This is a genomic window from Thauera sp. JM12B12 (assembly GCF_039614725.1).
GTDB lineage: Bacteria > Pseudomonadota > Gammaproteobacteria > Burkholderiales > Rhodocyclaceae > Thauera.
The window spans coordinates 1,598,981-1,655,388 of sequence record NZ_CP154859.1 but is presented as its reverse complement, the minus strand read 5'-3'; the positions used below and the strand labels follow the sequence as shown (position 1 = coordinate 1,655,388).

Here is a 56,408-nt window from a genome sequence, read left to right as displayed (position 1 = left end):
GCAACCGTGTTCGCCGACCCCAACGACCGCGCCAGCCAGGAATCCGACATCGCGCTCGAGCTGCGCAACCGCGACCGCGAACGCAAGCTGATCAAGAAGATCGACGAGGCCATCGGGCGTATCGAGGCGGGCGAATACGGCTACTGCGACAGCTGCGGCGTCGAGATCGGACTCAAGCGCCTGGAGGCCCGTCCGACGGCGACGATGTGCATCGACTGCAAGACGCTGGAAGAAATGCGCGAGCGCCAGGTCGCGAAGTAAGCAGCGCGCGAGGCAAGCGCAGGTACGCAAAGGGGCGCCGAGGCGCCCCTTTTTGCTGTCCGCGTATCGCGACCGGCGAGGCCGGGACCCCACCTCAGAAAAAAGGACGCACACGGCGTCCCTTTTCCCTGCTCATGCACCGGGCGGGTGTTGCCCGCCCGGCCGCCATCAACCGGCGTTTTCGTTCAGCAGCGCCTTCATGCTCAGGCGGATCTTGCCGCGCTCGTCGGTCTCGAGGACCTTGACGCGCACGACCTGGCCTTCCTTCACGTAATCCGAGACGTTGTTCACGCGCTCGTTGGCGATCTGCGACACGTGCAGCAGGCCGTCGCGGCCCGGCATGATGTTGACGATGGCGCCGAAGTCGAGCAGGCGCACGACCGGGCCTTCGTAGACCTTGCCCACCTCGACCTCGGCGGTGATCGCCTCGATCTTGGCCTTCGCCGCCTGGGCGCCCTCGGCGCTGACCGACGAGATGGTGATCGCGCCATCGTCCTCGATCTCGATCACGGTGCCGGTCTCTTCCTGCAGCGCACGAATCACCGCCCCACCCTTGCCGATCACGTCGCGGATCTTCTCCGGGTTGATCTTCATGTTGATCATGCGCGGGGCGTACTCGGACACCTCGCCACGGCTGGACGACAGCGACTGCTTCATGAGGCCGAGGATGTGCAGGCGGCCTTCCTTGGCCTGCTCGAGCGCGGCGTGCATGATCTCCTTGGTGATGCCCTGGATCTTGATGTCCATCTGCAGACCGGTGATGCCGTTCTCGGTGCCGGCGACCTTGAAGTCCATGTCGCCGAGGTGGTCCTCGTCACCCAGGATGTCGGTGAGCACCGCGAAACGGTTACCTTCCTTGATCAGGCCCATGGCGATGCCCGCGACGTGGTCCTTGAGCGGCACGCCCGCATCCATCATCGCGAGCGAACCGCCGCACACCGAGGCCATCGACGACGAGCCGTTGGACTCGGTGATCTCGGACACCACGCGAACGGTGTAGGAGAAGTCCTCCGGCTTGGGCAGCGTGGCGACCAGCGAGCGCTTGGCCAGGCGACCGTGGCCGACCTCGCGGCGCTTGGTCACGCCGAAGCGGCCGGTCTCGCCGGTGCAGAACGGCGGGAAGTTGTAGTGGAGCAGGAAGCGCTCCTTGTACTCGCCGGCGATGGCGTCGATGATCTGCTCGTCGCGGCCGGTGCCCAGGGTGGCAACCACCAGGGCCTGGGTCTCGCCGCGGGTGAACAGCGCCGAGCCGTGGGTGCGCGGCAGCACGCCGGTGCGGATCTCGATCGGACGCACGGTGCGGGTGTCGCGACCGTCGATGCGCGGCTCCCCGTTGAGGATGCGGCTGCGGACGATGCCCGACTCGAGGTTGAAGAAGATGTCCTTGAGCTCGTTGACCGAGGGTGCGTTCTCCACGCCTTCGGTGAGCTGGCCGATCACGCGCTTGCGGATCTCCGACAGGCGTGCCGAACGCTCCTGCTTGCTGGTGATGCGGAAGGCCTCTTCCATCTCCGCCTTCGCGAGCTCGTTGACCTTGGCGATCAGGGCCTCGTTGGCGGGCGCTGCCTGCCAGTCCCACTCGGGCTTGCCGGCCACCTCGACCAGTTCGTTGATCGCGTTGATCGCGGTCTGCATCTGCTCGTGGCCGAACACCACGGCGCCGAGCATGACGTCTTCCGGCAGCTCCTGGGCTTCGGACTCGACCATCAGCACCGCGGTCTGGGTGCCGGCGACGACCAGATTCATCTGGCTGCTCTGCAGCTCGGTCGCGGTCGGATTGAGCACGTACTTGCCATCGAGATAACCCACGCGCGCGGCACCGACCGGGCCGTTGAACGGCAGGCCGGAGATCGCCAGCGCAGCCGAGGCGCCGATCATCGCCGGGATGTCGGAGTCGATCTCGGGGTTCAGCGACAGCACCGTGACGATGACCTGGACTTCGTTCATGAAGCCATCGGGGAAGAGCGGGCGGATCGGGCGGTCGATCAGGCGCGAGGTGAGGATCTCCTTCTCGCTCGGACGGCCTTCGCGCTTGAAGAAGCCGCCGGGGATGCGGCCCGCGGCATAGAACTTCTCGACGTAATCGACGGTGAGCGGGAAGAAATCCTGGCCCGGACGGGCTTCCTTGGCGCCGACGACGGTGGCGAGCACCACGGTCTCGTCCATGTTGACGATCACGGCCCCGCCGGCCTGGCGAGCGATCTCGCCGGTTTCCAGGGTGACCGTGTGGGCGCCATAGGCGAAAGTTTTCTTGATTGCGGTAGGCAAGTTCGTATTCCTTTTCTTTCGGTGGATGCAGCGAACTACAACTGCTTGCGGCGCACCGCCCGAGCGGGCGACGGGAAGCCGCGGGAGGACGATGACGACGGTGCGCTCGAACGCGGCGAACGAATAGCAAAAAGCCGGCGCGGCCGCAGGGGCACGCACCGGCTTTGCTGGCTTACTTCGCCCTGATCGGCGCTGTCGGGCTCGTCACGGACGCCAATTACTTGCGCAGGCCCAGACGCTCGATGAGGGTGCGGTAGCTTTCAGCGTTGCGGCCCTTCAGGTAGTCCAGCAGCTTGCGGCGCTGGCTGACCATCTTCAGCAGGCCACGGCGGGAATGGTGATCCTTGCCGTGCTCCTTGAAGTGGGGGGCGAGCCCGTTGATGCGGGCGGTCAGGAGCGCGATCTGGACTTCCGGGGAACCGGTGTCGCCCTGGGCGCGCTGGAAGTCGGAGACGATCTTCGACTTGGATGCGGTATCAAGAGCCATGTGTGTGATTACTCGTGTTTTCTGCCAATCAGAAGCCGCGGATTATACCCATAGCGGCGCCAGTTACTCAATCAAAATCATGCTGATGCATCGTCGGCGAGGCTACCGGTGGCGATCAGCCGGCGCGCGGCGAGGCGTCCGTCGTCCTGCCATTGCGCCAGGCCGAGGAAGCCGTCGGGACCGTAGGCGCGCACCTTCGCGCCAGGCTGCGCGCCCGCCAGCGCGAGCGTGCGCCCCTGCAGCAGACCACGCGCCGCCTCGGCATCAAGCCGCAGCACTGGAAAGCCGGCAACCAGCGCATCGACCGGCGCGAGCAGTGCATCGCGCGCGCCCTCGCCAGCCGCTTCAAGGGCCTCCAGCGTGACCGCAGCGGAGAGGTCGAAACCGCCGATCGCGGTACGTCGCAGCGCCGCGAGATGGGCACCGCAGCCAAGTGCGGCACCGATGTCCATCGCCAGGCTGCGGATGTAGGTGCCCTTGCTGCAATGAACGCGAATCGTAAATCGCTCGCCGCTGAACTCGAGCAGCTCGAGCGCATGGATCGTGACCCGGCGCGCCTCACGCTCGAGCTCGATGCCCGCACGCGCGTACTCGTACAGCGCCTTACCGTCGCGCTTGAGCGCCGAATACATCGGCGGCACCTGCTCGATCTCGCCCCGGAAGCGTTCGAGCACGGCCTCCAGCGCGGCGCGCTCCACCGTCACCGTGTGCGTGGCCAGGACCTTACCTTCCGCGTCGCCGCTGTCGGTCTCCACGCCGAGCTGCACCACCGCCTCGTATTTCTTGTCGGCGTCAAGCAGCATCTGCGAGAACTTGGTGGCCTCGCCGAAGGTGAGCGGCAAGAGCCCGCTCGCCATCGGATCGAGGGTTCCGGTGTGGCCAGCCTTGGCGGCGTTGAGCAGGCGACGCGCGGTCTGCAGCGCACCGTTCGAGCTCACGCCCTGGGGCTTGTCGAGCAGCAGTACGCCATCGACCGCACGGCGGATGATCTTGCGCTGCGGCTGTTGCGGACGCTTCGCTCGCCTGGCAAGCGCGACGGCCTCAGGCGCGGGTGCCGTCATCGTCCCGGGCGGCGGCGCCGTCAGCGGGCTCGTCCTGATGACGGGCCTCGTCCTCCTTCACCACCGCGTCGATCAGCTGCGACAGACGCGAGCCCTCCTCCACCGAACGGTCGTAGTGGAAGTGGAGCTCGGGAATGGTATGGATGCGGATGCGGCGGCCGAGCTCACGGCGCAGGAAACCGCTCGCGCGGCGCAAGCCCTGCAGGATCCCGGGCACGTCTGCCTCGCCGGTCATGTTCGTGAAGAACACCTTGGCGTGGGCATAGTCGGGGGTGATCTCGACGTCGGTGAGGGTGATGAAACCGACGCGCGGATCCTTCACCTCCAGCCTGATCAGCTCGGCCAGCTCGCGGCGGATCTGCTCCACCACGCGCTGGCTGCGGGAATACTCCTTGGGCATCGCTTACAGGGTCCTCGCCACTTCCTTGATCTCGAAGACCTCGAGCTGGTCGCCTTCCTTGATGTCGTTGTAGTTGCGCAGCTGCAGGCCGCACTCGTAGCCGAACTTGACTTCCTTGACGTCGTCCTTGAAGCGCTTGAGCGACTCGAGCTCGCCGGTCCACAGCACGGTGTGGTTGCGCAGCAGGCGCACGTGCGAGTTGCGTCGCACCACCCCTTCGAGCACGTAGCAACCGGCGATCGAACCCACCTTGGAGATCGTGAACACCTGGCGGATCTCGACCAGGCCGGTCACTTCCTCACGCTTCTCCGGCGCCAGCATGCCCGACAGCGCCGCCTTCACCTCATCCACCGCGTCGTAGATGATGTTGTAGTAGCGGATATCGACCCCGAAGGTCTCGGCCAGCTTGCGCGCGCCGGCGTCGGCCCGCATGTTGAAGCCGATGATGACCGCGCCCGACGCCTGCGCCAGGTTGACGTCGGACTCGCTGATCGCGCCGACCGCCGCGTGGATGACGTTGACCCGGACCTCGTCGGTCGACAGCTTCTGCAGCGACTGAACGAGTGCCTCCTGCGAGCCCTGCACGTCGGCCTTGATGATCAGCGGCAGGCTCTTGACCTCGCCCTCGGCCATCTGCTCGAACATGCTCTCGAGCTTTGCAGCCTGCTGCTTGGCGAGCTTGACGTCGCGGAACTTGCCCTGGCGGAAGAGCGCGATCTCGCGCGCCTTCTTCTCGTCGGCGAGCGCGATCGCCTCGTCGCCCGCGGCGGGCACGTCCGACAGACCGAGGATCTCCACCGGAATGGACGGACCCGCTTCGTCGATCTGCTTGCCGTTCTCGTCGAGCATCGCGCGGATGCGGCCGAAGGTGGCACCGGCCAGCAGCACGTCGCCCTTCCTCAGGGTACCGGACTGCACCAGCAGCGAGGCCACCGGGCCGCGCCCCTTGTCGAGGCGGGCCTCGATGATCAGGCCCTTGGCCGGCGTGTCCTTGGGCGCGGTGAGCTCGAGCACTTCGGCCTGCAGCAGCACGGCCTCGAGCAGCTCGTCGATGCCGGTACCCTTCTTCGCCGACACCGGCACGAACATCGTGTCGCCGCCGTAGGCCTCGGGGATCACCTCCTCGGCGATCAGCTCCTGGGTCACGCGCTCGGGGTTGGCGTCAGGCTTGTCGATCTTGTTGATCGCCACCACCAGCGGCACGCCGGCCGCCTTGGCGTGGTGGATGGCTTCGCGCGTCTGCGGCATCACGCCGTCATCGGCCGCCACCACCAGGATGACGATGTCGGTGGCCTTGGCACCGCGGGCACGCATCGCCGTGAAGGCCTCGTGGCCCGGGGTGTCGAGGAAGGTGAGCATGCCGCGCGCAGTCTCGACGTGGTAAGCGCCGATGTGCTGGGTGATGCCGCCGAACTCGCCGGCGGCGACCTTGGCGCGGCGGATGTAGTCGAGAAGCGAGGTCTTGCCGTGGTCGACGTGACCCATGACGGTGACGACCGGCGCGCGCGGCAACACCTCGGCGTCCTTGTGCGCGTCGCTCTCCTGAAGGAAGGCGTCGGGATCGTCGAGCTTGGCAGCAACCGCCACGTGCCCCATCTCCTCGACGATGATCATCGCGGTTTCCTGATCGAGCACCTGGTTGATGGTGACCATGGAGCCCATCTTCATGAGCGCCTTGATGACCTCGGTCGCCTTCACCGCCATCTTGTGGGCGAGATCGGCGACGGTGATCGTCTCCGGCACATGCACTTCATGCACGATCGGCTCGGTGGGCGCCTGGAAGGACGAACGGTCGTCCTGCTGGTGGCGGCCGTGACGGCCACCGCCCTTGCCGGCGCCGCGCCAGTTGCTGCCGGTGGTGGCACCGACCTCGCCGCGCGTCTTCATGCCGCCACGGCGCTTGCCGGCGCCTTCGGCCTCGCGCGCCGGCGCCGGCGCGCCACGCTTGACCTCGCGGCTGGCGGGCTTGTCATCGGTCTTGGCCGGACGATGGAGGGTACCGGTGGTGGCCTTGGCCGCCTTCGCGGGCTCCTCCTTCTTCTGCTGCTCGGCGCGCAGGCGGGCTTCCTCTTCGGCCTTGCGCGCTTCGGCCGCGGCACGCGCCGCCGCCTCGCGTTCCTGACGTGCACGCAGATCGGCCGCCTGACGCTCCTTGAGCGCACGCTGTCGCTCCTCATCGCGCTTGCGCGCCGCGATTTCCTCGTCGCTGAGGATCTCGGACAGCGGCAGCGGCTTGCTCAGCACGGTCGTGACCGTCGGCGCAGCAGGGGCTTCGACCGGCGCAGACTTTGCCGCCGGCGTCGCAGCATCCCGCGCGCGCGGCGCCTCGGCCGCGCTCGGCGCAGGCTCCTCGACCGCGGCCGCTTCGACCACGGGCGGCGCCTCGACCGCTGCGGGCTCGGGCTGCACGGGGACCTCGGGAGCGACCGCTTCGATGACGGCGGGCGCGACGGCAGGCGCCTCGACCACGGCCTCGGGGGCTGCCGCGACCACCGGCTCCTCGATCTGCGCGGGGGCCTCCATGGACTCCGCGACGGACGGCGACTGCTCGGCGAGCTCGTCACGCTTGACGAAGGTGCGCTTCTTGCGCACCTCGACCTGGACCGTGCGGGCGCGCCCGGTCGAGTCCGTAGCCCGGATCTCGGTGGTCTGCTTGCGCGTCAGGGTGATCTTGCCCTTGGGCTGGGTGTCACCGTGCGAACGGCGCAGGTATTCCAACAGCTTGGCCTTGTCCTGTTCGGTGAGCAGGTCTGCGGCGCCGGATTTATCGACGCCCGCGCGCTTCAACTGCTCGAGCAGCACCGCGGCCGGCATTTTCAGTTCGCCGGCAAACTGGGTCACGCTCATCTGTTCCATTACAGCCCTCCCATCATTCTTCGAACCAATGGGCGCGCGCAACGGAAATCAGCGCCTTGGCTCTTTCTTCGTCGATCCCGGCCATCTCGACCAGTTCGTCGACCGCGAGGTCGGCGAGGTCGTCGCGGGTACGAATGCCCTGCTGGGCCAGTTTGGCGGCCAGCGACTTTTCCATGCCTTCGAGGCCGAGCAGGTCGTCGGAGACGTTCTCCAGCTGCTCCTCGGTGACGATGGCCTCGGTCAGCAGCACGTTGCGTGCGCGGTTGCGCAGCTCGTTGACCGTGTCCTCGTCGAAGGCCTCGATCTCCAGCATCTCGGCGAGCGGCACGTAGGCCACCTCCTCGAGCGAGGAGAAACCTTCCTCGATCAGGATATCGGCGAGTTCCTCGTCAACATCCAGCTTTTCCATGAACAGGGCACGCAGGCCCTGCTGTTCCTGCGCGGTCTTCTCGGCGGACTCCTGCTCGCTCATCAGGTTGATCGTCCACCCGGTGAGCTCGGAGGCGAGCTTGACGTTCTGGCCATTGCGGCCGATGGCGATCGCGAGATTGTTCTCGTCGACCACCACGTCCATCGCATGCGCCTCTTCATCGACCACGATGGAGACCACTTCGGCCGGCTGCAGGGCGGCGACCACGAACTGGGCAGGATCGGACGACCATACGATGATGTCGATCTGCTCGCCGCCGATCTCGTTGCGCACCGCGGTGACGCGCGAGCCGCGCAGGCCGACGCAGGTGCCGATCGGGTCGATGCGCTGATCGTTGGACTTGACCGCGATCTTGGCGCGCAATCCGGGGTCGCGGGCGCAGGCCTTGAGCTCGAGCAGGCCGTCCTCGATCTCGGGGACCTCGAGCTCGAACAGCTTCATCAGGAACTCGGGCGCGGTGCGCGACAGCACCAGCTGCGGACCACGGGCGCCGCGGTCGATGCGCAACAGGAAGGCCTTCACGCGGTCGCCGACGCGCAGGTTCTCGCGCGGGATCTGCTGGTCGCGCGGCAGCACGGCTTCCATGCGGCCGACCTCGATGATCGCGTTGCCGCGTTCCATGCGCTTGATCGAACCGGAGACGAGGAATTCCTTGCGGTCGAGGAAGTCGTTGAGCACCTGCTCGCGCTCGGCGTCGCGGATCTTCTGCAGGATGACCTGCTTGGCGGCCTGGGCGCCGATGCGGCCGAAGTCGATCGGCTCGAGCTCTTCTTCCATGTAGTCGCCGATCTGCACGTCGGCGCGCAGCTCGCGGGCGTCGATGATGCCCATCTCGGCCTCGTCGTTGGTGACCTCTTCGTCGAGCATCACCAGCCAGCGCCGCTTCGAGGTGTAGTCACCGGTGTCGCGATCGATCGCGACCACCACGTCGGCGTCGTCGTGGATGCGCTTCTTGGTCGCGGAGGCCAAGGCGGTTTCGAGCGCGGAAAAAACGATCTCCTTGGCGACGTTCTTCTCGCGCGCCAGAGCATCGACAAGCAGCAGAATCTCGCGGCTCATTTCAGTAAAACCTCCACATCCACAGTCTCAAAATTGGGGTACCAGGCGTGCTTTCTCGATGTCGCCGAAGGGCAGCAGCACCTCGCCCTTCTCGGTGCGCAGCGCCACCGCGCCTTCGCGCACCCCCTCGATCACGCCGACGAAATTGCGTTGATTGCCGATCGGCAGCGACAGTCGCACCTGCGCCTGCTCGCCGGCAAAGCGTTCGAAATCGGCCAGCTTCTTCAGCGGGCGGTCGAGCCCCGGCGAGGACACCTCGAGCCGGTCGTAGTCCACGTTCTCGACCTCGAACACGCGCTGAAGCTGGTTGCTCACGGTGGCACAGTCATCGACCGTGATGCCGCGCTCGATGTCGAGAAAGACGCGCAGCAGCCGGCCCTTGGGCGAGAACTCGACATCCACGAGCTCGTATCCAAGACCCGTCACCACCTGCTCGATCAACTGCTCGACATCCGCTCGCATGTCCTCGACCCGCCACTCAAACGCTGCTCGACCGACGCCCCGACGGGCGCCACAAATAAAAAATGGGCGAAACGCCCATCAAACAATTGCCCCTGCAAGAAACGACCGCTGGTCACAACCGCATGACAGACAGGAACCATACGATCACCGATCCACGCACCCGGCGCAGAAAGGAGAACACGATATGGAAAAGCCATCCATCAAAGCCGCAGGAGTATAGCGCGAAAACCGCCGGCCGGGCAAACGCTTGCACGATGCAAGGCGCTCGCTCCGGCAACGGCGGCCGTCGGATTACGCTCGCCGCGACGCCCCGTCACGGCCGCAGTCGACACCCTCAGCGTGGCTTCACCCCGGCACGCGGCTGCGTGCGATGCAGCTTCACCGGGCGCTTCGCGCGCTCGTCCTGCTGCCGGCTCTGCTGCGGCGCAGGCAGACCGGCAAGCGCGCAAGCCTCCGGCTCGGGCATCTCCATCCACATGCCACGCTTGAGACGGGCGGGGAGCTCGACACTGCCGTAGCGCACGCGCATCAGCCTGCTCACGGTGAGACCGACGGCCTCGAACATGCGACGCACCTCGCGGTTGCGACCCTCCGAGATGGTCACCCGATACCAGTGGTTGGCGCCCTCGCCCCCCTCGTCCCGCAGCAGGTTGAACTTCGCCGGACCATCCTCGAGCTGGATGCCCTCGGTGAGCGACTTCGCCTGCTCCTCGTTGAGTTCGCCGAGGATGCGCACCGCGTACTCGCGCTCGAGTTCGTAGCGCGGATGCATCAGCTTGTTGGCGAGGTCGCCGTCGTTGGTAAACAGCAGCAGACCCGAGGTATTGAAGTCGAGCCGCCCTACCGCCAGCCACCGTCCCTTGCGCAGCAGGGGCAGGCGCTCGAACACCGTGGGGCGGCCTTCAGGGTCGTCGCGGGAAACGATTTCGCCCTCGGGCTTGTGGTAGATCAGCACGCGCGGCGAGCGCTGGGTGAAGCGCAGCGGAATCAGCTTGCCATTGACCTTGACGCGGTCGCCAGGGCCGATCTTCTGCCCGAGCGAGGCAGGCAGGCCGTTGACTGAGATACGACCGGCCACCACCCACTCCTCGATCTCGCGCCGCGACGCGACCCCCGCCTGGGCAAGCACCTTCTGCAGGCGCTCGGGCTCGGTGAGCGTGGTGGGCGCGTTGCGCCCGCCGCCCGCGCTGCGACCGCGGCGCTCGCCGCCCTCTGGCTGCCCGAGCGCGGAGCGGTGGGCATCGGGATGGCGGACCGGATCACCCTCGATGCGCGGCCTGCGCGGCGCCGGCGCGCCGCCCGCACGGGGTGGGCGCGGCGCTCGCGGGCCACGCGGATCGGCATTGAGATGCGCATCCTTGCGGCTTGGCTGGGCGTCCTCGTCGCGCGACCCGCTGTGGGAGGCGCGCGGGTCGCGATCGAGGATCTCGATCGCGTCAGACTTCTTCTTCAGGGGCGGGCGCAACGGCCGGTTCGGTTTGCGAGACATCGACTAGATCCATGATTTTTTCGATTTCGGTGAGCGCCGGCAGCTCGGTCAGGCTGCGCAGGCCCATCTCGTCGAGGAAGCGCCGGGTGGTGGCGAACAGGGCCGGCCGCCCGGGGGTGTCGCGGTGGCCGACGATGTCGACCCAGCCGCGCGATTCGAGGGTTTTCAGTACGTTGGGCGATACCGCCACGCCGCGGATGTCCTCGATGTCGCCGCGCGTGACGGGCTGGCGGTAGGCGATGATCGCCAGCGTTTCCAGGACCGCCCGCGAATAGCGCGGCGGCTTTTCTTCCTTGAGGCGATCGAGATAGACCTGATACTCAGGCCGCGTCTGGAATCGCCAGCCGCTCGCCACCTGCACCAGCTCGACGCCGCGTCCGGCCTCGGACCATTGCGCGCGCAACGCGTCGAGAAGACGCCGCACCAGGTCAGGCCCGGGGTCCTCGTCGAAAAGCTTGCGCAGCTCGGACACCGGCAAAGGCGACGATGCGGCAAGCAGCGCCGCCTCGACGATGCGCAGGTACGCCTCAGGCGTCGTTGCGGGTTCCATCTGCCAGCTTCACGTAGATCGGCGCAAAGGCCTCGTTCTGGGTCACGTCGACCAGTCTTTCCTTCACCAGCTCGAGCACGGCAAGAAAGCTCACCACCAGCCCTGCGGGGCCGAGCCGGCCGTCGAACAGGGTGTCGAACACCACGAAGCTGCCGTCGCCAAGCTTGCGCAGGATCGCCGTCATGTGTTCGCGCACCGAGAGCTGCTCGCGCCCGACGCGGTGATGCTGGTTCAACCGTGCCTTCTTCATGATCCGCAGCCAGGCGAGCTGCAGGTCGTGCAGGCTGACTTCCGGGAGGCGTTCGACCACCTTCTCGGCGACGAACACCCCAACCCACTCGAAGTCGCGCTCAACCCGCGGCAGCGTATCCAGGCGCGCGGCGGCAAGCTTCATCTGCTCGTACTCGAGCAGCCTGCGGACGAGCTCCGCACGCGGGTCCTCTTCCTCCGCGTTCCCGCGCGGCGGCCGCGGCAGCAACATGCGCGACTTGATCTCGAGCAGCATCGCCGCCATCAGCAGGTACTCCGCGGCAAGCTCCAGGTTCGTCGCCCGCATCGCCTCCACGTATTCGAGGTATTGCGCGGTGAGCGGAGCCATCGGGATGTCGAGCACGTCGAGGTTGGCCTTGCGGATCAGGTACAGCAGCAGATCCAGCGGGCCCTCGAACGCATCGAGAAACACCTGCAACGCGTCGGGCGGAATATACAGGTCTTTGGGCAGTTCGAGCAGGGGCTCGCCGTAGATGCGCGCAAGGACATCGAGCGGCGCACCGGCCTCGATCGGTGCCAGGTCCAGCGGAAAATTCATCGTCGGGGCACGCTGAGGGAGCGGAGACCAGTGCCGCTCAACTGTAGTCCAGGCCCATGGCCTCGCGCACGTCGCGCATCGTTTCCTGCGCGAGCTTGCGCGCACGCTCGCAGCCGTCCGCAATGATGCTGCGCAGCAGCGAGGGATCGTCCAGGTACGGCTGTGCCCGCTCGTGCAGGATCTCCTGCTCCTTGAGAATCGCCTCCAGCAAAGGCTGCTTGCATTCGAGGCAGCCGATGCCCGCGCTGCGGCAGCCCTGCTGCGCCCAGCTCAGCGTGTCCTCGTCGGAGTAGATCGCGTGCAGCTGCCACACCGGACAACGCTCGGGGTCGCCGGGGTCGGTGCGGCGCATGCGGGCAGGGTCGGTCTGCATGGTGCGGATCTTGCGCGTGACGCTGTCGGCGTCCTCGCGCAGGTTGATCGTATTGCCGTAGGACTTGGACATCTTCTGTCCATCCAGCCCGGGCATGCGCGCGGCAGGCGTGAGCAGTGCCTCGGGCTCGACCATGATCATCTTGCCGCTGCCTTCGAGGTAGCCATAGAGGCGCTCGCGATCCCCCAGGGAAAGATTCTGCGTCTCGTCGAGCAGGGCCTTGGCCTGCTCGAGCGCCTCCTCGTCGCCCTCCTGCTGGAAGCGGGTACGCAGGTCGTGGTACAGGCGCGCACGCTTGGCGCCGAGTTTGCGGACGGCATCCCTGGCCTTGTCCTCGAAGCCGGGCTCGCGCCCATAGAGGTGATTGAAGCGGCGCGCGATCTCGCGCGTGATCTCGACGTGGGGCACCTGGTCCTCCCCCACCGGCACCTTGTCGGCGCGATAGATCAGGATGTCGGCCGACTGCAGCAGTGGATAGCCGAGGAACCCGTATGTCGACAGGTCGCGCCCCTCGATCCTTTCCTGCTGCTCCTTCCAGGTCGGCACGCGCTCGAGCCAGCCGAGCGGCGTCATCATCGACAGCAGCAGGTGGAGCTCGGCGTGCTCGGGCACCTGCGACTGGATGAAGAGCGTGGACTGCGCGGGGTCGATGCCGGCGGCGAGCCAATCGACCAGCATGTCCCACACGCTGTTCTCGATCACCTCGGGCGTGTCGTAGTGGGTGGTGAGCGCATGCCAGTCGGCGACGAAGAACAGGCAGGGATACTCCTCCTGCAGCCTCACCCAGTTCTTGAGCACGCCATGGTAATGGCCGAGGTGAAGGCGGCCGCTGGGGCGCATACCGGAGAGGACGCGTTCTGCGTACATGGATTCAGAAACCGAGAACGGTAGAGAGCAGGTAGCGGAAACCGGCGATCAGCGGCCACAGGATGTCGCCGAGGATGCCGGTGAAAAGCAGCACGAGCAGGATCGGAAAGCCATAGGGCTCGAGGCGGGCATAGTGCCAGGCGAGGCGGTTGGGCAGCAGGCTGACGGCGATGCGACCACCGTCGAGCGGCGGGATTGGCAGCAGGTTGAGCACCATCAGCACGGCATTGATCTGGATGCCGGCATCGGCCATCTTGAGCATCGCCACCGTGTAGGCGCCTGGATCGCTCTTCGCCGCGAAGCTGAAGAGGACCGCCCAGCCGATCGCCATCAGAAGATTGACGAAGGGGCCGGCGGCGGCGACCCACAGCATGTCGGCCTTGGGGTTGCGCAGACGGCCGAAATTGACCGGCACCGGCTTGGCCCATCCGAACAGGATGCCACCCGCACCAGCGAGCGAGCTCAGCGCCAGGATGCCTGCCGGCACGAGGATCGTGCCCACCGGATCGATGTGCCGCAGCGGATTCAGGGTGATGCGTCCTGCAAGGTCGGCGGTCGGATCACCGAAGTGCCGCGCCACGTAGCCGTGTGCCGCCTCGTGCAGGGTGATCGCCAGCAGCACCGGCAGGGCCCAGATGGCCAGGGTCGGGATCAATGCGTCCATCGCGGACTCGAATCTAAACCCCGCATGCTACAGGCCGAAGGGCTCGAGCGGGCCACGCCCTGCGCGTACCAGCTCGGGCGCGCCGGAGGTGAGATCGATCACCGTGGTCGCCTCCGGACCGCAATAACCCGCCTCGATCACCAGCTCCACCTGCTTGCCGAGGCGATCGCGGATCTCCTCGGCGTCGGTCAGCGGCAGATCCTCGCCAGGCAGGATCAGCGTGGAACTGAGCATCGGTCCGTCAAGTTCGGCAAGCAGCGCTGACACCACCGCATGCTCGGGCACACGCAGGCCGATCGTCTTGCGCTTGGGGTGAAGCACACGGCGCGGCAGCTCCTTCGTGCCCTCGAGGATGAAGGTGTAGGGGCCGGGCGTGACCGCCTTGAGCAGCCGGTACTGGCTGTTGTCCACCCGCGCGTAGGTGCCGATCTCGGAGAGGTCGCGGCACAGCAGGGTGAAGTGATGTCGATCGTCCACGCCGCGGATACGGCGGATGCGCTCGAGCAGGGCGGCGTCGCCGACCTGGCAGGCGAGCGCATAGGCCGAGTCGGTGGGCAGCGCAACCAGGCCGCCGGCGCGGATGATCTCGGCCGCCTGGCGCACCAGGCGCGGCTGCGGCTGCTCGGGATGCAGGGAGAAGAATTGGGCCATGTTCGTATTCGTGCGTTGGGGCGTGCGGGCCTTGCCCGCTCAGTGCGACGCGGCGGCAGGCAGCAGCCGGGACCATACCGGCTCGAGGTCGGGCGGCAGCGGGTTGCAGCGCCCCAGATCGACCGGGCTCTCGCGCTCGCCGTGGAAATCGGATGCGCGCGAGGCGAGCAACCCCCGCTGGCGGGCCACCGTCGCGAAGCGGCGCATCTCGTCGTCCGTATGCGCACCGGACACGACCTCCACCGCCTCGCCACCGGCGGCGACGAAGCGATCGAAAAGCCGGCTCAGGTTATCCGCCGAGAGACGATAGCGCGCCGGATGCGCGACCACCGCGATGCCGCCGGCGGCGCGGATCCAGCCCACGGCGTCGTCGAGCGCCGCCCACTCGTGCTCGACGAAGCCCGGCTTGCCGCGCACGAGGTAATGGTCGAACACCGTCCTGACGTCTGGCATGACGCCGCTTGCAACCAGATGACGGGCGAAATGCGCCCGGCTGACCAGTGCCGGATTACGCGCGAAGCGGCGCGCACCCGCGAGCGCACCGCGGATCCCCACCTTCTCGAGCGCCTCGCTCATCAGCTGCGCACGCGCATCGCGGCCCGAGCGCACCTGCTCGAGCCCCTTGACCAGAACCGGGTGGCGATGATCGATACCGAGGCCGACGATATGGATGGTCTCGCCGGCAAACGAGACCGAAATCTCGACCCCCGCCACGAACGCCAGCCCATGCGCGCGTGCGACCTCCGCCGCGGCATCGATACCGCCTACCTCGTCATGATCGGTCAGCGCGAGCAACTGGACGCCGTTGGCAAGCGCACGGAGCACGAGCGCCTCGGGCTCGAGCCAGCCGTCCGAGACCGTCGAATGGCAATGCAGATCGGCGTTGATGGCGTGCAGCCCGCCGGCCGCCGGGAGCTTCATGGTTTTCCTGTCGGGGACATGTCGGCATGAATCATAACAAACGCATCCCTGAGCCGTCGTGCCAACCGGTTTCCCGGACGATCCGCGCGCGCCGCCCACCCTTATCATTGCGCCCTGAGTTCCCGTCTCGAAACCATGTCCGAACCCGAAGCCACACCCTCACCCGCGCGCCCGCTGCTACCTGCAGGCCGCGCCCACACCCCGTTCGAGGACGTTCAGGGCGTGCTCACCGGCTGCCTTTTCGTCGCCCTCGCCCTGGTGATGTTCCGCGAGGGCACGCTGCTGACCGGTGGCACGACCGGCCTCGCCTTCCTCGCGCACTACCTCGTCGGCTGGCCACTGGGCGCGGTCCTGTTCCTGCTCAACCTGCCCTTCTACGTCTTCGGGCTGCGCACGCTGGGGCGCGCGTTCACGATCAAGACCTTCTGTGCGGTCGCCGTGCTCGCAGCGCAGACCGAGCTCGTCCCGGCGCTGGTCAGCTTCGAACGGCTCGATCCGGTTTTCGGCGCGATCATGGCGGGGCTGCTCGCCGGCACCGGAATCCTGATCCTGATCCGCCACGGCGCGAGCCTCGGCGGCGTCACCATCCTCGCCCTCTTCCTGCAGAAGCGGCGCGGATGGCGGGCAGGCTGGGTGCAGATGGCGATCGACTGCGCGATCCTTTCGCTCGGCCTGCTGTTCCTGCCGGTCGACAAGCTGGCGCTGTCGGTGCTGGGCGCCGCGGCACTGAACTTCGTGATCGCGGTCAATCACCGTCCGGACCGCTATTTCGGCATCTGAGCCATGCACACTCCGCCGCAGCCCCTCCCCCCGCCGACCCCACCCCTGATCGCCGAGCTTCGGCGCTGCCCCACCTGCAATCGCTGGGGCGGCCGACGCGCACTCGACGGTGATGGTGTCACCGTGCAGCTGCATCCAGCCGAGCCGCGCGGCCCCTGCAACGAAGGCCCCTGGCACGGCTCCCTGCGCGGCCCGCGAAATGCATGCGGGCAATGGCTGCGTTGGTTCGCGATCCTGGATGTCACGGCCCCGCAGCAGGAGTCCGCTGCCAGCCCGGGTCAGTCGTCCCCACCGTCCGCCTGAGCGGAATCCGCACCCGCCGCGGCCGCTGCGGCCGCCTGCGCAGCGGCGATCATCGCCATGCGCGACTCCGGCGTCTCCAGGCTGATGCGCCCGAGCGCACCGTCGCGGTAGTCCTGCAGCAGGATCTGCGCGGCCTTTTCCAAGTCGAGCCCGCCGCCCTTGACCAGGCAGCCGCGGCGGCGGCCGACCGCCTCCACCAGCGCCGGTCCATCCATGGCCGCCAGCAGCGCGGCATCGAGGCGATAGCGCGCCCCCAGTTGCGCCGGATAGCGCGCGATCAGGATCTCGCCGAGAAAAGCCGCGACCTCTTCATCGATCACCGCGTTGCGCCCGATTGCGTGGCTGGCGGCGAGCATGTAGCCGTCGGCGTCGTAGTCGATCTTGGGCCACATCATCCCCGGGGTGTCGGTGAGCGTCATGCCCGGACCGAGGTCCAGGGTCTGCTGATGCTTGGTCACCGCCGGCTCGTCGCCCACCTTGGCCACCTTGCGCTTCAGGAGCGCATTCATGAGCGTCGATTTGCCCACGTTCGGGATGCCCATGATCATCATCCGCAGCGGCTTGGTGCCGTCGTCGCGGTGCGGTGCGAGTTGCTGGCACAGCAGCGGAATACGCGCCACCTCGGCAGCGTTCTTGGCCGAGATCGCCACCGCCTTCACGCCGGGCTGGCGGTTGTAGTGGTCCATCCAGGCGCGCGTGACCGCCGGGTCGGCGAGGTCGGACTTGTTGAGCAGCTTCAGGCAGGGCCGATTGCGGAAGCGCCGTAGCTCGCCGATCATCGGATTGCTGCTCGCCTCGGGCAGGCGCGCGTCGGTGACCTCGATGACGACGTCGATCATGGCCATCGCCTCGGCCGCCTTCTTGCGCGCCGAGGCCATATGACCGGGAAACCACTGAATGGGCATGGAAGATCCCTGGGATGCTGGTAAGGCCGCGATTATCCCACCAGCCGCGGGCTGGCCGGCGCATCATCGACGATTGCGCGCAGCCGAAGCGCCCGGATTCTCGCCCCATGGGTGGAGCGGATCGGCCGAGAATCCGCCCTTATCTCGACGCTTGCCGGCGACGCGGAACGGCGCGCCGGTTTTTTTCATGCCAATCGTGAAATAAATCGACGCAGGCTGCGAAAAGCGTGTATCGTGCCGCTCGCAGTCGATTCAAGCAGTGGTTGTTCTGGTGGTTGCCAGCGTGTTCCAAGAGAGCGCGTGTCGGTTTGATGCCCCCTGATTACGTTTCTTGATCGTTCCTGCATCTCCGGGGCGCAAGCCCGCAATTTTTCAAATGGAACGCAAAATGAGCACTCAAACCGGTACCGTGAAATGGTTCAACGACGCCAAGGGCTTCGGCTTCATCACCCCTGAAGGCGGCGGCGACGACCTGTTCGCCCACTTCTCGGAAATCCAGAGCAAGGGTTTCAAGAGCCTGGCCGAAAACCAGCGCGTGGAATTCGAAGTCAAGACCGGCCCGAAGGGCCTGCAGGCGGCCAACATCCGCCCGCTGTAATCGACGCGACGTCCCGGACGTCCCTCGATTCATCCCGAACGCGGCCTTGCGCCGCGTTTTTGCTTTTGTAGTGCCCGGCCCGGAACATCATGACCGACTCTGCCCGCCCCGAACCCACGGACACCGAAGCCACGCTGAGCTTCGCCGACCTCGACCTGCCCGCGCCGCTTCTCTCCGCCCTCGCCGAGGTCGGCTACGAGACACCCTCGCCCATCCAGGCCGCCTGCATCCCGCAGCTGCTGGCCGGCCGCGACATCCTCGGCGAGGCCCAGACGGGTACCGGCAAGACTGCCGCGTTCGCGCTGCCGATGCTGGCGCGCATCGATCTCGCCGACACGCGACCGCAGGTACTTGTGCTCACCCCGACGCGCGAACTGGCGATCCAGGTCGCCGAGGCCTTCGCCAAGTACGCCCACCACCTCAGGAACTTCCACGTGCTGCCGATCTACGGCGGCCAGAGCATGGTGGTGCAGCTGCGCCAGCTGTCGCGCGGCGCCCAGGTCATCGTCGGCACCCCGGGGCGGGTCATGGACCATCTCGAACGCGAAAGCCTGAAGCTCGATGCGCTCAAGGCGATCGTGCTCGACGAGGCCGACGAGATGCTGCGCATGGGTTTCATCGACGACGTCGAGTGGATCCTCGAGCACACGCCGGCCGAGCGCCAGACCGCGCTGTTCTCGGCGACGATGCCGAACGTCATCCGCGACGTCGCCCGCCGCCACCTGCGCGAGCCGCAGGAGATCAAGATCCGCGCCGCCACTTCGACCGTGGCCAAGATCAGCCAGCGTTACTGGCTGGTGCGCGGGGTGGACAAGCTCGATGCGCTCACCCGCATCCTCGACGCCGAGGAGAGCTTCGACGCCGCCATCGTGTTCGTGCGCACGAAGATCGCCACCGAGGAACTCGCCGACAAGCTCGCCGCACGCGGCTACGCTGCGGCCGCCCTCAATGGCGACATGACCCAGGGTCTGCGCGAGCGCGTGATCGAGCAGCTCAAGAACGGCGCGCTCGACATCGTCATCGCCACCGACGTCGCCGCCCGCGGCATCGACGTGCCGCGCGTGTCGCACGTCATCAACTACGACATCCCCTACGACACCGAGGCCTATGTGCACCGCATCGGCCGCACCGGCCGTGCCGGTCGCGAGGGGGTGGCGATCCTGTTCGTGGCGCCGCGCGAGACGCGCATGCTGAAGATGATCGAGCGCGCCACCCGCCAGCCGATCACGCCGATCGCACTGCCAAGCAGCGAGGAGGTCACCAACCTGCGCGTGGCGCAGTTCAAGCGCCAGGTGGTCGATGCGATCGCCAGCGAGGATCTCGGCTTCTTCATGGGCATCGTCAATGACCTCGTCGAGGAGAACGAACTCGACATCCACGAGGTTGCCGCCGCACTCACCCTGCTCGCCCAGCGCGAACGCCCGCTGCAGATCGAGCAGTCCGGCCGCGGCTGGGAGATCGCGACCGCGCCCACCACCTTCGAGGGCCGCGCCCCGCGCGCCGAGCACTTCACCACCGGCGCGCCGCGCGAGCGCGCGCAGCGCCCGAATCGCGACGAGATCCTCGCCCGCCGGCGCGCGTTCTCCGACGGTGCCCTGGTGCGCTATCGCATCGAGGTCGGGCGCGCCCACGGCGCCAGCCCCAAGGAGATCGTCGGCGCGATCGCCAACGAGGGCGGCATCGAAGGCAGGTTCATCGGTCAGATCCACCTCTTCGACGATTTCTCCACGGTGGAACTGCCTGCCAACCTGCCCGAGGATCTGCTCGCCACGCTCAAGCGCACCCGGGTGCGGCAGATGCAGCTGAACATTCGGGCGCTGAGCGCCGCCGAGGCCGCAAGCACGCCGGAGCGCCGGCGCCCGCCTCGCGAAGACGGTTTCCGCCCGGCCGGCGGCGAGGAACGTCCGCGCAAGTTCAGCGACAGCGAGCGCAGGCCCTACGACCCTGAACGCAAGCCGCGCCCGGACTTCGGCCCTGCGGGCAAGGGGCGGGCGCGCGACGGGGACGACCGCCGCCCCGCCCCGCAAGGCCCGGCCGGCCCGCACAAGCAGTTCGACAGGCCCAGCCGCGGCCCGGACGGCAAGCACAAGCCCTACAAGCGCCGCGAAGGCTGATGCGGGCAGGCGGCGTGAATTAATCCGCACATGCGCGCCCGCCCATTGCCTAAAATGGGCGGTCTTTTCACCGGACCGTAACACACGTGTGCGTTCTTTCCCCCGCCGGCGCACACGATGCCCCTGCAGCCTGCCGCCAACCGGCCGAGGCAGGTCCGTCTTGCGCCTCGCGCGCAGGCGGGTGCAGGACGGCATTGGGCGCACTGCTTCGCCACCTCGCCGTGTGGTTGCTGCTGCTCGCCGGAATCCCGGCCCACGCGCAGCCGCCACTCACCCTGGGTGTGTTCGCACTGCGCCCGCGGCCGCTCGTCGAGTCGATGTGGCAGCCCTTCGTCGATTACCTCGGTGAGGGACTGCAGCGTGAAGTTCGGCTGCGCGTGCTCGACAGCGCCGAGATGCGCGATGCGCTCGCCCGCCACGAGCTCGACCTCGTCCTCACCAACCCCACCCACCTGATCGAATTACGCGCGTCGAACCCGCTGTCCGGGGCGATCGCAACCCAGCTCACACGTGCCGGCGATCGCGTGCTGCGCAGCTTCGGCGGTGTGATCCTCGCGCGTCGCGACACGCCCGGCCTGCGCACGCTGGCAGACCTCGCCGGAAAGCGGATCGCCACCACCGGCGCCAACTTCCTCGCAACCTACCCCGCCCAGGCGATGGCACTGAAGGAGGCCGGAGTGGATCCGGGGTCGCTGCGGCTGTCCCTGTTCGGCCAGGACCAGGACAGCGTGATCGACGCCCTGCTGGCGGGCGCGGTCGACGCCGCCTTCGTACGCACCGGCCTGCTCGAGCAGCTCACCCGCGAGGGGCGCGACCTCTCGATGCTGACCGTGCTCGACAGCCGGACGCTTCCCGACTTCCCCTATCAGAGCTCGACCCGGCTCTACCCGGAATGGCCGCTGGTCGCCCTCGCCCATGCCGATGAGCAGGTCGTGCGCAAGGTTGCCGCCCTCGTGCTCGCACTCCCGGCGGACCACCCGGCCGCCCACGCCGCCGGGATTGGCGGCTTTACCATCCCTGCGGACTACTCGGGCGTGGAGCAATTGGTGCGCGAGCTCCGGCTCCCCCCCTTCGACCACAGTCCGTCCGTCACCTTGCGCGACATCTGGCAGCAGTACCAGGCCTGGATCTTCGCGCTCGGACTGGCGGCATTCACCATCGCGCTGCTGCTCCTGCGGCTGCTCCAGAACAACCTGCGGCTCGCCCGCGCCAGCGCCACCGAGCGCAGGCTGGCCGCGCAGATCGACCTCGAGCGCCACCACCTGCGCAACGTGGTCGAGGCCACCCAGGCCGGAAGCTGGACCTGGGACCTGGAGAGCGGCATGTGGTCGATCGACCGCCGCTCGGCTGCGCTGCTCGGCCTCGAGTCGGTCCCCGCTTCGGGCCTCGACCGCGCGCGCTGGCGGGCGCTCGTCCATCCCGACGACCTCGCGGAGGTCGAAGCGGCGCTCGCGCGCCATGTGCGCGGCGACACCGACTGCTTCGAGCACGACCTTCGTCTGCGCCATCGCGACGGCCACTGGATCTGGGTGCACGATCGGGCCATCGCCGCACGCCGCGGCGGCGACGGCAACGCGCTGCTGCTCACCGGCGCGCAGATCGACATCACCCGGCGCAAGTCGGCCGAGGAGAAGCTGCGCCTGGCTGCGAGCGTGTTCTCGTCGAGCTACGAGGCGATCATCATCACCGATGCGGACAACCGCATCGTCGACGTCAATCCGGCCTTTACCCGGATCACCGGGTTCAGCCGCGATGAGAGCATCGGCCGCGACCCGGGGCTGCTCAACTCGGGGCGCCAGAGCCGTGACTTCTACCGTGCGATGTGGGATGCCCTCGATCGCAATGACTACTGGCAGGGCGAGCTGTGGAACAGGCGCAAGGACGGCAGCGAGTTCGCCGAGGTGCTCTCGATCAGCCGCGTGCGCGATGCCGAAGGCCGGCTGCTGCACCACGTGGCGATGTTCTCCGACATCAGCCGGCTCAAGCGCCAGGAAGAAGAGCTCAATCGCATCGCCTACTTCGATCCGCTTACCGGCGCGCCCAACCGCCGCCTGCTCGACGACCGCCTGCGTCAGGCGATTGCCCATGCCAACCGCACGGGCAAGTCGCTCGCCGTGTGCGTGATCGACCTCGATGGCTTCAAGCCGATCAATGACCGCCATGGCCACAAGGCCGGCGACGAAGTGCTGATCGGCATTGTCGATCGGCTCAACGCCATCCTGCGCGCGAGCGACACCGTGGCCAGGCTCGGCGGCGACGAGTTCGTGCTGCTGCTCGAGGACGTGGAGGGCGAAACCGTGCTCGAGCGCGTCCTGGAGTCGATCAGCGAACCGCTGCAGGTCGGCCACGACAGCGTCAGCGTGTCGGCCAGCATCGGCGTCACCCTGTTCCCCGAGGACAACGCCGACCCCGAGACCCTGCTCCGCCACGCCGACCAGGCCATGTATCGCGCCAAGCAGCGCGGTCGCAACTGCATCCAGTATTTCGATACCGGGGTCGAGGAAGAGCAGCGCCAGCGCAAGCTGCGCAGCGACCGCCTTGCCGAGGCCTTGCGCAAGCACGAGTTCGTCCTCCACTTCCAGCCGCAGGTGGATATGAGCAGCGGCCGTGTCGTCGGCCTCGAGGCACTCATCCGTTGGCAGCACCCGGAGTGCGGGCTGCTGCTGCCTGCAAGCTTCCTGCCCGACGTCGCCGGTAGCGAGCTCGAGACCGCGATCGACCAGTGGGTGATCGACGCCGCGCTCGAGCAGCTCGGCGCCTGTCGCGCACAGGGCATGGATATCGGTGTCAGCGTCAATGTCGGCGCGCGCCTGCTGCTGATGCCGGGTTTCGTCGGCATCGTGCGCAGCGCACTCGCCCGCCACCCGGACATCCCCGCTTCGCGACTGGAACTGGAGATCCTCGAATCCTCGGCGCTCGACGACATGGTGCTCGCCACCGAAGTGCTTCATTCCTGCCGGCAACTCGGTGTGCGGGTCGCGCTCGACGACTTCGGCACCGGTTACGCCTCGCTGCGCCATTACCGGCAGCTGCCGGTCGACCTGCTCAAGATCGACCGCAGTTTCGTGCTCGACATGCTCGAGGATGACGAGGCGCGCGCAATCGTCGGCGCGGTCGTGCAGCTGGCGCGCACCTTTGGTCGCGAGGTCATTGCCGAAGGGGTCGAGACACCTGCGCACGCGCAAGCGCTGCTCGGGCTGGGCTGCAGGCTGGGCCAGGGTTTTGGCATCGCGCGTCCGATGCCCGGGGCCCATGTCGTTCCCTGGTTCCGCTGGCAGACCACGACCGAGGAAGCTGCGGCAGCACCGGCTGCGGACCCCGACTGCACCTGCCACGCGTCGCGGCACCCCTGATTCGGGCGCGCTGCGTCGGCGCCGAACGCGGCCCTCGGGACCCTCAGCTGCGCTCGGCCCCAAACAGCAGCGTGGGCTCGATCCCAACAGTATCGCGACCATTGGTCACCCACACGTGGCCGTCCTGGATGCTGAACTGCAGCCGCATGGTGCGCTCGGCCAGCCTGGCCAGCTCGGCACTCTGCTCGCGGCCGAGCTGGAACACGCGCAGGCGCTCGTGACGCTCGAGCTTGGCGCGCACCCCGCTCCACCACACTTCGAGCGCCCGCCCATAGGCGACGATCACGACCTCGTGCGCACGCCCACAGGCCTTGCGGATCCACTTCTCGTCGGGCTGCCCGACGTCGATCCAGCGTTCGATCGCGCCGGTGAGGTCCTTCCGCCACAGGTCGGGCTCGTCGTCCACGCACAGGCCCTTGCCGAAGCCGAGCGCTGGATCGGCAAAGAGCGCAAAGGCGAGCAGGCGCACCATCATGCGCTCGTCGGTCTCCGAAGGATGGCGGGCGAGGGTGAGACTGTAGTCGGCGTAGTGGTGCCGATCCATGTCGGCGACCTGGATCTCGGCCTTGAAGATCGTGGCCTTGAGTGCCATCAGTGAATCTGCGCCGAGCCGCGGCTGGCTTGCTGCCAGGCCACCACCGCGCGCGCGGCATGGGCCATGACGAGGTCGCGCTGGGGTGCCGGAAGCTCGCGCGCCAGCGCCGCGAAGAGGGCCTGGGTGGCCTCCTGGCCGACGCCATCGGCGGCCAGCCCGTCCGCCAGGCAGCGGATCTGGATGAAGGCGAGCGCGTCGGCCACCAGTCGCCACCCCGCGACTGGCATGACACGGTTGAGCGCGAGCAGCTGGCTCCCGAGATGAGTTGCCAGGCGAAGCGCTTCGTCGCGGTTCTCGGTCGCGATCGAGGAGTGCCAGAGCGCGAGGTGCAGGCCGCGTCGCAGCTCGACCTTGAAGTCGATCGCGTTTGCCTCGGCGGCGTCGATCCCTTCGAAATGCCGCAGGAAGCGCGCCTCCCCGGCTTCGTCGAGGCCGGTTCGCAATGCACCGATGAGCTCGGTGAGTCCGGGTATCGCCACCAGCCCGAAGGCCTGGCTCCACACCAGGCCCCACTGGTCCATGCCGCTCAGCAGCAACGCCAGGCGCAAGGCCCGGGCCTCCTGGTCATGGCCCCGCGCGGTCCATTGCGCCAGTTCGAGCCGCAGCGATTCCACGCCCTTGCGGCGCACCGCGTCGGTCTCGGCCACGCTGAGGCGGAACACGCGGGCGAACGCCTCCTGCGCCAGCCGCGCGGCCTGGCGCTGGGCATCGGCGTCGACGTAGGCGGCAAGCTCGTCGGGCGGGAGCTGGATGTCGGGAGCGTTCATTCGCGCAAACTCAGGCAATGTTGCGCGCCCACAGCGAGGGCGCTGCGCGTTCGAGGCGGTTGCCGGTGCCGGCACGAAAACCCTCGAGCACGCGCCGCAGGGCATCCGCGTCCTCGGTCGTGAAGCCGCGCTTGAAGTCGGTGAGGATCAGGCGCGAACGCGACAGCCAGTTGCCAGGGGCGTCGTCGATCGCGCACCAGGCCGCTTCCGCGGGATTGGGATCGTGCTGGGCGAGCCACAGCATGGCCTCGCGCTCGCGCAGCCCGTGCAGTTCGGCGCCCGTCTTGGGCAGCATGTGGGGCGTGGCACCGGCGATCTGCGGACGCACATCATCCGAGAAGCGGGCGACCAGCTTCTGCATCGAGAACAGCATGCGCCAGTCCGAAGCGATGACGATCCGCGCTTCGGCGAACTCCCGCACCACCGCTTCGATATGCGGCAGGCAACGAAAGTCCTCGACTTCGCCCCAGGGGTGGGTGACGCCATCGAAGTCCATGAAGATGTATGCGGTCCGTGTCATATTCCACTCGGCGGCAGGCAAAATCCGCGCTCGGTTTCCAAAGATGCTGCAATGCGCAATATACTCGAAACCGAGGCACACCGCCGCGTACCTAATTTCACGACCGGTCGCATTTTCGTAATCCGGCAAGGTTTCAATCCGCCTTTGTTGCATTGCACCAACACCCTTCCCCCTCCCACAAGGAAAAAACATGAGCCCCATCATCAGCCTGGAAGGCAAGGTCGGTCTGATCACCGGCATCGCCAACGAGAAATCCATCTCTACCGGTGTTGCGGAAGCCTGCGCGCAGGCTGGCGCCAAGCTCGTCATCACCTATCAGAACGAGAAGACGCGCGCCTTCATCGAGCCGGTCATCCACCGCCTCGGCGTGCAGGACGTGCTGTTGCTCGACGTCACCCGTCCCGAGACCATGGACGCGGTATTCGCCGAGATCGAGGCGCGCCACGGCAAGCTCGACTTCGCCATCCACAGCATGGCTTTCGCCAAGCGTGACGATCTGCACGGCCGCGTGGTCGACACTTCGCCCGATGGCTTCGCGATGGCGATGGACGTGTCCACCCACTCCTTCGTGCGCCTGGCGAAGAAGGCCGAGCCGCTGCTCGAGAAGGCAGGCGGCGGCGCGCTGGTGACGATGACTTACCTCGGCTCGGAAAAGGTCATCCCCAACTATGGCGTGATGGGCCTGTGCAAGGCGGCGCTCGAGGCCGCGACCCGCTACATGGCGGCCGAGCTCGGCGGCAAGGGCATCCGCGTGAACGCGGTCTCGCCGGGTCCGCTGATGACGCGCGCAGCGTCCGGCATCGCCGGCTTCGACGGGCTGATGGCGGCCGCCGTCGAACGCTCGCCCATGCATTCCCTGGTCACGCCCGAAGACATCGGTGCCCTCACCGCCTTCCTGGTGTCCGATGCCGGCCGCCTGGTCACCGGCGGGGTGCATTTCGTCGACGCCGGCTATAACATCATGGCGTAACGCACGGAGGTTCCATGATCGATCTGGCGGCGGCACGCGAGGCGATCGGGCGGCAGGCGATCACGCTGCCCGACCCGGTGCCGCCCCATCCCCTGCTCGACGGCAAGCCCGAGATCGGTCGTGGCGAGTACTCGGTGGTCCTCGACAAGGGCGACGGCGAGCGGGTGTACAAGATCGTCAGTTCGCCTGCCGACTATTTCCTGTACACCGCCGACGACCGCCCGCGCGGCGAGCACTTCCCGATCGTGTATGCCGATCACGGCATCATCGGCCGCGCCGCATCGGGCTACCCGCTGCACCTGATCGAGATGGAGCGCCTCTATCCGCTCGCCGAGGACTCGCCGGCCGCCGAGCTCGCCAAGCGCCTGATCGAGTACTACTGGTCCTCGTGCCAGCAATGGAGCCGCCTGGGGGCGGACATGGGTCGCATCGCGCTCTACCACATCACGGTGAATCCGCTGGCGATCAGCCTGAGCCTGCAGCAGGCGCTCAAGGCGCTGTCGGATTTCGTCGAGGACTATCAGGTCCTGCCCGACATCCTCAACGCCAACAACCTGATGATGCGCAGGGACGGCACCCTGGTGTTCTCCGACCCCGTGTTCATTGCCTGAGCCTTCCGGGCGCGTATCATCGGGGGCTCCGAGGCACGGCCTCATCGCAGGAGCCTCTGGCATGAGCACGTCCGAACACGACCACACCCGCCACGACCATCCGCCCGCTCGCCCTTCCGGCGCGATCGGCATTCCGCGCAGCGGCGACTTCGATGTCCGCGCCTTCGAGCGCGCGGTCGGCGACCTGCTGCGTGCCTGCGGCATCGCAGCAGACAACGCCCACACCGGCCGCACCGCGCAGCGCGTGCGCGAGCTCTGGCAGCGGCGCTTGCTCGGCGGCTACGACCTCGACCCCGCCGACGTGCTTGGCGACGGCTTCGAGGATCCTCGCCGCGACATGGTCATCGTGCGCGGCATCGCCGTACATGGCGTCTGCCCGCATCATCTCGTGCCGTTTCGCGGTGTCGCCCATGTGGCCTATTTGCCCGGCGGGCGGCTGCACGGCTTCGGTCGCATCGCCCGCCTGGTGGACGCGATCGGCCACCGCTTCACGTACCAGGAGTGGATGACGCGCGACATCGCCGACGCGCTGATGACGCACGGCCGCGCCGCGGGCGCCGCCTGCATCATCGAGGCCGAGCAGCTGTGCCTGCTGCTGGGCGAGGACCGCCGGGGCGACGAGCGCGTCGTCACCCAGGCCTTCGCGGGCGAGTTCGAACGCTCGGCGCAAGCGCGCAACGAGTTCCTGCGCGCGATCGACGGCACGCGGAGCTGAGTCCCCGCGCTTGCCGCGCGGACCGGCCTTGTCAGTGCAGGTCGATCACCACCGCACGGCGCGCCAGGCGGTGGGCGGTGACGTCCACCAGCACCACTTCGCGCCCTTCGAGCACGACCGAGCCCGCGTGGCGGTCGTCGCCGCTCACCGAATACTCGAAGGCGAACGCACGGCGCAGAACCACGTGCCCACGGTCGTCGCGCGCCGGACGCAAACCGTGGCCCACCACGGTCTCGTCGAGAAACTGCACCCCTTCGCGCAGGCAGGCGCGGCGCGCAGCGTCGATCCCCGCCTCGCGCGCCTTGAGGCTGTCGAACCAGAACCACACGAGCGCGCCAAGCGCGAGGACGAGGAGCAGCTCGGCGAACGTCATGCGCGCCCCGCTGCCGAACTGCTGCGTGCGACGCTCATGGTGACGCGGTCAGGGCAGCATCATGCCGCGGATCGTGAAGAACAGGATCGCCGCCATCAGCGCGGACGCCGGCACGGTGATGACCCAGGCCGCCGCGATGCGCATCAGCTGCGAACGCTTGACCAGCTCGCGCCGGTAAACCTTCTTCAGGTCCTTGCGCTCACCCTTGGAGAAGTGCGCGGGGTCCTCGGCGTTCTTTGCGCGATTCTTCAGATCCTGGAGCATGAGCCCCTTCTCTTCCACCGAGGCCTTCTCGAAGCGCTTGATGAACGACTCGATCGCGGCCAGGTCGCCTTCCGGGTGGTGCGCCTTGATCTCGGCGACCATGCGGTCGTAGTTGCTCTTGAGGTATTCGCGCAGGAAGCCGACACCGAACACACCGCCCACCGCGATATGGGTCGAGCTGACCGGCAGGCCGAGCTGGCTCGCCACGATCACCGTGATGGTCGCGGCCATCGCGATGCAGTAGGCGCGCATCTGGTCGAGCTCGGTGATCTCCGACCCCACGGTGCGGATCACCTTTGGGCCGAACAAGGCGAGGCCGAGCGAGATGCCGATCGCGCCGACCATCATGACCCAGGTCGGAATCGGCGCCGCCTTGTGCATCTCGCCGCCCGAGGTCACCACATCGACGATCGCGGCGAGCGGTCCGACCGCGTTGGCGACGTCGTTGGAGCCGTGGGCGAAGCTGAGCAGCGCGGCGGCGAAGATCAGCGGCACCGTAAACAGCTTGTTCACGCTCTGCTTGGTGTTGGCGACGATGCCCGAACCGCCGCTGAGCACCTTGCGTACGACGAGGAAGACAAGCGCACCGACGATGAAGCCATAGAGCAGGCCCGCGCCGAAACCGACCTTCCACACCTTGTTCAAGCCCTTGAGGATGAGGTAGGTCGCGAAGGTCCATGCCATCAGGCCCACCAGCAGCGGCACCATCTTGCGCGCTGCCTCCGCCATGTCCGCCTGGTAGGTGATGCTGCGCTTGACGAGGTACAGGAAGCCGGCGGCGAATACGCCACCGAGCAGCGGCGAGACCACCCAGCTGGCAGCGATGCCGGCCATGGTTCCCCAGTCGACGATGGACGGGCCGGCGGCAGCCATCCCTGCGCCGAGCACCGCGCCGACGATCGAGTGCGTCGTCGACACCGGCGCACCGACGGCGGTCGCCAGGTTGAGCCAGAGCGCGCCGGCCAGCAGCGCCGCCAGCATGATCCACACGAAGGTGTCGGAGTTGGTGATGAGGTCGGGGTTGATGATGCCACTGCGGATGGTACCGACCACCTCGCCCCCGGCGATGAGCGCCCCCGCGGCCTCGAAGACCGCCGCGATGACGAGCGCGCCCGCAAGGGTGAGGGCCTTCGAGCCCACCGCCGGTCCGACGTTGTTGGCGACGTCGTTGGCGCCGATGTTCATCGCCATGTAGCCGCCGATCATGGCAGCCATCACGAGCGTGAGGCTGCCCTCGCCGGAACCGTTCAGCGCGGCGTAGAACATCACGCCGACGATGAAGATCACCCCCATGCCGAGGCGGAACACCTCTCCACGGCCACTGTGCGCCGCGCGCTCGATGTCGCTGATGTGCTGCAGGTCCACGTTGGGAATCCGAAGGTACGAAAGTCGATATTGTTTCAGAAAAATTGCAGCGACCCAATGCGCACATGCGCGGAACCGCTCATTGCGCTCAGGGTTCTTGAAGCCGGTCGTACTTGTCGGCGCGCCCGCGTGCCAGCGCCGCCGGGTAGCGCTGTGCGTTGATCGCGATCTTGCGCCGTGCGGCGGCGGCGAGATCGACCTCGAGAACGTCGGCCAGGCGCACGAGATAGAGCAGCACGTCGGCCATCTCCAGGGCGACGGCTTCGCGCGTCGTCGCATCGAGCGCCGCCGACTGCTCCGCGCTCAGCCACTGGAAGTGCTCGATCAGCTCGCCCGCCTCGCCGGAGAGCGCCATCGCCAGGTTCTTGGGCGTGTGGAAGCGCTCCCAGTCGCGCTCGGCGGCAAACGCGCGCAAGGCATCGCGCAGTTCGGCCAGCGCGTCGGGCGCTGCGCCCCGTTCATCCAAGCGCCGCTCGCTCATTCGATGTGATGCTCCAGGTCGAAGCCGGCGCCCTCGTCCACGGCGAGGCGGGCACTCAGCCACGCCAGGGCGGCCTCGAGCCGCTGCGGGAGCAGCCAGGGCGGATTGATCACGTAGACCCCGCTGCCGAACATGCCGAGACCGTCGCGCGGCGGCTTGCGTACGGCGAGCCGCACGTCCAGCCAGCTCTCGGCGCCGAGCTCGGCGAGGCGATCGGGCAGCCCCCGGGCCTCGGGACGGGCGAGCATCGGATACCACACGACGAAGGTGCCGGTCGGAAACCGCCGCATCGCATCGCGCACCGTATCGACCACCCGCCGATAGTCCTCCTTGAGCTCGTAGGGTGGATCGATCAGCACCACCGCGCGCCGCGAGGGCGGCGGCAACAGGGACTTGAGCGCGCCGAAACCGTCGCTGCGTCGCACCTGCACGCGTTCCTGCTCACCGGCGAAGGTGCGCGACAAGGACTCGAAGTCGGCAGGATGCAGTTCGAACAGGCGCAGCCGGTCCTGCAGCCGCGCGCGCGTCATCGCCAGCGCCGGCGACCCCGGGTAGAACAGCAGCCTGCCATGCGGGTTGAACTGCCCCACCGCGGCGAGATAGTTGGCCACCGCCGGCGGTGCGTCCTCCCGGCCCCACAGCCGGCCCACGCCGTCGACCGCCTCCGCGGTCTTGTCCGCCTGCTCGCTGTCGAGCGCGTAGCACCCGCCGCCGGCATGGGTGTCGATGTAATGCCAGGGCTTGTCCTTGCGGTTGTAGTAGTCGAGCAGTTCGAGCAGCACGAGGTGCTTGAGCACGTCGGCATGGTTGCCGGCATGGAAGGCGTGGCGATAGCTGAGCATGAAGGTTTTCCGATAGCGGCCGGCATCGTAGCACCGCCGGCCACCGCACAAAACCCTTGGCAGATCAGCCACATTGCACGGGATCGCAGTGTTTCCATGCTGCACCGCAGTTGTTATGATGCGCGCCCCGACCGCCGCGACCGACCGGCGACAAAAATACAAAGCGAGAATGAGCATGAGCATCTTTGCCCTTGGCGACCGCAAGCCCAGCTTCGGAGAAGGAAGCTGGATCGCGCACAACGCGACGGTGGTCGGAGCAGTCCACGCCGGACGCAACGTGAGCGTCTGGTACAACGTGGTGATGCGCGGCGACAACGACCCGATCACCATCGGTGACGACACCAACATCCAGGACGGTTCGGTGCTGCACAACGACGAGGGCGTCCCGCTCACGATCGGCAGCGGCGTCACCGTCGGCCACATGGCGATGCTGCACGGGTGCACCATCGGCGACGGCAGCCTGATCGGCATCAACGCGGTGATCCTGAACAAGGCGGTGATCGGCAAGGAATGCATCATCGGCGCCAACGCGCTGATCCCGGAAGGCAAGGTGATCCCCGACCGCTCGCTGGTCGTCGGCTCGCCCGGCCGCGTCATCCGCACGCTGACCGACGCCGAAGTCGTGCACCTGAAGTGGAACGCCCAACACTACATCGACAACGCCCGCCAGTACGAGCAATCGCTGTGTGCGCTCGAGCCCGCGAGCGTGATCCGCAAGGAAACCCCCTGATGCGCATCGTCCCGCGCGCCCTCGCCCTGCTCTGCGCGTCGATGCTGTTCGCCACCGCGCCCGCAGGCGCGGCCGAACACACGCCGCAGTCCGCGGCCACCACCATCGAACTCTCCGCCGAAGCGAGCAAGGCGGCGGTCAACGACCTCGCCACCGCGGTCCTCTACGTCGAGCGCAACGGCCCCAACCCGGCTGCGGTCGCACGCGAGGTCAACCGCGAGATCGCCGCCGCACTCGACATCGCCCGCGCCCGCAGCGAGATCAAGGTTCAGTCCGGCAACACCTCGACCTGGCCTGTGTATGCGCAGGATGGCAAGGGCCGGATCACCGGCTGGCGAATGCGTTCGGAGATCGCGCTCGAGAGCCGCAATCTGCCGGCCATGTCCGAGCTCGTAGGCGAACTCCAGTCCTCCCTCGCCCTCGCGCACATCAACATGCAGCCCGCCCCCGAGACCCGTCGCAAGGCCATCGACGAGGCCACCGTGGACGCGCTGCAGGCATTCGAACAGCGCGCCGCGCTGATCGCGGGCGCGCTCGGCCGCAAGCACCGCATCGCCCATCTGTCCGTCGGCCATTCGGGCTTCCAGCCACCGATGCCGCGCATGCGTGCGGCAGCCGCCATGGCGGCCGAGGCGTCGGCCCCGCTCGAGGGTGGCGAGAGCCAGGTGTCGGTGCATGTGAGCGGACGGATCGAACTGGTCGATTGACACGCCCCCGGCCACGCGCGCGACGCCTTCCGGCCGTCGCCGACGCGCCGGGCGCACACCTCCCCTGCGCCCGCTCTGGCTTCACGCGATTTCGAGAAAAACGCGGCAAACGACTGATTTAGCGTCGAACCTTGCACACAGCAGTGCTCTGGGATACGCTGGCACAAATCTATTTTTCGCCCGTCATCGAGCACGTGCTCGCACCCGCCATGAACCTCACGGTCTGGTCGCCGCCTCACACACCCTGCCGCGGCGCGCCCGCAGCGCCACCGCGCGCCATGCGCCTGACGATGCTGGCCGTCGCAGTCGCGGTCACGTCGCTCCTGTCCGGCTGCAGCACCACCCCACCCGTGGTCAGCACTCAGCCGCCGGCACCGGTCGCTGCGCCCAGCGGCCCGTTCTTCTCGCTCGAAGGCGAGCATCAGACGCAGGAGATGGTGCTCTTTGCGCTCGGCCTGCTCGATACCGGCTATCGCTTCGGCGGCCGCAATCCGGAAGCCGGGCTCGACTGCAGCGGCATGGTGGCCTACATCGTGGAGAACATCAGCGGCCGCAAGCTGCCGCACAACGCCGCGCAGATTGCCGACCGCACCCGCCCGATCGACGTGGACGCGTTGCGCCCGGGCGACCTGGTGTTCTTCAACACCCTCAAGCGCAGGCATTCGCACATGGGCATCTACATCGGCGACGGTCGCTTCGTGCATGCGCCGTCGAGCCGGGGCCGCGTTCGCGTCGAACGCCTGGACAACCGCTATTTCGCGCAGCGCATCGACGGCGCGCGCACCCTCCTGGCGAGCAACTGAATCAGCGCTGCGGGGTCTGGACGAAGATCTCGCCCTGCTTGGTCAAGCCGAGCTCGAAGCGTGCGCGCTCCTCGATCGCCTCGTTGCCCGACTTGAGGTCATTCACCTCGGCTGCGAGGCCGGCGTTGCGCTGCTCGAGACGCAGGTTCTCGTCGCGCTGGGCCTGCAACTGGCGATCGACCTCCCATACGCGCAGCCAGCCGCCCTTGCCCAGCCACAGCGGGTACTGCAGCAGGATGACGAGAGCAATCAGGATCAGGATCGGCCAGCGCATCGGACGGGAATCAGGCTCGAGAATTGAACGGGTCGGGATCGGCGGCGGCAATCGCGCGCAAGCCCGCTCCCACGGGACCGCATGCATGGGCATGCCGTGGGAGCGGGCTTGCCCGCGAATGTGAGCTCAGCGCACCCACAGGGCCGATGCTCGGGCATCGGCCCTCTGGGTGCCACGCATCAGCGCAGGTTGTAGAACGCGCGCTTGCCCGGATAGAAGGCGGTGTCGCCGAGATCTTCCTCGATGCGCAGCAGCTGGTTGTACTTCGAGATGCGGTCCGAGCGGCTCAGCGACCCGGTCTTGATCTGCATGGCGCGCAGGCCCACGGCGATGTCGGCGATGGTCGAATCGTCGGTCTCGCCCGAGCGGTGCGAGATCACCGCGGTGTAGCCGGCGAGCTTGGCCATCTCGACGGCGGCGAAGGTCTCGGTGAGCGTGCCGATCTGGTTGATCTTGATCAGGATCGAGTTGGCCACGCCCTGCTCGATGCCCTGCGCGAGGATGTTGGTGTTGGTGACGAAGAGGTCGTCGCCCACCAGCTGCACGCGCTTGCCCAGGCGCTCGGTGAGGATCTTCCAGCCGTCCCAGTCGCCTTCTGCCATGGCGTCCTCGATCGAGACGATCGGGAACTTGTCGCACAGGGTCTCGAGGTAGTCGGTGAAACCTTCGGCGGTCAGCGACAGGCCCTCGCCCTTCAACTCGTACTTGCCGTCCTTGTAGAACTCGGAGGCGGCGCAGTCGAGGGCCAGCAGCACGTCCTGGCCGGGCACGTAGCCGGCGGCGACGATCGCTTCCTGGATCAGGTTGAGCGCTTCCTCGGTGCCCGAGACGTTGGGGGCGAAGCCGCCCTCGTCGCCGACGGTGGTGGGGTAGCCCTTGGCATCGACGATCTTCTTCAGGTGCTGGAAGATCTCGGCGCCGCAGCGCAGGGCCTCGCGGAAGCTGCCCATGCTCACCGGCATGATCATGCATTCCTGGATGTCGAGGCTGTTGTTGGCGTGCTCGCCGCCGTTGATGACGTTCATCATCGGCACCGGCATCACCATCGGGCTGGAGCCGCCGAAGTAGCGGTACAGCGGCAGGCCGGCCTCTTCCGCGGCGGCCTTGGCCACCGCCATCGACACCGCCAGCATGGCGTTGGCGCCCAGGCGCGACTTGTTCTCGGTGCCGTCGAGCTCGATCAGGGTGCGGTCGATGAAGGCCTGCTCCTCGGCGTCGAGGCCGATGATCGCCTCGGCGATCTCGGTGTTCACGTTCTCGACCGCGCGCAGCACGCCCTTGCCGAGGAAGCGCGACTTGTCGCCGTCACGCAGCTCGATCGCCTCGCGCGAGCCGGTGGAGGCGCCCGACGGCACGGCGGCGCGGCCCATCACGCCGGACTCCAGCAGCACGTCGGCTTCGACGGTGGGGTTACCGCGGGAGTCGAGAATCTCGCGGGCGATCACATCAACGATTGCACTCATGTCTTGTCCTGTAGCAGTAGGGAAGGATTCAAATGAAGCGTCCGGAAGCTTGCTTCACGCTGTGGGAGCGGGCTGGCACGCGAAAGCGGCGATCGAGGCTGTGATGTTCGCGGGCAAGCCCGCTCCCACAGCCAGCCCGCCGCCGGCAGCGCTGCGACCACGAAGGCTAGTCGCGCAGCCGCCGAGCAGGTGATGGCCGACGCGATACGGCTCATTCGCCTTCACGTGTGTCGCCGCACCCACAACGCGTTATCAGAGCGTGGTCTCGAGGAAGCCTTGGCGCTTGACCAGCGCGTCGATGTCCTTGAGCGTGGTCAGCAGCGCCTTCATCTTCGGCAGCGGCCACGCGTTAGGCCCGTCGGAGAGCGCCTTCGCGGGATCCGGATGGGTCTCCATGAACAGACCCGCCACGCCCACCGCAACCGCCGCGCGCGCCAGCACCGGCACGAACTCGCGCTGGCCGCCCGAGGCCGTGCCCTGCCCGCCCGGCAGCTGCACCGAGTGGGTGGCGTCGAACACCACCGGGCAGCCGGTGTCGCGCATGATCGCCAGCGAACGCATGTCTGAGACGAGGTTGTTGTAGCCGAAGGAGGCGCCGCGCTCGCACACCATGATGGTGTCGGCACCGCCATTGGCCTCACGCGCCTTGTCGGCGACGTTCTTCATGTCGCCCGGGGCGAGGAACTGGCCCTTCTTGATGTTCACCGGCTTGCCGCTGGCGGCCACCGCATGGATGAAGTCGGTCTGGCGGCACAGGAAGGCAGGCGTCTGCAGCACGTCGACCACCGAGGCCACGAGCGGGATCTCCTCGACCGTGTGCACATCGGTCAGCACCGGCAGGCCGAGCTGCTTCTTCACCGCCTCGAGCATCCTCAGGCCGGCGTCCATGCCGTGGCCGCGGAAGCTCTTGCCCGAGCTGCGGTTGGCCTTGTCGTAGGAAGCCTTGAAGATGTAGGGGATGCCCAGCTCGGCGCAGATTTCCTTCATCTGGCCGGCGATGTCCAGGCACATCTGTTCGGACTCGGCCACGCAGGGGCCGGAGATCAGGAAGATCGGCTTGTCGAGGCCGACTTCGAATCCGCAGAGGTTCATGCTTCGCTCCTTGAGGCCGCGGCCTGCTTGCGTGCGATCGCCGCCTTCACGTAGGCGGTGAACAGCGGGTGACCCTTGCGCGGGTTGGAGGTGAATTCGGGATGGAACTGGCAGCCGACGAACCACGGATGCACGTCGGCGGGCAGCTCGACCATCTCGCACAGGTCGGTGACCGGCGCGCGGCCCGCAACGACGAGCCCCTTCTCCTCCAGCTTGGCGAGCAGGGTGTTGTTGACCTCGTAGCGGTGGCGGTGGCGCTCCATGATCTCGGCCGAACCGTAGACCTCACGCGCCAGCGTGCCTTCCTTCAGCTGGCAGAGCTGACCGCCGAGGCGCATGGTGCCGCCGAGGTCGGACTCTTCGGTACGCTTCTCGATCTTGCCCGTGCGGTCCTTCCACTCGGTGATGAGCCCGATCACCGGAAACTTCGTGTCGCGCTCGAACTCGGTCGAATGCGCGCCTTCCATGCCGGCGACGTCGCGGGCGAACTCCACCACCGCGAGCTGCATGCCGAGGCAGATGCCGAGATAGGGCACCTTGTTCTCGCGCGCATGGCGGATGGCGGCAATCTTGCCCTCGGTGCCGCGCTTGCCGAAGCCGCCCGGCACCAGGATCGCGTCCATCGCCTCCAGCACTGCGCAGCCGTCGCGCTCGATGTCCTCGGAGTCGATGTAGTGGATCTTGACCTTCGACTCGGTGTGCATGCCGGCGTGGTTGAGCGCCTCGATCAGCGACTTGTACGACTCGGTGAGGTCCACGTACTTGCCGACGAAACCGATATTGACCGTCTGCTTCGGGTTCTCGAGCGCGTGGATCAGCTTCTCCCACACCGACAGGTCGGCCGCGCGGGCGAGGATGTCGAGCTTGTGGCAGACGATCTGGTCGAGCATCTGGTCGTGAAGCATGCCGGGGATCTTGTAGATCGAGTCGGCGTCCAGGCACTCGATGACCGCCTCGGGCATCACGTTGCAGAACAGCGCGATCTTGCGCCGCTCGTCGGCCGGGATCGAGCGGTCGGCACGGCACAGCAGGATGTCGGGCTGGATGCCGATCTCGCGCAGTTCCTTGACCGAGTGCTGGGTCGGCTTGGTCTTGAGCTCGCCCGCGGTCGGGATGTAGGGCAGCAGCGTGAGGTGGATGAAGCAGGTGCCGTGGCGGCCTTCCTCGAAGCCCATCTGGCGGATGGCCTCCAGGAAGGGCAGCGACTCGATGTCGCCCACGGTGCCGCCGACCTCGACGATCGCCACGTCGGCGCCCTCGGCGCCGCGCTTGACGTAGGCCTTGATCTCGTCGGTGATGTGCGGGATGACCTGCACGGTCTTGCCGAGGTACTCGCCGCGACGCTCCTTCTTCAGCACCGACTCGTAGATCTGGCCAGTGGTGAAGTTGTTGCGCTTGCTCATCTTGGCGCTGGTGAAGCGCTCGTAATGGCCGAGGTCGAGGTCGGTTTCCGCACCGTCTTCGGTCACGAAGACTTCGCCGTGCTGGAACGGGCTCATGGTGCCCGGATCGACGTTGATGTACGGGTCCAGCTTGAGGTGCGTGACCTTGATGCCGCGGGACTCGAGGATCGCCCCCAAAGAGGCTGCCGCGATGCCTTTGCCCAGAGAGGACACGACACCGCCGGTAACGAAGACGTATTTGGTCATGGGAGATGTGCTGCGGGAAAGCGCGATGATAACCGAAGCACGCGCGCCAAGTCAGCAGGCGACCCGGCGAGCGGCGTCGGCGGGGAACGGACCTGCCGTCCGCGGCCGACGCCGCCCGCCGCCCCGATCAAGCCATCCCGCGCAGTTCGCGCAGCAGGACCGACACCATTGCCAGGTCGATGCTCTGAGCCGCGCGGATCTCGCCGAGCAGATGGCGATAGCGTTCGATCGCGAGAGCGCCCCGCTCGCGCCAGGCGCCGAGCATCTCCTCGACCTCGCCGCCCGCCGGTGCCAGACGGATCGCCTCGCCCGCGAGCGTGCGGGCGAGTGCCGACAGATCCGTACGCAGCGCGCCGCGCGCCAGGTTCTGCCAGCGCGTCTCCGCCGGCAGGGCGGAGATCTGGGCGCCGAGCCAGTGGAGGTCGAGTTCGCCGCCGAGAGCGAAGTACACCCGCGCCACCACCGCCTCGTCGCGCCCGCTCTCGGCCGCGATCTCCACCAGGTCGAGCGCGGAATAGAGCTCGTCGAGCGCGGCCACCCGGCGCGCGAGCGCCTCCGGCACGCCTTGTTCCACCCGGCGCGCGACCGACGCCTCGAGTTCGCTGCGGTAGGCCGGCGCCACGTATTCGCCCAGACGCTCGGCGAGCGCCGCCACCCCCGGCGAGAAGTGCGCCAGCGTCGCCTGCAGGTCCGCGAGCCAGCGGCGCTGGCGCAGGAACCACAGCGTTCCGCGCTGCACCAGCCGCCCCGACTCCATGATCAGTTCGGTCTGCACCGCGTTGTCGATGCGGTTGTCGAGCGCCTCGATCTCCTGCCACACCGACACCAGCCCGAACACCTCGCGCGTGGCCATGTAGGCGCGCACGATGTCGGCCGCGGCCGCACCGACCTCCCCCTTCAGGCGATGCACGAAGGTCGGGCCGACGCGGTTGATCATGCTGTTGATGACGTGGGTCGAGATGATCTCGCGGCGCAGCGGATGCGCCTGGATCTGGGGCGCGAAGCGCTGGCGCAGCGGCACCGGGAAGTAGCGCTCGAGCGCGCTGCGGATGTAGGGATCATCGGGGACGTCGGAGGCCAGCACCTCGTCATAGAGTTCGATCTTGCTGTAGGCCAGCAGCACCGCGAGCTCGGGGTTGGCAAGCCCGATGCGCGCCGCCTTGCGCTCGACGATCTCCTCGTCCATCGGCAGGAACTCGAGCTTGCGGTTGAGCCGACCGGCGTGCGCCAGGCGGCGCATGAAGTCGGCCTGCTCGTCGAGCAGCGCCAGGCCGCGCGCCCGCGTCACCGACAGGATCTGCGTCTGCGCGTAGTTGTCGCGCAGCACCAGCGCAGCGACCTCGTCGGTCATGTCGGCGAGCAGCTGGTTGCGCTGCTTCATCGTCAGCTCGCCCTCTGCCACCACCCCGCCGAGCAGGATCTTGATATTGACCTCATGATCGGAGCAGTCCACGCCGCCGGAGTTGTCGATGGCGTCGGTATTGACCCGCCCGCCCTTGAGTGCGAACTCGATGCGGCCGAGCTGGGTGGCACCGAGGTTGCCGCCTTCTCCAAGGACCTTGCAGCGCAGATCGCCGCCATTGACGCGCACCGCATCGTTGGCGCGGTCGCCGACCGCGGCGTCGGTCTCAGACGCCGCCTTGACGTAGGTGCCGATGCCGCCGTTGTAGAGCAGCTCGACCGGTGCGGTGAGGATGGCGCGGATGAGCTCGGTCGGCGTCAGCTTCTCGGCCTGGGTGTCGAGCGCCGTACGCATCTCGGGCGAGAGCTTGATCGACTTCGCGCTGCGCGGCCACACGCCGCCACCGGCCGAGATCAGCGACTTGTCGTAGTCCTCCCAGCTCGAACGCGGGAGCGCGAAGATGCGCGCGCGCTCCTCCCAAGAGCGCGCCGGATCGGGATCGGGATCGATGAAGATGTGGCGGTGATCGAAGGCCGCGATCAGCCGCGTCTGCTTCGACAGCAACATGCCGTTGCCGAACACGTCGCCCGACATGTCGCCCACGCCGGCTGCGGTGAACGGCTCGTCCTGGATGTTCTTGCCCATCTCGCGGAAGTGGCGCTTGACCGCCTCCCAGGCCCCGCGCGCGGTGATGCCCATCTTCTTGTGGTCGTAGCCCACCGAACCGCCCGAGGCGAAGGCGTCGCCAAGCCAGAAGCCGTACTCGGCGGAAACCTCGTTGGCGTAGTCGGAGAAGCTCGCCGTGCCCTTGTCGGCGGCGACCACCAGATAAGGGTCGTCCTCGTCGTGGCGCACCACGTCGGCTGGCGGCACCACCGCCCCCTGCACCAGGTTGTCGGTGAGGTCGAGCAGGCCGCGCAGGAAGTTGCGGTAGCAGGCCACGCCCTCGGCCAGCAGCGCCTCGCGCCCGCCCTCCGCGGGCGGGCACTTGACCACGAAGCCGCCCTTGGAGCCCACCGGCACGATCACCGCGTTCTTGACGATCTGCGCCTTCACCAGGCCGAGGATCTCGGTGCGAAAGTCCTCCATGCGGTCCGACCAGCGCAGGCCGCCGCGCGCGACCTTGCCGCCGCGCAGATGCACCCCCTCGAAGCGCGGCGAATAGACGAAGATCTCGAACATCGGCAGCGGCTGCGGCAGGTTCGGGATCCGCGCGGGCGAGAACTTGAACGAGACGTAGGGCTTGGGCGCGCCGTCCTTGCCACGCTGGAACCAGTTGGTACGCAGGGTCGCCTGTATCATCGCCAGGAACTGGCGCAGGATGCGGTCTTCGTCGAGGTTGGCGACGTTGTTGAGCTCGGCCTCGATCGCCGCCACCTGACCCGCGCACGAGTCTTCGCGCTCGCCGGCGAGCGCAGGATCGAAGCGCGTGCGGAAGAGCTCGAACAAGGCGCGCGCGAGCTTCGGATACGCTGCCAGCGTCTGCTCCATGTAGGCGAGGCTGAACGTGAACGCGGCCTGGCGCATGTAACGGGCGTAGCCGCGCAGCACACTCACCTCGCGCCACGACAGACCGGCGAGGAGCACGAGGCGGTTGAAGTCGTCGTTCTCGACCTCGCCTCGCCAGGCGCGCAGGAAGGCGTCCTGGAACAGCGGCCGCAGCGCATGGATGTCGAGGTTCTCCGCACCGGCGAAATGCAGCCCGAAGTCATGCAGCCAAACCGTCCGTCCGTCCTGGCGCTGGATATCGGAAGGGCGCTCGTCCATCACCTTCACGCCCATCTTCTCGAGCATCGGCAGGCTCTGCGACAGCGGCACCGGCGCATCCAGCCGGTACAGGCGCAGGTTGAGCCGCCCGGCCGGCGCCTCGAGCGGCACGTAGAGGTTGAGTCCGAGCGCATCGCCATCGGCGAGCGCCTCCATCTGCTCGATGTCGAACACCGCCATGCGCGGCGAGTAATCCTCGCGATAGCCCGCCGGAAAGCCGCCGCCATAGCGCCGCATCAGCAGCAGGCCGCGCTCCTCGCCGCACTGCTCGACGAGCGCCTGCTGCAGCTCGTCCTCCCAGCGCCGCGAGGCGCGCACGAGGCGCTGCTCGAGCTCGCGTGCGTCGAAGGGCGGGATCGTCGAGTCCTGGGTGCGCACGGTGATCAGGATGCGGGCGAGCGCCGAATCGGAGAACTGCACGTCGAACTCGGAAGAGGAGCCGTTGAAGGCCTCCATCAGCACGGCCTGCATGCGCTTGCGCTGGTCGGTGTTGTAGTGCTCGCGCGGCACATAGACGAGGCAGGAAACGAAGCGCGCGAAGGGGTCGCAGCGCACGAACAGCCGCGTGCGCAGACGCTCGCCGAGGCGGAGGATGCCCATCACGTGGTTGAACAGCTCGTCGGTGCCGATCTGGAACAGCTCGTCGCGCGGATAGCGCTCGATGATGGTCTGCAGCGTCTTGGCCGCGTGCCCGCCCGGCGGGAGTCCGGCGCGCTCGATCACGGCGGCGACCTTGCGCCGCAGCAGCGGAATCTGCGCCGGCGTGGTGCCGTATGCGGTGGAGGCGAGCAGGCCGATCACCCGGCGCTCGCCACACACCCGACCGTCGGCGTCGTAGCGCTTGACGCCCAGAAAGTCGAGATAGGCGGGCCGGTGAACAGTCGAGCGCGTGTTCGACTTGGTGATCGTCAGCACGCCCGGCACGTGCGCCTGGGCCCTGAGCTGCGGCGGCAGCGCGGCGAAGGAGCGCGACTGCCCGGCTTCGCCATCGCCCTGCAACAGCCCAAGTCCGGAGCCGGTGACGACGCGCAGTTCGTTGCCCTCCTCGCTGCTGACGAGGTCGTAGTCCCGGCAACCCAGAAGGACGAAGTTGTCGTTGGCCAGCCACTCCAGGAAGGCGCGCGCCTCGGCGCGCTCCTCGGCGTCAACCGCGGCCGGGATGGCGTCGATGTCGGCGATGATCTCCTGCATGCGCTCGCGCATGCGCGGCCAGTCGCCGACCGCTGCGCGTACGTCGGCGAGCACGCGCTCGAGCCCCTCGCGCAGCGCCTTGAGGTCGGCCTGGTCGGTGCGGCGGTCGACTTCGAGATGCATCACCGATTCGCTGCGAGCGTCGGCGTCGCCCGCCTCCGCCAGCCGCAACAGCTGACCATCCCGGTCGCGCGCCACGCGCAGCACCGGATGAATGATCAGGTGCAGCGTGAGCCCCTGGCGGTTGATCTCCATGGTGACCGAGTCGACCAGGAAGGGCATGTCGTCGCCGACGATCTCGACCACCGTGTGGGCAGACTCCCAGCCGTTCTCGTCGAGGCGCGGATTGAAGACGCGCACCACGCTGCCGCCGGCGCGGCGGGCGATGAAGTGCCACTGGCTGAGCACGGCGCCGTAGAGGTCCGATACGGACAGCGCCTCGAGGTCCTCCTGATCGACCTGGGCGAAGAATCGCGTCGCGAACGCGCTCACCGCCTTCGCCTGCTCCGCCGGCAGGCGCGCGGCGATCTGCTCGACCACCGCGCTCACGTTTGCGGCCAGCCGGATCTGTTCTGTCTTTTCCATGTCGCCCCCTCGTTGATCAACAAGACGGCAAGGCGATCGGCGCACTCCGACGGTCGGCGTGGCGGCTATCCGTATCGCGTCACCGTGGAACAAGCAGAAAGGATAGGCAGCGCGGCGAGCGCGGGCTACCCACGTTTTCCCTAGTCCGGGGACGCGGGCGGGGAACGCATCAGGCGTGCATCGGGGCGGTCTCGCGGGGCTGGCGGTGATACCCGGCGCGCGCCCACGGCGAGCGCTCCATCCAGCCCTCCAGGTCGGATGCGGCCATCGGCTTGCCGATGAAGTAGCCCTGGACGAGGTCGCAGCCAAGCTCGCCCAGACGGCGCAGCACGGCCTCGGTCTCCACGCCTTCCGCGGTCACCACCAGGCCCATGTTGTGGGCAAGCTCGATCGTCGACCGCACGATGATCTCGTCATCACGCTGGGTGAGCAGGTTCATCACGAAGCTGCGGTCGATCTTCATCTCCTGCACCGGCATCTGGCGCAGATAGGACAGCGAGGAGTAGCCGGTGCCATAGTCGTCGATCGAGAGCGGGCAGCCGATGGCGCGCAGGCGCTCGAGGTTGGCGAGCGCCTTGCGGGGTTCGTCGAGCACCGCGCTCTCGGTGATCTCGAGCGTGATCCAGCCCGCCGCGCAGCCGTGGCGCGCGAGCATGGCGCGGAACTGCTCGGGCAGCTCGGGCTGCAGCAGGTCGCGCGCCGACAGGTTGATGCCCACGCGCAGCGCCCGACCGGCACGGCGCCATGCCGCGCACTGCCGCACCGCCCGCTCCAGCACCCACAGCGTGATCGCGCGGATGCAGCCGGTCTGCTCGGCGAAGGGGATGAACTCCATCGGCGGCACGAAGCCGCGCTGTGGATGCACCCAGCGCACCAGGGCCTCGACGCAGAGCTCCGCGTCGTCCTCGAAGGCATATTTGGGCTGGTAGAACAACACCAGCTCGTCGGCCTCCACGGCATGCCGAAGCTCGGTGAGCAGCGACAGGCGCGCGGCATTGCGACTGTGGTGGCTGGGGTCGTACACGCTCACGCCGGCGTTGGCGTGCTTGGCCCGGTACATCGCGACGTCGGCGCAGCGCATGAGTTCGCCAGCGTCCGCACAATGCTCGGGGAAGAGCGCGATACCGATGCTCGCGCCGACATCGATCAGCTGCCCCTGCAGGCTCATCGGCTGCTCGAGCGCGGCGGCGATGCGCTCGGCCACCACCTTCGCCGCCCAGGCGTCGGCGCCCGGCACCAGCACGGCAAACTCGTCGCCGCCCAGGCGCGCCACGCCGCTGTCGCCATCCTGCAGCGTCGCGTCGGCCTCTCGCCTGCGCACCCCTGCGGCGAGCAGCCGCCGCCCCACCTCCTCGAGCACGAGGTCGCCGAAGGCGTGACCGAGGGTGTCGTTGATGAGACGGAAGCGGTCGAGGTCGAGCGTGAGCACCGCCAGCCCGCGCGCGTGCGCGCCTTCCGCCTGCAACGCGCGCGCCAGGCGGTCGAGGAAGTGAATGCGATTGGGCAACCCGGTGAGGGTGTCGCGATAGGCAAGCTCGCTGATGCGCGCCTCGCGGCTCGCGATCGCCTCGGTCATCAGGCCGAAGGCATCGGCGAGGCGACCGATCTCGTCATCGCGGACGGCGGCCGGCGGCGCCCCGTAATCACCCGCCTCCACGCGATGGGCGAACTCGGCCAGCCGGGTCACCGGCGCCGCGATCGTCCGCCCCATCCACACGCTCGCGAACAGCATCAGCAGCGTGGCTGCGACCGACAGCCCGGCCCATTCCCGGTACAAGCGCTCCCACGGGGCGAGCGCCTGCGCGAGCGAGAGCTGCAGTACGGCAAGCACCTGCTCGTCCGTCCGGGCATCGACCACATGGCGCAGCCCCAGATGTTCGCCGCCATCGATGTGCACCGCCTCCACGTCGCCGGCCGCGAGCAGTGCGGCCTGGGGTGCCGTCGGCAGCGTGCTGGCGACGATGCGCGCCGGCGCGGATGGCGGCTGCAGCAGCAGGCTCACGTCGAGCCCGGTCAGGCGCTGGAGATCACGCGCAAGGACCTCGTCCACGGCGAAACCGAGCAGCACCCAGGCCACCGGCACAGGCGCCATCACCGGCACCACCACGAGTTGATACACAGACCCGCCCGCAGCGCGAAAACCGGTGGCGCTACCCTGCGCGCGCGCCTCGTCGATCAAGGCCCCAAGGCCCGATATCTCCAGCTCGCCACGCGGCGGATGCGCCGCAATCGGCGTTGCATCCAGACCGACGAGCAGCATCAGGCTGGCGCCGATGCGCGAACCGTGGTTCTCGAGCGCCGACGCGATGGTCGGTCGATCGGAAGACAGCAGCGCCGCGCGAAAACCATAGTCTGCGGCGAGTACCCTTGCCGCCTGGGCCAGCTGGTCGCTGCGCTGCTCGAGCACGCGTGCGAACACGCGGTCGCCGGTCTCGAGCCGGCTGCGCACCTCCTGCAGCGCACTGCCGCGGCCGATCTGCTCGAACAGGAACAAGCCCCCGATCTGCACGGACAGCAGGATCAGCGCGGTCCACGCCGCGATTCGCCACTGCAGGCGCCTGAAGCCGGGCCGCATCAGGGACGCGCCCCGACCACCAGGCGGCGCTCTGCGCCCTGATCCAGGCGCAGGGGCATGCGCGCGGGCGCGTTGCTCGTCCCCGCCCAGCGCGGATGCCAGTAGGCGAGCACGTAGTCGCCCGGTGGAACGCCCTCGATGCGCAGCTTGCCCGCGCCATCGCTGACCCCCACCCAGGGGGTGTCGGAGACCACCACGTAGGCCACCATCTGATCGTGGATGTTGCAGCCCATCACGACGATGCCTGGCGTATCGAACACCACCGGCTCTGCCGGCGTGCCGATGTAGAGCTTGAGCTCGAAGGTCCTGGCCGGCGAGAACGAATACACGTGGTGGCGGACGGTGTCGCGATTGGGGAAATGAACCGCCGTGCCGGTCGGCACCGCAGTCATGAGCGGGATGAAGCGCTTGCCCTGCTGCACGATCTCCGCCGTGCGGGCACGCGCCTGCATGGCCGGCCGGGGCGCCCCGACCGGCTCGAGGGCGACCGCGACATCCGCCAGCGCCGCACCGTTCTCATCGACCACCTGCAGGGCAAGGCTGGCGGGATGCGCCAAGGGCACCACCAGGCTCAAGCACATTCCCGCCACGAATCGCCGCAAACACCCTCTCCCGAATGCCAATTCGATCACGCTCCCGTTGCCACGAGGGGGTTATCTTCGACGCCCCACCCCTGAACCACGCCCGCATTGCGCTGGAGGACCCTCGATGCCGAACTCGTCCGTGGCCCCATTCGTTTCCCTGCTCGCCCTGTCGGCGACGCTCCTCAGCACTCCGGCAGCAGCCGATGCGGAGCTTGCGAAGATCCGCCTCTATGCGGTCAGCGCGTCGCACCAGCTTATCGCCGTTTCTGCAGCCGAGCCGGGGAGAATCATCCGCAGCGTGACGCTTTACGGACTCGATGCGAACGAACGCCTGCTCGGCATCGACTACCGTGTCGCGCACGGCGTGCTGTATGCGCTCGGGAGCAGCGGGCGGGTATTCAGGGTCGACGTCGCCAGCGGGGCGCTGAGCGCGGTGGGCGAGACCCGCTTCGGCCACGCACTCGAGGGTGCGCAGTTCGGCTTCGATTTCAACCCCGCGGCCGACCGCATCCGCATCGTGTCCGAGCGTGGACAGAACCTGCGCGCCCATCCCGAAACCGGCGCGCTGGTGGACTTCAAGCCCGATATCGACGGATTCCAGCCCGATGGCGCACTCGCCTTCCGCAGCGACGACGCCAATGCCGGGCGCGCGCCACGGGTGATCGCCGCCGCCTACACCTACAACACCGAGAACGAGAAGCTGACGACCAATTTCGCCATCGACGGCGAACTCGGCGCGTTGCTGCGCCAAGGTTCGGTCGAAGGCACGGAACCCGTGGTTTCCCCCAACACCGGCGCGTTGAGCACGGTCGGGAGCCTTGGCACCGGCAGTCTGAGCGAGGCCCACTTCGACATCTCGGACGTCACCAACACCGCGCTCGCCGCGCTCAGCACGCGCGCGGCGCCGGTACCGACGCTGTACCGGATCGACCTCGGCAGCGGCCGGGCCTACGCCATCGGCCCGATCGGCACGGGCGAGCCGCTGCTCGGGATCGCGATCGAGCCCTGAACCGGCACCTTCGACCGAAGCTGAGCCCCTGGAGGGGAGCGCCCGCGCCGCGCGCCCCGCCGGACGCATCCGTGGGAGCGGGCTTGCCCGCGAATGACGGGCCCCCGAGCGCCGCGTTCGCGGGCAAGCCCGCTCCCGCGACGCCGGAGCTACCGGATGAAGTCGCGGTTGACCTCGCGGAAGAGCTCGGTACCGCCGCGCTGCAGCCACTCGAAGGCCACCATCTCGCGCGACACGATCTCGATGCCGTGGCTGCGCATGCGCGCAAAGGCCAGGTCGCGGTTCGCGGGGTCGCGCGAGCCCGAGGCCTCGGCGACGATGAAGACCTCCTTGCCCGCCCAGCGCAGGTCGAGCGCGGTCTGCTGCACGCACACGTGCGCCTCGGTGCCGCACACAATCACCTGGCGGCGCTGATCCACCGCGGTGCCCGCGAGGCAACCGTCGGCCTGGGCCGAGAAGCACTGCTTGCCCACGTACTGCGCGTTGGTGGTCACCTCGCGCACGAGGTCGAGCGTGCCACCGATCTTTTCCGGAAAGTGCTCGGTCACCACCACCGGCACACCGATGCGCTCGGCCACCTGCGCCAGCCAGGCGCAATGCTCGGCCACCTGCTGCCCGTCGTGGATGTACGGCGCGAGGCGCGCCTGCACGTCCACGATCAGCAGCACCGACTTGTCGCGACTCATCAGCATCGGGTGATCTCCTCAGCCCTGCAGTTCGGCGCGGTCGCGGAAGTGCGCCAGCGCCTCGGGGTTGGCGAGCGCCTCCTGGTTCTTCACCGGGCGGCCGTGCACCACGTTCCTCACCGCCAGTTCGACGATCTTGCCGCTCTTGGTGCGCGGGATGTCGGCCACCTGCAGCACCTTGGCCGGCACGTGGCGCGGCGTGGTGTTGTCGCGGATGGTCTGGCGGATACGTTTCGTGAGGTCGTCGTCCAGCGTCAGCCCTTCGCGCAGCTTCACGAACAGCACCACGCGCACGTCGTTGGGGCTCTGCGGCGGCCAGTCCTGGCCGATGACCAGCGACTCGACGACCTCGTGCAGCTTCTCGACCTGGCGGTAGATCTCGGCGGTGCCGATGCGCACCCCGCCCGGGTTCAACGTGGCGTCCGAGCGACCGTAGATGATCAAGCCGCCGTGCGCGGTGATCTCGCAGAAGTCGCCGTGGCACCACACGTTGTCGAAGCGCTCGAAGTAGGCGGCGCGGTACTTGCTGCCGTCGGCGTCGTTCCAGAAGCCGACCGGCATCACCGGGAAGGGCCGCGTACACACCAGCTCGCCCTTCTCGCCGCGCACGGGCTTGCCCTCATCGTCCCACACGTCCACCGCCATCCCGAGGCCGCGGCACTGGATCTCGCCGCGCCACACCGGCAGCACCGGCGAGCCGAGCACGAAGCAGGAGATGATGTCGGTACCGCCCGAGATCGACGACAGCTGCAGGTCGGCCTTGATGTCGCGATAGACATAGTCGAAGCCCTCGGGCACCAGCGGGCTGCCGGTGCTCATCAGCGCGCGCACGCTGTCGAGCCGGTGGGTTTCCCGGGGTTTCAAGCCGAACTTCGCCGCGGCGTCGATGAACTTGGCCGAGGTGCCGAAGTGGGTCATGTGTTCGGCGTCTGCGTAGTCGAACAGGATCTGGTTGTCGCCGGCGAAGGGCGAGCCGTCGTAGAGCAGCAGCGTGGCCTCGGCGGCGAGCGCGGAGACCAGCCAGTTCCACATCATCCAGCCGCAGGTCGTGAAGTAGAACACGCGGTCGCTCGGCTTCACGTCGCCGTGCAGCTTGTGCTCCTTGAGGTGCTGCAGCAGCGCGCCACCAGCGCAATGCACGATGCACTTGGGCACGCCCGTGGTGCCCGAGGAGTACATGATGTAGAGCGGATGATCGAAGGGCAGTTCGGCGAACTCGATATCGTCGACGAAGTGGTAGGGCGCGATGAAGTCCGCGACCATGCGCGCGTGCGGCACGTGCGACAGGTCGTGTTCGGCATGCACGTAGGGGACCACGACCACCCGCTTCACCGAAGGCAGTTGGCCGACGATCTCGCCGAGCTTGCCGAGCACGTCCACCGTCTTGCCACCGTAGTAGTAGCCGTCGCAGGCGATCAGCACCTTGGGCTCGGTCTGCCCGAAGCGGTCGAGCACGCCCTGCACGCCGAAGTCAGGCGAGGCCGAGGTGAAGATGGCACCGATGCTCGCCGCCGCCAGCATGGCGATCACGGTTTCGGGCATGTTGGGCATGTAGGCGGCGACGCGGTCGCCGGCGACCACGCCCTGCTCCTTCAACGCAGCGACGAAATGGGCCACGGCGCGATAGAGCTCGCCATGGCTCATGCGGTTCATCACACGGTCCTCGCCCCAGAACACGATGGCGTCGTGGGCGTCGCGCGAGCGCAGCAGGTTGCGCGCGAAGTTGAGCTTCGCGTCCGGAAACCACTTCGCGCCGGGCATCCGGTCGCCATCGACCAGCACGCGCTCGCCGCGGTGGCCGATGACGCCGCTGCCGATGCCGTCGCCTTCCCAGACGCTCACCCAGAACTGCTCCGGATGCGCCACCGACCAGGCGTAGAGCGCGTCGTAGTCGGGCAGGCTCAGGCCCCAGCGCCTCTCCGCCGCCAGGCGGAAGGCAGTGACGTTGGCGCCGGCGATGCGCTCGGCGGACGGCGACCACAGGGGTCGATCTTCATGCAGATTCATGATGTCTCCTCACCATCAATCGAAACTTCGGGTCGTTTGTTGTGCGGGCCACGCTCGTCTCGGCGGGGTGCCCGGTCATGCCATCGTACCGGCGTCGGCGCCGGTACCACTCAGTCGAACAGCGCGCGTACCACGTCGGGAATGGGCGCCGATTTCCCGCTGCGCGTATCCATCCACACCGTCTTTGCAGAGCCCTCGCAATAGACGCGGTCCTCGCCTTCGATGAACAGTTCGTACCAGGTCATCACGCTCGAGCGCCCCGGTTCGCCGGCGTACATCTTGATGACGACCGTCGCAGGATAATTCACTGGCGCGAAGAAGGTGCAGGCAGCATTGATGATGACCGGACCGATCGGCTCCTCCGGGCTCACCCGGCAACCCATCTGCTCCAGCCACTCCACCCGCGTCTGCTCGAAGTAGCGAAAGTACACCGTATTGTTGACATGGCCATAGGCATCCATGTCGCCCCAGCGCACCGGCATGCGAGTGGTGTAGATCAGCTTCGCCTGCTCGTTCATGCGGAGATCTCCTCTTTGTGTTTTGTGAGCAAGCTAATGTAACATACGCCCCCGTATGTTGTGCAGCGCCCAGCCACGCCCGAGAGAGGCATGCGGGTCGCGTGCAAGGTTATAAACTGGCGGCACCGCAGTGCCACGCGAAGGGAACAGGAGAACAGGATGGAACGCGAATCGATGGAATTCGACGTGCTGATCGTCGGTGGCGGCCCGGCCGGGCTGTCGGCGGCGATCCGCCTGAAGCAACTGGCCGAGGCCAAGGGCCAGGACCTCTCGGTGTGCCTGATCGAGAAGGCCGCCGAGATCGGCGCCCACATCCTGTCGGGCGCGGTGATGGACCCGAAGGCGCTCGGCGAGCTCTTCCCCGACTGGAAGGAGCGCGGCGCCCCGCTCAACACCGCCGTCACCGAGGACAAGGTGCTTTTCCTCTCCGAAACCGGTGCCCGCCAGGCGCCCAACGGCCTGCTGCCCGACTGTCTGGTGAACCACGGCAACTACATCGTGCGCCTGGGCAACGTCGTGAAGTGGCTCGGCGAGCAGGCCGAGGCGCTCGGCGTCGAGGTCTATCCGGGCTTTGCCGGTGCCGAGATCCTGTTCGATGAGGCCGGCGCGGTGAAGGGCGTCGCCACCGGCGACATGGGTCTGAACCGTGACGGCACGCCGGGCCCGCACCACCAGCCGGGCATGGAGCTGCACGCCAAGTACACGCTGTTCGCCGAGGGCTGCCGCGGCCACCTGGGCAAGCAGCTCGAGGCGAAGTTCAATCTGCGCGAAGGCGCCGACCCCCAGACCTACGGCATCGGCATCAAGGAGCTGTGGGAGGTCAAGCCCGAGCACCACCGCCCGGGCCTGGTGGTGCACACCGCCGGCTGGCCGATGGACAAGACCACCTACGGCGGCGGCTTCGTCTATCACCTCGAGGACAACCTGGTGGCGGTCGGCTTCGTGGTCGGGCTCAACTACGAGAACCCGCACCTGTCGCCCTTCGAGGAGATGCAGCGCTACAAGACCCACCCCGAGATCCGCAAGTATCTCGAGGGCGGCAAGCGCCTGCAGTACGGTGCGCGCGCGATCGCCGCCGGCGGCCTGCAGAGCCTGCCGCGGCTGATCTTCCCGGGCGGCGGACTGATCGGCGACGACGCGGGTTTCCTCAACGCCGCGCGCATCAAGGGCAGCCACGCCGCGATCAAGTCGGGCATGCTCGCCGCCGATGCGGCGTTCGAGGCGCTCGCGCACGAACGCCAGCGCGACGCGCTCACCGCCTACCCGAGCGCCTTCCGCGACTCGTGGCTATACGCGGAGCTGCACAAGACGCGCAACTTCAAGCCCTACATGAAGAAGGGCCTGTACCTGGGGTCGCTCTTGTTCGGCATCGACCAGGTGCTGTTCAAGGGCAAGGTGCCCTGGACGCTGCACAACAGCGCCGACCACGACAAGCTCAAGCCGGCGGCCGAGTGTCCGAAGATCACTTACCCCAAGCCCGACGGTGTGCTCACCTTCGATCGGCTCTCGTCGGTGTTCCTGTCGAACACCAACCACGAGGAAGAGCAGCCCTGCCATCTGCAGCTGAAGGACGCCTCGGTGCCGATCGCGATCAACCTCGCGAAGTACGACGCCCCCGAGCAGCGCTACTGCCCGGCCGGGGTGTACGAGATCGTGCGCGACGAATCCGGCGCCAACCCGCGCCTGCAGATCAACGCGCAGAACTGCGTGCACTGCAAGACCTGCGACATCAAGGACCCGACCCAGAACATCAACTGGGTGGTGCCACAAGGCGGCGAAGGGCCGATCTACCAGGGGATGTGATCCTGCGCGCGGGCAGGCGGGGTCGTTCGACCCCTGCCCGCATGCCCTGCGTCAAGCATCCTGCGAAGGGCGCCCGGGAACACCCGGGCGCCCTTCTTCATTCTGCGACCGCGTGCCGTTCAGCCGTCCTGCTCCTGCCGCGCCGCCCGCATCGCCGCCGCGATGAAATCCGTCTTCGCCCTCGCGTAGGCAACCCGGTCGTCCGGATGCTCGGCGGCGATCCGCCGCTTCAGGTCGCCGTATTCGCGCACCGCGTCCGGATGCGCGCGCAGGTAGTCGCGGAACAGCAAGCGCTCCCACTCCGACGACCCATGCTCGAGAAAATGGATGTGATGCGTGCGCCGCCCCGCCGCGTCGCGGCGGATGAACCACGCATAGGCAATCCCGGGCAGCCCGCGCTCGCGATCGCGCCAGAAGAACTCGTAACCCTCGCGCCTCAGGATCGGCGCAATGCGCTGCGCAACATCCTCCATTGAGCGCACCTCCACCAGCATGTCGATGATCGGCTTCGCCGCCAGGCCAGGCACCGCGGTGCTGCCGAAATGCTCGATGCGCCCGATCAGCTCCGCCGGCAGCAGCGCCCGCAGGCGCGCCGCCTCTTCCTCGAAACGCGCCGGCCAGGCCGGATCGTAGGGCACGATCTCGACCCGCTCCTGCAGCGCGCGCTCGACGTGGCGGGGTTTGGGGCTCATGGGGCATGACTATAGTCGTCTCAAGATTCCGCCGCACGCCCCCGGCGATCTTGGCATTTCAAGGCAGGCCCACCTCGCCCGTGGGGATAACAATCAGCACCTGCTCACCATCTCCCCTCAAGTTCCCGCTGCCCGCGCCGTAAAAGGTTTCAAGCGCAGGAAACGCGCACGACACCGGCGGGAAATTGCTAAAGAGTCTTACCCCGGGGTCGTAAAAGCAACCAAGAGCACAAACAAACGCTCCGCACCCGCCAAGGCAAGCGATGCAGATACGGGTGTATGACCAACCTGACCTACCAGGAGAAACATCATGGCCCAGACGATCAACACCAACGTTGCCTCGCTGAATGCTCAGCGGAATCTCACCAACTCCCAAGGCTCCCTCGCAACTTCTCTGCAGCGCCTTTCTTCGGGCCTGCGCATTAATAGCGCTAAAGACGACGCCGCTGGCTTGGCAATTTCGGAGCGAATGAATTCCCAGATCAAAGGCCTTTCCGTCGCGACACGAAACGCCAATGACGGCATTTCTCTCGCCCAAACCGCAGAAGGCGCACTCGTGGAAGTCGGCAACAATATCCAGCGCATTCGAGAATTGGCGGTCCAAGCAGCAAACGCAACCAACTCTCAGTCCGATCGTGATGCACTTCAAGCTGAAGTAAAGCAGCTCGTCTCAGAGATTGACAGGGTCGCAAACAACACTTCGTTTAACGGCACGAAATTGCTTGACGGAAGCTTCACTAATCAAGTGTTCCAGATTGGCGCAGACTCCGGTCAAACCATCGGAATCAATAACATTGTCGACTCAAATGTTAACAGCCTCGGCAAGGCTCAATTCGCGGCTGCTCAAACCAGCACTGCCGCCTATGCAGCTGGAACGGCAACTGCTGCCGGAACCATCAGCGGCATGGTCATCAATACAGTTGCTATCGACACAGTGAACATCGCGATTGGAGATGATGCAGCCAAGGTGACCGATAATGTCATCTCGGCGATTAACAACAAGATGGATCAAACGGGGGTCTATGCAAGCAAGGACTCCACGGGCAAATTGACGCTGACGTCCCTTGATGCGGGTAAAGACTTCGCTTTCACAGATGGGACGCAAGCGGACGGTACGGGCATCACTGCTGCTGGTACGGGCATTGCGGCTGCACTGGCATCGGCAGGCACAACCAACTACGCCAAGGACATCAACATTTCTAGCTTTACCGGTGCTCAGAAAGCGATCGAGATCGCGGAGAAGGCGCTTACGAGCATCAACTCCGCACGTGCCGAATTGGGCGCGGTCCAGAACCGGTTCAGTTCGACGATCGCCAACCTGCAGGCGACGTCGGAGAACATTTCCGCCTCGCGTGGCCGTATCGTCGATGCCGACTTCGCGACCGAGACCGCCAACCTTACCCGCGGCCAGATCCTCCAGCAGGCCGGCACGGCGATGCTCGCCCAGGCGAACGGTCTGCCGCAGAACGTGCTGTCGCTGCTCCGCGGTTAAACTCGGTTGATGTAACCAGCGTTCGGCGCGGAGCTCCCACGGAGCTTCGCGCCGTTGCCCCATGAAGGAGGCGAATCATGAGCATTCAAGGCATCGCATCGTCCAACGCGGCGATGGACGCGCAACTGGCACGCGTGGCCAGCCAGCAGTCGGCGGCTAGCAGCCAGCGCAGCAGCGGCAGCAACACGCAGGCGCAGACGGCGCGCGTGAACGAACTCGGCGGCACGCAGAACACAGCACGTCCCGACCCGGCCGGCAACGAGGCGGGGGTACCCGATCGTGAGACCCTGCTGCAGGCGGTCGACGAAGTGCAGAAGGCCATCGCGCCGGTGGCACAGAATCTGCTTTTCTCCATCGACGACGACACCGGCCGCACCATCGTCAAGATCGTCGATTCGCAGACCGACGAGGTGATCCGCCAGATGCCTTCGGAAGAGGTGCTGGCGATCTCCAAGGCGATCGACAAGCTGCAAGGCCTGCTGATCAAGCAGCAAGCCTGAGCCAAGCGAAACCGACATAAACGAACAGGAGCAGATCATGGCATTGAGTGCATCGGGACTGGGCTCCGGGCTCGACATCAACGGCCTGGTCTCGCAACTGATGGCGGTCGAGCGCCAGCCGCTGACCGCGATGGCGAGAAAGGAAGCGAGCTTCCAGGCCAAACTGTCGGCCTTCGGGCAGATCAAGGGCAGTCTCTCCGCGCTGCAGACCGCAGCCAACGCCCTGAAGGATGCGGCAAAATTTTCCGCCACCAAGGCCACGGTGGGCAGCGACGCCGGCTTTACCGCCAGCACCGCGAGCGGCGCGGCGGCGGGCAGCTATTCCGTGCAAGTGGAGCAACTGGCCAAGGTGCAGCGTGTTGCCACCGGCGCCAGCACGAGCTTTACCCCCACCGCGGGCACGGCCGAAGCCCCCACCACCGTCAGCATCACCTTCGGCAAGATGGACGGCGGCAGCTTCGTTCCGGGTGAGGCCGGCGCCAAGTCGATCGACTTTACCGGCAGCACGATCGAGGAGCTGCGCGACGCCATCAACAAGGGCGACCTGGGCGTCACCGCCAGCGTCATCGACAACGGCACCGCAAAGCAGCTCGTCGTCACCGGCAAGAACACCGGCGCCGAGCAGGCCTTCCAGATCGGGGGCACCGCCGGCCTGGCCTACGACCCCGGCGTGGCCATCGACCCGGACAACCCCAACCTACCCGCCGGCAGCAACACCAGCTACGTGCTGCAAGCCTCGCAGGATGCGCGCATCAACGTCGATGGCATCACCGTCACCCGCGGCAGCAACACCATCAGCGACGTGCTCGAGGGCGTCACCCTGACCCTGACCAAGGAAACGACCGCCGCCTCCAGCCTGTCGGTGGCCGAAGACTTCGGCGGTGCGCGCAGCGCGATCGACGCCTTCGTCAAGGCCTACAACGACACCCAGACCACGCTCAAGAACCTCACCAACTACAACGCCGAGACCCGGACCGCTGCAACCCTTACCGGCGACTCGAGCGCGCGCAGCATCCAGAGCCAGGTGCGCAACCTGGTGGGCGGCGCCTTGTCCGGCCTGGGCGACACCACGCGGCTGGCCGACATCGGCATCACCTTCGACAAGGACGGCAAGCTCTCGGTGGACAGCAGCAAGCTCGACACCGCGCTCAAGGACCCGAACCGTGACGTGGCCGCTTTCTTCACTGGCAGCGGCGACATCAAGGGCCTGGCGGCCACGGTGTCGGACGGGCTGAAGAACTTCATCGACACGGGCGGTCTACTCGCCGGGCGCACCGAGGGCCTCAACGCCTCGATCAAGCTGATCGGCAAGCAGCGTGAGGCCTTTGAAGCGCGGCTCGAAAGCGTGCAGAAGCGCTACCAGGCGCAATTCACCGCGCTCGACTCGACCATCGCCAGCATGACGCAGACCAGCAACTACCTGACCCAGCAGCTCGCCAGCCTGTCGAGCTTCGCCTAACCCACGGAACCCGTACGGAGACCCCCAGCATGTTCGGTGGATTCCAGCAGAACCGCGCCGCTGCCTACGCCAAGGTAAGCGTCGAAACCGGCGTCAACACCGCCGACCCACACAGGCTGATCCTGATGCTGTTCGACGGTGCCCTGCTGCAGGTGCGCACTGCCGGCATCGCGATGCAGAGCAAGGACATTCCCGCCAAGGGCATAGCGATTTCCAAGGCGATCGAGATCATCATCAATGGCCTCAAGGTGAGCCTG

At 67.3% G+C, this 56,408-nt stretch carries 50 protein-coding genes (2 of these 50 running past the window's edge); 17 read left to right on the top strand and 33 right to left on the bottom strand.

Annotated elements, in window-relative coordinates; genetic code table 11:
• On the top strand, positions 1 to 261 hold the 3' portion of the coding sequence (gene dksA, locus AAG895_RS07420) for an RNA polymerase-binding protein DksA (protein ID WP_345794863.1). Its footprint begins 165 nt before the window's first position; 261 of the gene's 426 nt are visible here — the last part of the coding sequence; its start codon lies off the left edge, out of view; its stop codon occupies positions 259 to 261.
• Positions 262 to 429: 168 nt separating this feature from the next.
• Here dksA and pnp read toward each other — a convergent pair whose 3' ends face one another.
• From pnp to AAG895_RS07350, 14 genes are all read right to left on the bottom strand, one after another.
• A complete protein-coding gene (gene pnp, locus AAG895_RS07415; RefSeq protein WP_345794862.1) occupies positions 430 to 2,529 on the bottom strand; it encodes a polyribonucleotide nucleotidyltransferase in 2,100 nt (699 codons plus the stop codon).
• Between the two features lie 217 nt (positions 2,530 to 2,746).
• Positions 2,747 to 3,016, bottom strand: a complete 270-nt coding sequence (gene rpsO, locus AAG895_RS07410; RefSeq protein ID WP_345794861.1) for a 30S ribosomal protein S15 — start codon at positions 3,014 to 3,016, stop codon at positions 2,747 to 2,749.
• A 77-nt stretch (positions 3,017 to 3,093) separates the two neighbouring features.
• Positions 3,094 to 4,077, bottom strand: a complete 984-nt coding sequence (gene truB / locus AAG895_RS07405; protein WP_345794860.1) for a tRNA pseudouridine(55) synthase TruB — start codon at positions 4,075 to 4,077, stop codon at positions 3,094 to 3,096.
• On the bottom strand, positions 4,058 to 4,477 hold the full coding sequence (gene rbfA / locus AAG895_RS07400) for a 30S ribosome-binding factor RbfA (RefSeq protein WP_345794859.1): 420 nt from the start codon (positions 4,475 to 4,477) through the stop codon (positions 4,058 to 4,060). The genes truB and rbfA overlap by 20 nt, the downstream gene beginning before the upstream one ends.
• Positions 4,478 to 4,480: 3 nt before the next feature.
• The gene (infB, locus tag AAG895_RS07395; RefSeq protein WP_345794858.1) at positions 4,481 to 7,333 is read right to left on the bottom strand and encodes a translation initiation factor IF-2; all 2,853 of its coding nucleotides are present in this window, start codon (positions 7,331 to 7,333) and stop codon (positions 4,481 to 4,483) included.
• Between the two features lie 13 nt (positions 7,334 to 7,346).
• Positions 7,347 to 8,822: a transcription termination factor NusA gene (gene nusA, locus AAG895_RS07390; protein ID WP_345794857.1), complete on the bottom strand. Its 1,476-nt coding sequence runs from the start codon at positions 8,820 to 8,822 to the stop codon at positions 7,347 to 7,349.
• Between the two features lie 27 nt (positions 8,823 to 8,849).
• Positions 8,850 to 9,284: a ribosome maturation factor RimP gene (gene rimP / locus AAG895_RS07385; protein WP_345794856.1), complete on the bottom strand. Its 435-nt coding sequence runs from the start codon at positions 9,282 to 9,284 to the stop codon at positions 8,850 to 8,852.
• Positions 9,285 to 9,618: 334 nt separating this feature from the next.
• The gene (gene rluB / locus AAG895_RS07380) at positions 9,619 to 10,773 is read right to left on the bottom strand and encodes a 23S rRNA pseudouridine(2605) synthase RluB (protein ID WP_345794855.1); all 1,155 of its coding nucleotides are present in this window, start codon (positions 10,771 to 10,773) and stop codon (positions 9,619 to 9,621) included.
• Positions 10,721 to 11,323 (bottom strand): SMC-Scp complex subunit ScpB, encoded by a 603-nt coding sequence (gene scpB, locus AAG895_RS07375; protein ID WP_345794854.1) that lies wholly within the window; start codon positions 11,321 to 11,323, stop codon positions 10,721 to 10,723. Before scpB ends, rluB begins: the two co-directional genes overlap by 53 nt.
• Positions 11,301 to 12,131, bottom strand: a complete 831-nt coding sequence (locus AAG895_RS07370; protein WP_345794853.1) for a ScpA family protein — start codon at positions 12,129 to 12,131, stop codon at positions 11,301 to 11,303. The genes scpB and AAG895_RS07370 overlap by 23 nt, the downstream gene beginning before the upstream one ends.
• A 37-nt stretch (positions 12,132 to 12,168) precedes the next feature.
• Entirely contained in the window at positions 12,169 to 13,371 is a 1,203-nt protein-coding gene (locus tag AAG895_RS07365; protein WP_345794852.1) for a tryptophan--tRNA ligase, read from the bottom strand.
• Between the two features lie 4 nt (positions 13,372 to 13,375).
• Positions 13,376 to 14,035 (bottom strand): site-2 protease family protein, encoded by a 660-nt coding sequence (locus AAG895_RS07360; protein WP_345794851.1) that lies wholly within the window; start codon positions 14,033 to 14,035, stop codon positions 13,376 to 13,378.
• A gap of 27 nt (positions 14,036 to 14,062) precedes the next feature.
• Complete coding sequence (locus AAG895_RS07355; protein WP_345794850.1) at positions 14,063 to 14,686, bottom strand: L-threonylcarbamoyladenylate synthase; 624 nt, start codon at positions 14,684 to 14,686, stop codon at positions 14,063 to 14,065.
• A gap of 39 nt (positions 14,687 to 14,725) precedes the next feature.
• Positions 14,726 to 15,607, bottom strand: coding sequence for a 3',5'-nucleoside bisphosphate phosphatase (locus tag AAG895_RS07350; RefSeq protein WP_345794849.1), 882 nt, complete (start codon positions 15,605 to 15,607; stop codon positions 14,726 to 14,728).
• 135 nt (positions 15,608 to 15,742) lie between these two features.
• Between AAG895_RS07350 and AAG895_RS07345 the strand changes: the two genes are divergently transcribed.
• Positions 15,743 to 16,387, top strand: coding sequence for a YitT family protein (locus AAG895_RS07345; RefSeq protein WP_345794848.1), 645 nt, complete (start codon positions 15,743 to 15,745; stop codon positions 16,385 to 16,387).
• Positions 16,388 to 16,665: 278 nt separating this feature from the next.
• Here the strand turns inward: AAG895_RS07345 and ylqF are convergent, their stop codons facing one another.
• Positions 16,666 to 17,595 carry a ribosome biogenesis GTPase YlqF gene (gene ylqF, locus AAG895_RS07340; protein WP_345794847.1) on the bottom strand — a complete coding sequence of 310 codons (930 nt, stop codon included), beginning with the start codon at positions 17,593 to 17,595 and terminating at the stop codon, positions 16,666 to 16,668.
• Between the two features lie 388 nt (positions 17,596 to 17,983).
• Here ylqF and AAG895_RS07335 point away from each other — a divergent pair, with 388 nt between their 5' ends.
• The 3 genes from AAG895_RS07335 (at position 17,984) to AAG895_RS07325 (ending at position 23,660) form a co-directional block, all read left to right on the top strand.
• The gene (locus tag AAG895_RS07335; RefSeq protein WP_002926583.1) at positions 17,984 to 18,193 is read left to right on the top strand and encodes a cold-shock protein; all 210 of its coding nucleotides are present in this window, start codon (positions 17,984 to 17,986) and stop codon (positions 18,191 to 18,193) included.
• 89 nt (positions 18,194 to 18,282) lie between these two features.
• The gene (locus tag AAG895_RS07330; protein WP_345794846.1) at positions 18,283 to 20,307 is read left to right on the top strand and encodes a DEAD/DEAH box helicase; all 2,025 of its coding nucleotides are present in this window, start codon (positions 18,283 to 18,285) and stop codon (positions 20,305 to 20,307) included.
• A gap of 194 nt (positions 20,308 to 20,501) precedes the next feature.
• A complete protein-coding gene (locus AAG895_RS07325; RefSeq protein ID WP_345794845.1) occupies positions 20,502 to 23,660 on the top strand; it encodes an EAL domain-containing protein in 3,159 nt (1,052 codons plus the stop codon).
• Positions 23,661 to 23,703: 43 nt separating this feature from the next.
• Here AAG895_RS07325 and AAG895_RS07320 read toward each other — a convergent pair whose 3' ends face one another.
• The 3 genes from AAG895_RS07320 to AAG895_RS07310 are packed head-to-tail and all read right to left on the bottom strand — an operon-like array spanning position 23,704 to position 25,542.
• Positions 23,704 to 24,252: a YaeQ family protein gene (locus AAG895_RS07320; protein WP_345794844.1), complete on the bottom strand. Its 549-nt coding sequence runs from the start codon at positions 24,250 to 24,252 to the stop codon at positions 23,704 to 23,706.
• Entirely contained in the window at positions 24,252 to 25,022 is a 771-nt protein-coding gene (locus tag AAG895_RS07315) for a hypothetical protein (protein WP_345794843.1), read from the bottom strand. The genes AAG895_RS07320 and AAG895_RS07315 overlap by 1 nt, the downstream gene beginning before the upstream one ends.
• Before the next feature lie 10 nt (positions 25,023 to 25,032).
• Complete coding sequence (locus AAG895_RS07310) at positions 25,033 to 25,542, bottom strand: HAD domain-containing protein (RefSeq protein ID WP_345794842.1); 510 nt, start codon at positions 25,540 to 25,542, stop codon at positions 25,033 to 25,035.
• 190 nt (positions 25,543 to 25,732) lie between these two features.
• Between AAG895_RS07310 and fabI the strand changes: the two genes are divergently transcribed.
• The 3 genes from fabI to folE all read left to right on the top strand — a co-directional run bounded on the left by fabI (position 25,733) and on the right by folE (position 27,838).
• Entirely contained in the window at positions 25,733 to 26,512 is a 780-nt protein-coding gene (fabI, locus tag AAG895_RS07305; RefSeq protein ID WP_345794841.1) for an enoyl-ACP reductase FabI, read from the top strand.
• Positions 26,513 to 26,526: 14 nt separating this feature from the next.
• On the top strand, positions 26,527 to 27,123 hold the full coding sequence (locus AAG895_RS07300) for a hypothetical protein (RefSeq protein ID WP_345794840.1): 597 nt from the start codon (positions 26,527 to 26,529) through the stop codon (positions 27,121 to 27,123).
• Between the two features lie 61 nt (positions 27,124 to 27,184).
• Positions 27,185 to 27,838, top strand: a complete 654-nt coding sequence (gene folE, locus AAG895_RS07295) for a GTP cyclohydrolase I FolE (RefSeq protein WP_345794839.1) — start codon at positions 27,185 to 27,187, stop codon at positions 27,836 to 27,838.
• 31 nt (positions 27,839 to 27,869) lie between these two features.
• On the opposite strand, the gene AAG895_RS07290 is transcribed toward folE, so the two are convergent.
• The 4 genes from AAG895_RS07290 to rlmJ form a co-directional block, all read right to left on the bottom strand.
• Positions 27,870 to 28,211: a DUF3301 domain-containing protein gene (locus tag AAG895_RS07290; RefSeq protein ID WP_345794838.1), complete on the bottom strand. Its 342-nt coding sequence runs from the start codon at positions 28,209 to 28,211 to the stop codon at positions 27,870 to 27,872.
• 48 nt (positions 28,212 to 28,259) lie between these two features.
• Positions 28,260 to 29,840, bottom strand: coding sequence for an inorganic phosphate transporter (locus AAG895_RS07285; RefSeq protein WP_345794837.1), 1,581 nt, complete (start codon positions 29,838 to 29,840; stop codon positions 28,260 to 28,262).
• Between the two features lie 88 nt (positions 29,841 to 29,928).
• The gene (locus AAG895_RS07280) at positions 29,929 to 30,306 is read right to left on the bottom strand and encodes a nucleotide pyrophosphohydrolase (protein ID WP_345794836.1); all 378 of its coding nucleotides are present in this window, start codon (positions 30,304 to 30,306) and stop codon (positions 29,929 to 29,931) included.
• 11 nt (positions 30,307 to 30,317) lie between these two features.
• Positions 30,318 to 31,163 carry a 23S rRNA (adenine(2030)-N(6))-methyltransferase RlmJ gene (gene rlmJ / locus AAG895_RS07275; RefSeq protein ID WP_345794835.1) on the bottom strand — a complete coding sequence of 282 codons (846 nt, stop codon included), beginning with the start codon at positions 31,161 to 31,163 and terminating at the stop codon, positions 30,318 to 30,320.
• A 175-nt stretch (positions 31,164 to 31,338) separates the two neighbouring features.
• Between rlmJ and AAG895_RS07270 the strand changes: the two genes are divergently transcribed.
• The 3 genes from AAG895_RS07270 (at position 31,339) to AAG895_RS07260 (ending at position 33,403) form a co-directional block, all read left to right on the top strand.
• Positions 31,339 to 31,893 (top strand): gamma carbonic anhydrase family protein, encoded by a 555-nt coding sequence (locus tag AAG895_RS07270; RefSeq protein ID WP_345794834.1) that lies wholly within the window; start codon positions 31,339 to 31,341, stop codon positions 31,891 to 31,893.
• A complete protein-coding gene (locus tag AAG895_RS07265; RefSeq protein ID WP_345794833.1) occupies positions 31,893 to 32,600 on the top strand; it encodes an SIMPL domain-containing protein in 708 nt (235 codons plus the stop codon). Before AAG895_RS07270 ends, AAG895_RS07265 begins: the two co-directional genes overlap by 1 nt.
• 278 nt (positions 32,601 to 32,878) lie before the next feature.
• On the top strand, positions 32,879 to 33,403 hold the full coding sequence (locus AAG895_RS07260; RefSeq protein WP_345795250.1) for a C40 family peptidase: 525 nt from the start codon (positions 32,879 to 32,881) through the stop codon (positions 33,401 to 33,403).
• A gap of 1 nt (position 33,404) precedes the next feature.
• On the opposite strand, the gene ftsB is transcribed toward AAG895_RS07260, so the two are convergent.
• From ftsB to AAG895_RS07225, 7 genes are all read right to left on the bottom strand, one after another.
• Positions 33,405 to 33,677, bottom strand: a complete 273-nt coding sequence (gene ftsB, locus AAG895_RS07255; RefSeq protein ID WP_345794832.1) for a cell division protein FtsB — start codon at positions 33,675 to 33,677, stop codon at positions 33,405 to 33,407.
• Positions 33,678 to 33,856: 179 nt separating this feature from the next.
• Positions 33,857 to 35,140: a phosphopyruvate hydratase gene (gene eno / locus AAG895_RS07250; protein ID WP_345794831.1), complete on the bottom strand. Its 1,284-nt coding sequence runs from the start codon at positions 35,138 to 35,140 to the stop codon at positions 33,857 to 33,859.
• 252 nt (positions 35,141 to 35,392) lie between these two features.
• Entirely contained in the window at positions 35,393 to 36,232 is an 840-nt protein-coding gene (gene kdsA, locus AAG895_RS07245; RefSeq protein WP_345794830.1) for a 3-deoxy-8-phosphooctulonate synthase, read from the bottom strand.
• Positions 36,229 to 37,881, bottom strand: coding sequence for a CTP synthase (locus AAG895_RS07240; protein ID WP_345794829.1), 1,653 nt, complete (start codon positions 37,879 to 37,881; stop codon positions 36,229 to 36,231). The genes kdsA and AAG895_RS07240 overlap by 4 nt, the downstream gene beginning before the upstream one ends.
• A gap of 127 nt (positions 37,882 to 38,008) precedes the next feature.
• On the bottom strand, positions 38,009 to 42,826 hold the full coding sequence (locus tag AAG895_RS07235; protein ID WP_345794828.1) for an NAD-glutamate dehydrogenase: 4,818 nt from the start codon (positions 42,824 to 42,826) through the stop codon (positions 38,009 to 38,011).
• A gap of 169 nt (positions 42,827 to 42,995) precedes the next feature.
• Entirely contained in the window at positions 42,996 to 45,401 is a 2,406-nt protein-coding gene (locus tag AAG895_RS07230; protein ID WP_345794827.1) for an EAL domain-containing protein, read from the bottom strand.
• Positions 45,401 to 45,967, bottom strand: coding sequence for a methylamine utilization protein (locus tag AAG895_RS07225; protein ID WP_345795249.1), 567 nt, complete (start codon positions 45,965 to 45,967; stop codon positions 45,401 to 45,403). Before AAG895_RS07225 ends, AAG895_RS07230 begins: the two co-directional genes overlap by 1 nt.
• Before the next feature lie 142 nt (positions 45,968 to 46,109).
• Here AAG895_RS07225 and AAG895_RS07220 point away from each other — a divergent pair, with 142 nt between their 5' ends.
• Positions 46,110 to 46,994: a DUF4394 domain-containing protein gene (locus AAG895_RS07220; protein ID WP_345794826.1), complete on the top strand. Its 885-nt coding sequence runs from the start codon at positions 46,110 to 46,112 to the stop codon at positions 46,992 to 46,994.
• A gap of 149 nt (positions 46,995 to 47,143) precedes the next feature.
• Here the strand turns inward: AAG895_RS07220 and AAG895_RS07215 are convergent, their stop codons facing one another.
• From AAG895_RS07215 to AAG895_RS07205, 3 genes are all read right to left on the bottom strand, one after another.
• The gene (locus AAG895_RS07215; RefSeq protein WP_345794825.1) at positions 47,144 to 47,686 is read right to left on the bottom strand and encodes an isochorismatase family protein; all 543 of its coding nucleotides are present in this window, start codon (positions 47,684 to 47,686) and stop codon (positions 47,144 to 47,146) included.
• A 12-nt stretch (positions 47,687 to 47,698) separates the two neighbouring features.
• Positions 47,699 to 49,687 (bottom strand): acetoacetate--CoA ligase, encoded by a 1,989-nt coding sequence (locus AAG895_RS07210; RefSeq protein WP_345794824.1) that lies wholly within the window; start codon positions 49,685 to 49,687, stop codon positions 47,699 to 47,701.
• A gap of 110 nt (positions 49,688 to 49,797) precedes the next feature.
• Positions 49,798 to 50,205: a thioesterase family protein gene (locus AAG895_RS07205; protein WP_345794823.1), complete on the bottom strand. Its 408-nt coding sequence runs from the start codon at positions 50,203 to 50,205 to the stop codon at positions 49,798 to 49,800.
• Positions 50,206 to 50,364: 159 nt separating this feature from the next.
• On the opposite strand from AAG895_RS07205, the gene AAG895_RS07200 reads away from it, so the two are divergent.
• Positions 50,365 to 52,008 (top strand): electron transfer flavoprotein-ubiquinone oxidoreductase, encoded by a 1,644-nt coding sequence (locus AAG895_RS07200; RefSeq protein WP_345794822.1) that lies wholly within the window; start codon positions 50,365 to 50,367, stop codon positions 52,006 to 52,008.
• Positions 52,009 to 52,127: 119 nt separating this feature from the next.
• On the opposite strand, the gene AAG895_RS07195 is transcribed toward AAG895_RS07200, so the two are convergent.
• Positions 52,128 to 52,700, bottom strand: coding sequence for a GrpB family protein (locus tag AAG895_RS07195; RefSeq protein ID WP_345794821.1), 573 nt, complete (start codon positions 52,698 to 52,700; stop codon positions 52,128 to 52,130).
• Between the two features lie 310 nt (positions 52,701 to 53,010).
• Between AAG895_RS07195 and AAG895_RS07190 the strand changes: the two genes are divergently transcribed.
• The 4 genes from AAG895_RS07190 to fliS all read left to right on the top strand — a co-directional run.
• Complete coding sequence (locus tag AAG895_RS07190) at positions 53,011 to 54,192, top strand: flagellin (protein WP_345794820.1); 1,182 nt, start codon at positions 53,011 to 53,013, stop codon at positions 54,190 to 54,192.
• A 77-nt stretch (positions 54,193 to 54,269) separates the two neighbouring features.
• Positions 54,270 to 54,692: a flagellar protein FlaG gene (locus AAG895_RS07185; RefSeq protein WP_345794819.1), complete on the top strand. Its 423-nt coding sequence runs from the start codon at positions 54,270 to 54,272 to the stop codon at positions 54,690 to 54,692.
• Between the two features lie 37 nt (positions 54,693 to 54,729).
• Positions 54,730 to 56,151 carry a flagellar filament capping protein FliD gene (gene fliD, locus AAG895_RS07180; RefSeq protein ID WP_345794818.1) on the top strand — a complete coding sequence of 474 codons (1,422 nt, stop codon included), beginning with the start codon at positions 54,730 to 54,732 and terminating at the stop codon, positions 56,149 to 56,151.
• 29 nt (positions 56,152 to 56,180) lie between these two features.
• On the top strand, positions 56,181 to 56,408 hold the 5' portion of the coding sequence (gene fliS, locus AAG895_RS07175; RefSeq protein ID WP_345794817.1) for a flagellar export chaperone FliS. The gene runs 186 nt beyond the window's last position; the window shows 228 of its 414 coding nt (coding positions 1-228); its start codon is at positions 56,181 to 56,183; the stop codon falls past the right edge of the window.

Excerpts from the sequence above, each read along its gene's own strand:
- rpsO (WP_345794861.1), bottom strand. The coding sequence starts at position 3,016 with ATGGCTCTTGATACCGCATCCAAGTCGAAGATCGTCTCCGACTTCCAG.
- truB (WP_345794860.1), bottom strand. The coding sequence starts at position 4,077 with ATGACGGCACCCGCGCCTGAGGCCGTCGCGCTTGCCAGGCGAGCGAAG.
- rbfA (WP_345794859.1), bottom strand. The coding sequence starts at position 4,477 with ATGCCCAAGGAGTATTCCCGCAGCCAGCGCGTGGTGGAGCAGATCCGC.
- infB (WP_345794858.1), bottom strand. The coding sequence starts at position 7,333 with ATGGAACAGATGAGCGTGACCCAGTTTGCCGGCGAACTGAAAATGCCG.
- nusA (WP_345794857.1), bottom strand. The coding sequence starts at position 8,822 with ATGAGCCGCGAGATTCTGCTGCTTGTCGATGCTCTGGCGCGCGAGAAG.
- rimP (WP_345794856.1), bottom strand. The coding sequence starts at position 9,284 with ATGCGAGCGGATGTCGAGCAGTTGATCGAGCAGGTGGTGACGGGTCTT.
- rluB (WP_345794855.1), bottom strand. The coding sequence starts at position 10,773 with ATGTCTCGCAAACCGAACCGGCCGTTGCGCCCGCCCCTGAAGAAGAAG.
- scpB (WP_345794854.1), bottom strand. The coding sequence starts at position 11,323 with ATGGAACCCGCAACGACGCCTGAGGCGTACCTGCGCATCGTCGAGGCG.
- AAG895_RS07370 (WP_345794853.1), bottom strand. The coding sequence starts at position 12,131 with ATGAATTTTCCGCTGGACCTGGCACCGATCGAGGCCGGTGCGCCGCTC.
- AAG895_RS07365 (WP_345794852.1), bottom strand. The coding sequence starts at position 13,371 with ATGTACGCAGAACGCGTCCTCTCCGGTATGCGCCCCAGCGGCCGCCTT.
- AAG895_RS07360 (WP_345794851.1), bottom strand. The coding sequence starts at position 14,035 with ATGGACGCATTGATCCCGACCCTGGCCATCTGGGCCCTGCCGGTGCTG.
- AAG895_RS07355 (WP_345794850.1), bottom strand. The coding sequence starts at position 14,686 with ATGGCCCAATTCTTCTCCCTGCATCCCGAGCAGCCGCAGCCGCGCCTG.
- AAG895_RS07350 (WP_345794849.1), bottom strand. The coding sequence starts at position 15,607 with ATGAAGCTCCCGGCGGCCGGCGGGCTGCACGCCATCAACGCCGATCTG.
- AAG895_RS07345 (WP_345794848.1), top strand. The coding sequence starts at position 15,743 with ATGTCCGAACCCGAAGCCACACCCTCACCCGCGCGCCCGCTGCTACCT.
- ylqF (WP_345794847.1), bottom strand. The coding sequence starts at position 17,595 with ATGCCCATTCAGTGGTTTCCCGGTCATATGGCCTCGGCGCGCAAGAAG.
- AAG895_RS07335 (WP_002926583.1), top strand. The coding sequence starts at position 17,984 with ATGAGCACTCAAACCGGTACCGTGAAATGGTTCAACGACGCCAAGGGC.
- AAG895_RS07330 (WP_345794846.1), top strand. The coding sequence starts at position 18,283 with ATGACCGACTCTGCCCGCCCCGAACCCACGGACACCGAAGCCACGCTG.
- AAG895_RS07320 (WP_345794844.1), bottom strand. The coding sequence starts at position 24,252 with ATGGCACTCAAGGCCACGATCTTCAAGGCCGAGATCCAGGTCGCCGAC.
- AAG895_RS07315 (WP_345794843.1), bottom strand. The coding sequence starts at position 25,022 with ATGAACGCTCCCGACATCCAGCTCCCGCCCGACGAGCTTGCCGCCTAC.
- AAG895_RS07310 (WP_345794842.1), bottom strand. The coding sequence starts at position 25,542 with ATGACACGGACCGCATACATCTTCATGGACTTCGATGGCGTCACCCAC.
- fabI (WP_345794841.1), top strand. The coding sequence starts at position 25,733 with ATGAGCCCCATCATCAGCCTGGAAGGCAAGGTCGGTCTGATCACCGGC.
- AAG895_RS07300 (WP_345794840.1), top strand. The coding sequence starts at position 26,527 with ATGATCGATCTGGCGGCGGCACGCGAGGCGATCGGGCGGCAGGCGATC.
- folE (WP_345794839.1), top strand. The coding sequence starts at position 27,185 with ATGAGCACGTCCGAACACGACCACACCCGCCACGACCATCCGCCCGCT.
- AAG895_RS07290 (WP_345794838.1), bottom strand. The coding sequence starts at position 28,211 with ATGACGTTCGCCGAGCTGCTCCTCGTCCTCGCGCTTGGCGCGCTCGTG.
- rlmJ (WP_345794835.1), bottom strand. The coding sequence starts at position 31,163 with ATGCTCAGCTATCGCCACGCCTTCCATGCCGGCAACCATGCCGACGTG.
- AAG895_RS07270 (WP_345794834.1), top strand. The coding sequence starts at position 31,339 with ATGAGCATCTTTGCCCTTGGCGACCGCAAGCCCAGCTTCGGAGAAGGA.
- AAG895_RS07265 (WP_345794833.1), top strand. The coding sequence starts at position 31,893 with ATGCGCATCGTCCCGCGCGCCCTCGCCCTGCTCTGCGCGTCGATGCTG.
- AAG895_RS07260 (WP_345795250.1), top strand. The coding sequence starts at position 32,879 with ATGCGCCTGACGATGCTGGCCGTCGCAGTCGCGGTCACGTCGCTCCTG.
- ftsB (WP_345794832.1), bottom strand. The coding sequence starts at position 33,677 with ATGCGCTGGCCGATCCTGATCCTGATTGCTCTCGTCATCCTGCTGCAG.
- eno (WP_345794831.1), bottom strand. The coding sequence starts at position 35,140 with ATGAGTGCAATCGTTGATGTGATCGCCCGCGAGATTCTCGACTCCCGC.
- kdsA (WP_345794830.1), bottom strand. The coding sequence starts at position 36,232 with ATGAACCTCTGCGGATTCGAAGTCGGCCTCGACAAGCCGATCTTCCTG.
- AAG895_RS07240 (WP_345794829.1), bottom strand. The coding sequence starts at position 37,881 with ATGACCAAATACGTCTTCGTTACCGGCGGTGTCGTGTCCTCTCTGGGC.
- AAG895_RS07235 (WP_345794828.1), bottom strand. The coding sequence starts at position 42,826 with ATGGAAAAGACAGAACAGATCCGGCTGGCCGCAAACGTGAGCGCGGTG.
- AAG895_RS07230 (WP_345794827.1), bottom strand. The coding sequence starts at position 45,401 with ATGCGGCCCGGCTTCAGGCGCCTGCAGTGGCGAATCGCGGCGTGGACC.
- AAG895_RS07220 (WP_345794826.1), top strand. The coding sequence starts at position 46,110 with ATGCCGAACTCGTCCGTGGCCCCATTCGTTTCCCTGCTCGCCCTGTCG.
- AAG895_RS07215 (WP_345794825.1), bottom strand. The coding sequence starts at position 47,686 with ATGCTGATGAGTCGCGACAAGTCGGTGCTGCTGATCGTGGACGTGCAG.
- AAG895_RS07210 (WP_345794824.1), bottom strand. The coding sequence starts at position 49,687 with ATGAATCTGCATGAAGATCGACCCCTGTGGTCGCCGTCCGCCGAGCGC.
- AAG895_RS07205 (WP_345794823.1), bottom strand. The coding sequence starts at position 50,205 with ATGAACGAGCAGGCGAAGCTGATCTACACCACTCGCATGCCGGTGCGC.
- AAG895_RS07200 (WP_345794822.1), top strand. The coding sequence starts at position 50,365 with ATGGAACGCGAATCGATGGAATTCGACGTGCTGATCGTCGGTGGCGGC.
- AAG895_RS07195 (WP_345794821.1), bottom strand. The coding sequence starts at position 52,700 with ATGAGCCCCAAACCCCGCCACGTCGAGCGCGCGCTGCAGGAGCGGGTC.
- AAG895_RS07190 (WP_345794820.1), top strand. The coding sequence starts at position 53,011 with ATGGCCCAGACGATCAACACCAACGTTGCCTCGCTGAATGCTCAGCGG.
- AAG895_RS07185 (WP_345794819.1), top strand. The coding sequence starts at position 54,270 with ATGAGCATTCAAGGCATCGCATCGTCCAACGCGGCGATGGACGCGCAA.
- fliD (WP_345794818.1), top strand. The coding sequence starts at position 54,730 with ATGGCATTGAGTGCATCGGGACTGGGCTCCGGGCTCGACATCAACGGC.